At 63.4% G+C, this 57671-nt stretch carries 42 protein-coding genes and 1 tRNA gene (1 of these 43 only partly in view); 21 read left to right on the top strand and 22 right to left on the bottom strand.

What is annotated here, in order from left to right:
* Positions 1 to 199: 199 nt before the first annotated feature.
* Both ACN0S5_RS13200 and ACN0S5_RS13195 read left to right on the top strand, forming a co-directional pair.
* Positions 200 to 1450, top strand: coding sequence for a hypothetical protein (locus ACN0S5_RS13200; protein ID WP_417208890.1), 1251 nt, complete (start codon positions 200 to 202; stop codon positions 1448 to 1450).
* A gap of 191 nt (positions 1451 to 1641) precedes the next feature.
* Positions 1642 to 2664: a hypothetical protein gene (locus tag ACN0S5_RS13195; RefSeq protein WP_417208888.1), complete on the top strand. Its 1023-nt coding sequence runs from the start codon at positions 1642 to 1644 to the stop codon at positions 2662 to 2664.
* A 229-nt stretch (positions 2665 to 2893) separates the two neighbouring features.
* Here the strand turns inward: ACN0S5_RS13195 and ACN0S5_RS13190 are convergent, their stop codons facing one another.
* Genes ACN0S5_RS13190 through ACN0S5_RS13180 form a run of 3 tightly spaced genes read right to left on the bottom strand, consistent with a single transcriptional unit; the run spans position 2894 to position 4639 of the window.
* Positions 2894 to 3679, bottom strand: coding sequence for an ImmA/IrrE family metallo-endopeptidase (locus ACN0S5_RS13190; RefSeq protein WP_417208885.1), 786 nt, complete (start codon positions 3677 to 3679; stop codon positions 2894 to 2896).
* Positions 3676 to 4092, bottom strand: coding sequence for a hypothetical protein (locus ACN0S5_RS13185; RefSeq protein WP_417208882.1), 417 nt, complete (start codon positions 4090 to 4092; stop codon positions 3676 to 3678). Before ACN0S5_RS13185 ends, ACN0S5_RS13190 begins: the two co-directional genes overlap by 4 nt.
* Positions 4082 to 4639, bottom strand: a complete 558-nt coding sequence (locus tag ACN0S5_RS13180; protein WP_417208879.1) for a hypothetical protein — start codon at positions 4637 to 4639, stop codon at positions 4082 to 4084. The genes ACN0S5_RS13185 and ACN0S5_RS13180 overlap by 11 nt, the downstream gene beginning before the upstream one ends.
* 175 nt (positions 4640 to 4814) lie before the next feature.
* Here ACN0S5_RS13180 and ACN0S5_RS13175 point away from each other — a divergent pair, with 175 nt between their 5' ends.
* The 12 genes from ACN0S5_RS13175 to ACN0S5_RS13120 all read left to right on the top strand — a co-directional run bounded on the left by ACN0S5_RS13175 (position 4815) and on the right by ACN0S5_RS13120 (position 28950).
* On the top strand, positions 4815 to 6038 hold the full coding sequence (locus tag ACN0S5_RS13175; RefSeq protein ID WP_417208877.1) for a nucleotidyltransferase: 1224 nt from the start codon (positions 4815 to 4817) through the stop codon (positions 6036 to 6038).
* 4 nt (positions 6039 to 6042) lie between these two features.
* On the top strand, positions 6043 to 6765 hold the full coding sequence (locus tag ACN0S5_RS13170; RefSeq protein WP_417208874.1) for a hypothetical protein: 723 nt from the start codon (positions 6043 to 6045) through the stop codon (positions 6763 to 6765).
* Between the two features lie 9 nt (positions 6766 to 6774).
* Positions 6775 to 7911 carry an SAVED domain-containing protein gene (locus ACN0S5_RS13165; protein WP_417208872.1) on the top strand — a complete coding sequence of 379 codons (1137 nt, stop codon included), beginning with the start codon at positions 6775 to 6777 and terminating at the stop codon, positions 7909 to 7911.
* 303 nt (positions 7912 to 8214) lie between these two features.
* A complete protein-coding gene (locus ACN0S5_RS13160; RefSeq protein ID WP_417208870.1) occupies positions 8215 to 11181 on the top strand; it encodes a hypothetical protein in 2967 nt (988 codons plus the stop codon).
* The gene (locus tag ACN0S5_RS13155; protein ID WP_417208868.1) at positions 11178 to 16118 is read left to right on the top strand and encodes a DEAD/DEAH box helicase; all 4941 of its coding nucleotides are present in this window, start codon (positions 11178 to 11180) and stop codon (positions 16116 to 16118) included. Before ACN0S5_RS13160 ends, ACN0S5_RS13155 begins: the two co-directional genes overlap by 4 nt.
* A gap of 19 nt (positions 16119 to 16137) precedes the next feature.
* Positions 16138 to 22230, top strand: a complete 6093-nt coding sequence (locus ACN0S5_RS13150; protein ID WP_417208865.1) for a hypothetical protein — start codon at positions 16138 to 16140, stop codon at positions 22228 to 22230.
* Between the two features lie 921 nt (positions 22231 to 23151).
* Entirely contained in the window at positions 23152 to 23529 is a 378-nt protein-coding gene (locus tag ACN0S5_RS13145) for a helix-turn-helix domain-containing protein (protein ID WP_417208864.1), read from the top strand.
* Between the two features lie 232 nt (positions 23530 to 23761).
* The gene (locus tag ACN0S5_RS13140) at positions 23762 to 25705 is read left to right on the top strand and encodes a site-specific integrase (RefSeq protein ID WP_417208862.1); all 1944 of its coding nucleotides are present in this window, start codon (positions 23762 to 23764) and stop codon (positions 25703 to 25705) included.
* Complete coding sequence (locus ACN0S5_RS13135; protein WP_417208859.1) at positions 25702 to 27165, top strand: hypothetical protein; 1464 nt, start codon at positions 25702 to 25704, stop codon at positions 27163 to 27165. The genes ACN0S5_RS13140 and ACN0S5_RS13135 overlap by 4 nt, the downstream gene beginning before the upstream one ends.
* Positions 27166 to 27344: 179 nt before the next feature.
* On the top strand, positions 27345 to 27755 hold the full coding sequence (locus tag ACN0S5_RS13130; RefSeq protein ID WP_417208857.1) for a hypothetical protein: 411 nt from the start codon (positions 27345 to 27347) through the stop codon (positions 27753 to 27755).
* Between the two features lie 270 nt (positions 27756 to 28025).
* Entirely contained in the window at positions 28026 to 28433 is a 408-nt protein-coding gene (locus ACN0S5_RS13125; protein WP_417208855.1) for a hypothetical protein, read from the top strand.
* A gap of 76 nt (positions 28434 to 28509) precedes the next feature.
* A complete protein-coding gene (locus tag ACN0S5_RS13120; protein WP_417208852.1) occupies positions 28510 to 28950 on the top strand; it encodes a hypothetical protein in 441 nt (146 codons plus the stop codon).
* A 99-nt stretch (positions 28951 to 29049) separates the two neighbouring features.
* On the opposite strand, the gene ACN0S5_RS13115 is transcribed toward ACN0S5_RS13120, so the two are convergent.
* The 3 genes from ACN0S5_RS13115 to ACN0S5_RS13105 form a co-directional block, all read right to left on the bottom strand.
* The gene (locus ACN0S5_RS13115; protein WP_417208849.1) at positions 29050 to 31023 is read right to left on the bottom strand and encodes a tyrosine-type recombinase/integrase; all 1974 of its coding nucleotides are present in this window, start codon (positions 31021 to 31023) and stop codon (positions 29050 to 29052) included.
* A gap of 234 nt (positions 31024 to 31257) precedes the next feature.
* Positions 31258 to 31332: transfer RNA gene (locus ACN0S5_RS13110), tRNA-Asn, on the bottom strand.
* 81 nt (positions 31333 to 31413) lie between these two features.
* Entirely contained in the window at positions 31414 to 32328 is a 915-nt protein-coding gene (locus ACN0S5_RS13105) for an MBL fold metallo-hydrolase (protein ID WP_417208846.1), read from the bottom strand.
* Positions 32329 to 32384: 56 nt separating this feature from the next.
* Here ACN0S5_RS13105 and ACN0S5_RS13100 point away from each other — a divergent pair, with 56 nt between their 5' ends.
* Both ACN0S5_RS13100 and ACN0S5_RS13095 read left to right on the top strand, forming a co-directional pair.
* Positions 32385 to 33674 (top strand): ATP-binding protein, encoded by a 1290-nt coding sequence (locus ACN0S5_RS13100; protein WP_417208843.1) that lies wholly within the window; start codon positions 32385 to 32387, stop codon positions 33672 to 33674.
* A 165-nt stretch (positions 33675 to 33839) separates the two neighbouring features.
* The gene (locus ACN0S5_RS13095; RefSeq protein WP_417208840.1) at positions 33840 to 34115 is read left to right on the top strand and encodes a hypothetical protein; all 276 of its coding nucleotides are present in this window, start codon (positions 33840 to 33842) and stop codon (positions 34113 to 34115) included.
* A gap of 86 nt (positions 34116 to 34201) precedes the next feature.
* On the opposite strand, the gene ACN0S5_RS13090 is transcribed toward ACN0S5_RS13095, so the two are convergent.
* Positions 34202 to 36022 (bottom strand): extracellular solute-binding protein, encoded by a 1821-nt coding sequence (locus tag ACN0S5_RS13090; protein ID WP_417208838.1) that lies wholly within the window; start codon positions 36020 to 36022, stop codon positions 34202 to 34204.
* Between the two features lie 384 nt (positions 36023 to 36406).
* Between ACN0S5_RS13090 and ACN0S5_RS13085 the strand changes: the two genes are divergently transcribed.
* Both ACN0S5_RS13085 and ACN0S5_RS13080 read left to right on the top strand, forming a co-directional pair.
* Complete coding sequence (locus ACN0S5_RS13085) at positions 36407 to 37180, top strand: 3-hydroxybutyrate dehydrogenase (protein ID WP_417208835.1); 774 nt, start codon at positions 36407 to 36409, stop codon at positions 37178 to 37180.
* A gap of 103 nt (positions 37181 to 37283) precedes the next feature.
* Entirely contained in the window at positions 37284 to 38324 is a 1041-nt protein-coding gene (locus ACN0S5_RS13080) for a patatin-like phospholipase family protein (protein WP_417208833.1), read from the top strand.
* Positions 38325 to 38420: 96 nt separating this feature from the next.
* Here ACN0S5_RS13080 and ACN0S5_RS13075 read toward each other — a convergent pair whose 3' ends face one another.
* From ACN0S5_RS13075 to ACN0S5_RS13060, 4 genes are all read right to left on the bottom strand, one after another.
* Positions 38421 to 39203 carry a DUF502 domain-containing protein gene (locus ACN0S5_RS13075; protein ID WP_417208830.1) on the bottom strand — a complete coding sequence of 261 codons (783 nt, stop codon included), beginning with the start codon at positions 39201 to 39203 and terminating at the stop codon, positions 38421 to 38423.
* A 78-nt stretch (positions 39204 to 39281) separates the two neighbouring features.
* Entirely contained in the window at positions 39282 to 40196 is a 915-nt protein-coding gene (locus tag ACN0S5_RS13070) for a pseudouridine-5'-phosphate glycosidase (RefSeq protein ID WP_417208827.1), read from the bottom strand.
* A complete protein-coding gene (locus ACN0S5_RS13065) occupies positions 40193 to 41089 on the bottom strand; it encodes a PfkB family carbohydrate kinase (protein WP_417208825.1) in 897 nt (298 codons plus the stop codon). The genes ACN0S5_RS13070 and ACN0S5_RS13065 overlap by 4 nt, the downstream gene beginning before the upstream one ends.
* 52 nt (positions 41090 to 41141) lie before the next feature.
* The gene (locus ACN0S5_RS13060; RefSeq protein WP_417208822.1) at positions 41142 to 42032 is read right to left on the bottom strand and encodes a LysR substrate-binding domain-containing protein; all 891 of its coding nucleotides are present in this window, start codon (positions 42030 to 42032) and stop codon (positions 41142 to 41144) included.
* 100 nt (positions 42033 to 42132) lie between these two features.
* On the opposite strand from ACN0S5_RS13060, the gene ACN0S5_RS13055 reads away from it, so the two are divergent.
* From ACN0S5_RS13055 to ACN0S5_RS13045, 3 genes are all read left to right on the top strand, one after another.
* Positions 42133 to 43356 (top strand): acyl-CoA dehydrogenase, encoded by a 1224-nt coding sequence (locus tag ACN0S5_RS13055; RefSeq protein ID WP_417208927.1) that lies wholly within the window; start codon positions 42133 to 42135, stop codon positions 43354 to 43356.
* Between the two features lie 540 nt (positions 43357 to 43896).
* A complete protein-coding gene (gene aroQ, locus ACN0S5_RS13050; RefSeq protein ID WP_417208819.1) occupies positions 43897 to 44340 on the top strand; it encodes a type II 3-dehydroquinate dehydratase in 444 nt (147 codons plus the stop codon).
* Positions 44337 to 45101: a helix-turn-helix transcriptional regulator gene (locus tag ACN0S5_RS13045; RefSeq protein ID WP_417208816.1), complete on the top strand. Its 765-nt coding sequence runs from the start codon at positions 44337 to 44339 to the stop codon at positions 45099 to 45101. Before aroQ ends, ACN0S5_RS13045 begins: the two co-directional genes overlap by 4 nt.
* 642 nt (positions 45102 to 45743) lie before the next feature.
* Here the strand turns inward: ACN0S5_RS13045 and tsf are convergent.
* From tsf to ACN0S5_RS12990, 11 genes are all read right to left on the bottom strand, one after another.
* Positions 45744 to 46619, bottom strand: a complete 876-nt coding sequence (gene tsf / locus ACN0S5_RS13040) for a translation elongation factor Ts (RefSeq protein WP_417208814.1) — start codon at positions 46617 to 46619, stop codon at positions 45744 to 45746.
* Between the two features lie 126 nt (positions 46620 to 46745).
* Positions 46746 to 47522 (bottom strand): 30S ribosomal protein S2, encoded by a 777-nt coding sequence (gene rpsB / locus ACN0S5_RS13035; RefSeq protein WP_417208813.1) that lies wholly within the window; start codon positions 47520 to 47522, stop codon positions 46746 to 46748.
* Between the two features lie 178 nt (positions 47523 to 47700).
* Positions 47701 to 49434, bottom strand: coding sequence for a neutral/alkaline non-lysosomal ceramidase N-terminal domain-containing protein (locus ACN0S5_RS13030; RefSeq protein ID WP_417208811.1), 1734 nt, complete (start codon positions 49432 to 49434; stop codon positions 47701 to 47703).
* Positions 49435 to 49533: 99 nt separating this feature from the next.
* Positions 49534 to 50835, bottom strand: a complete 1302-nt coding sequence (locus ACN0S5_RS13025; RefSeq protein ID WP_417208808.1) for a HupE/UreJ family protein — start codon at positions 50833 to 50835, stop codon at positions 49534 to 49536.
* A 152-nt stretch (positions 50836 to 50987) separates the two neighbouring features.
* Entirely contained in the window at positions 50988 to 51677 is a 690-nt protein-coding gene (gene phoB, locus ACN0S5_RS13020) for a phosphate regulon transcriptional regulator PhoB (RefSeq protein ID WP_417208806.1), read from the bottom strand.
* A gap of 4 nt (positions 51678 to 51681) precedes the next feature.
* The gene (phoU, locus tag ACN0S5_RS13015; RefSeq protein ID WP_417208804.1) at positions 51682 to 52434 is read right to left on the bottom strand and encodes a phosphate signaling complex protein PhoU; all 753 of its coding nucleotides are present in this window, start codon (positions 52432 to 52434) and stop codon (positions 51682 to 51684) included.
* On the bottom strand, positions 52434 to 53231 hold the full coding sequence (gene pstB, locus ACN0S5_RS13010) for a phosphate ABC transporter ATP-binding protein PstB (protein WP_417208803.1): 798 nt from the start codon (positions 53229 to 53231) through the stop codon (positions 52434 to 52436). Before pstB ends, phoU begins: the two co-directional genes overlap by 1 nt.
* A gap of 31 nt (positions 53232 to 53262) precedes the next feature.
* Entirely contained in the window at positions 53263 to 54594 is a 1332-nt protein-coding gene (pstA, locus tag ACN0S5_RS13005; RefSeq protein WP_417208800.1) for a phosphate ABC transporter permease PstA, read from the bottom strand.
* Positions 54594 to 56066 (bottom strand): phosphate ABC transporter permease subunit PstC, encoded by a 1473-nt coding sequence (gene pstC, locus ACN0S5_RS13000; RefSeq protein WP_417208798.1) that lies wholly within the window; start codon positions 56064 to 56066, stop codon positions 54594 to 54596. Before pstC ends, pstA begins: the two co-directional genes overlap by 1 nt.
* Positions 56067 to 56173: 107 nt before the next feature.
* Positions 56174 to 57214: a substrate-binding domain-containing protein gene (locus ACN0S5_RS12995; protein ID WP_417208796.1), complete on the bottom strand. Its 1041-nt coding sequence runs from the start codon at positions 57212 to 57214 to the stop codon at positions 56174 to 56176.
* A gap of 435 nt (positions 57215 to 57649) precedes the next feature.
* Positions 57650 to 57671, bottom strand: the end of a protein-coding gene (locus tag ACN0S5_RS12990; protein ID WP_417208794.1) for a sensor histidine kinase. Its footprint extends 1016 nt past the window's final position; the window shows 22 of its 1038 coding nt (coding positions 1017-1038); the start codon falls outside the window, past its right edge — the gene reads right to left on this strand; the stop codon is at positions 57650 to 57652.

The raw sequence follows: 57671 nt of genomic DNA, 5'->3' as shown, positions 1-57671 counted from the left end.
TTGTATTCCCATGAACAGACCCTGGGTTATTGCCATGGGTCATATTCGAAAAACGCATCCTGCGTCTTCTCAGGTCCGGCGACAGGATCAGAAACAGGGGCAGACATAGAAAGATGACTGTTATTAAGGATTTGCCGGATCTTCACGGCATTGATCCCGATGGGCGCGCTCTATCCGCATATCGACTTGATGGAGAATATTGCACTCATCCCGAAGAGACTATTGGGCAAACCTGAAACTTTACCATATTCATTCTGCGGCAACGCCCTTTGTTCTTTGGGCGGCGGGAAGGTATCCGAAAGAGTATGACGGTCGCGGACTGTCGTGGGAATTCCTGACGGAGCCCCTGGGCAATACGCTCGCCCAGCAACTGCTGAGTGACATCACGGGCGTGGGCATGGCGCACATGGGGCGCTCTGTTCGGCGGTTGGAAAGCGGCGCGCAGCATCTGCGCGCCATCGCGGCAGAAGGCGGGATCCCGGTCAGGCGTCTGAGCGACCAGCGGGGCAGCTATCGCGCCGCGCCGGTCGGATTGGTGGCCGATCTTTCCCGCATCGGACTGGGCTGTCCGCAGGATGTTGCACTCGGTTTCGCGGCCCGGAGGACGTGGCCCCTTCCCGTCGGCTACCGCACGCGCGAATATCACGCGCCCTTCGTGGATTTCGCGTTCGCAGTCCTCGAGTTGAGGGAACTCGCGCCCGATGGCATGTCGGCGCAGGCGATCGAGCCGTTTCTTGACCGGGTCAAGCCGGGCTGGAGCGACGCCCTTTCTTTGCGGCTCGATTGGGATGCGGCGCGAATCCTGTGGCCCAACGCAGTTCTCGTTTCTGCTCGTCATCGGGTGATGACAGACCCGATGACGCCGGTGCTGCGACGCGGTGAAAACGATCATTGGTCAGCATGGATCGAAGGCGAGGAGGCGGCAGACCTGCGCCGCAACGGGTTCAGGGCGTCGATCCGGATCGACAACGGCTGCGTCTGGCACCGGTCGGCGCGCTTTCGTTTCCCGCTGGATACCGGGGTCACGGAGAACGTGGTCGCTCCCAATGTCTCGGCGCGGGAGGTGACGCTTGATGACGATCCGCGCAGGCGGATCCGTTTTGACGGCGTGCCGCAAGGATGGTTGTTGTGCGTAGCATCCGGCAAACCGCAGCAAACCGACGCCGAAGCTGTTGTCGTGGTAAGGCTCGATGCTTTCGCAGAGAGGCAGGCGCGATTGCCACTGGCGTTCGCCGGTCCCCATGGGGCGCAGCCCATGACCCTGATCCTGAACCTGCCGCGACCTCGGGGCGCGTTCCAGACTGTCGCGGGCGAGATACTGGCGTCAAACCGGGACATCTCCAGTTCACCTTGCGCCCATGACGGAGAAGTTTCGCGACCCGGAGCCGCGAGATCTTCGCATCGAGAGCCGCGCGTTCGAGTTTGGTCGGCGTTACCTTGGGCGCAGTAAAAACCGCCCTTTGGGGCACAGAGGGATAAGAATGACCTTGCCAAACAAAAAAACCCAGCTAAGCCATTGGCTTTGTTGGGCTTTTTTTGATTGTCTCCGGCGGTAGGGGCCGGAGCGCAATATCTAGGTGGTTGATTTTCCATAAATGCGGCGCAGCGAATCCTGTCCGAATCCGCTATGAGACTTCGAATGTGGCGTACGATGTGCCATCGATCAAGTGCCCACCGCTGCGCCTTCCAAGCTTGCCACAAGGAGTGTTCGCCGGCTATCCGGTGCGCGCGACGGTTTGTCGTGTAAGGCTCGGCGAGGAAAAAAAGAGGCGGGCAAGGGACACCATGGTGGCATTGAGTGAACGCCTGACAGCGCATCTGGCCAGAGAATGGCGGGAGGACCTGGAGCCAGTGTGGCGCGACTTTTTCGAGGGCGTCGAGCCGGACCTGGGCGAACTCCCCGGGTGGGACGTCCCTGATCTTTTTCCGGACCGCCTGGAGCTCGGACATGTAAGGGAGGCCGAAGAAGCCGTTGAGGGCCCACACATGGTCCGCGCTTTCGACGGCCTTACACCCGATCAGGTCCGGGTAGTGATCCTCGGTCAGGACCCCTATCCGCGACGCGACCGGGCAACGGGGCGGGCCTTCGAGGACGGCGCGTGGGATGGAAACGACCCCGCGACTGCGGCCGATAGTCTGCGAAGGCTACTCCAGTCGGCGGCGGCTTGTGCACGCCCCGACCTGGGTATTTCAGAAGAAGAGGACGACTGGACCGGAATCTGGGATGCAGTAGACATCGGAGACGTCGCCCCTCCCGTCATGCCGAGATACTTCGACGACTTGGCCGCACAGGGGGTGCTTTGCGTCAATGCGGCTTGGACTTTTACGGGGCGGGCAAGAGCACATCTCGATGTGCACCTGAAGGTATGGAGGCCCGTGGTGCAGCATCTGATCCTGGGGATGATAACGCGAGAGGGGGGCGGACCGGTGTTCTTGCAACTCGGCGGAAAGGCTCGGAAGCTGTTTCACGCCGCGACTTGGCGACGCCTTCGCGCGGAGCCCGAGATTAACGCCCGGACAGTCTACTGCGCCCACCCCACGGCATGGACGGGCCAGACTTACTTCAACTACGAGAACCCCCTGACTCGGGTAAACCAAGCGCTGGCCGAACTCGGCGCCGAGGAGGTTCGATGGTGGCCGATCCTTCAACATGATGCCGCGTAACATCCACACGCAATCCGAGACGGTCGTTGACCAGACCCCCTATTCTTTTCCGGAATTCTGAAGCGTCCGAATATTGATTTCATTGCTGAATGGCGGGCATTGACAGCGTCGCTTTTGCCGGGAATGGCCGGCGTGTGGCGCAACATGCATAGTTGAGCACCATCCTGGGATGACCGTCAGTTCGCCTGCGGCCTCATGACGTTCGTGGCCGACGACTCCCGGCCGGCTCTCAGTCGGCGAGCATCCTCTTGCTTCGCGCCACCAGTAGCGAAACAACCTCGTTCTCTTGAGTTCTGAACGATTGCTCACCCAGCTCGATCTGGTCAGCCCAATCGACATCGAACCATGTGTCGCCCTCGACGGTCGACATGAAGCGGTCATCCTGAGCGGTGCCGAACAGGATATCGTAGGCTCCGCTTTCATCGTCCAGGCGATCCTTAGGAAACCATATCTCGGCGATGCTCTTCGACCGAACGAACCAGTGACGTCCGTCTTTGCCGTATGCGACGAGCAGGGAAGGGTGCACATCGCTCTCGACCAGACGATAAGCCATCGCAGTCAGGCTGACATTGAAACGCGCCGCCAGCTCCCTCACAGTTTTCATGTCGAGACGATTGAAGTCACGCATCGCGTTCTTGATCATGAAACCAGGCATCAGCAATTCCGCGGCAAACCGGTTGGCCGCGGCCTCTCGTGAGAGGCCTTTCAGCTTGATCCCGCTGCCCCTGATATCATCCTTGCTGCACAGAAGCTGATGCCCGCGGTGCCATTCCCAGTGTCCTATTTCGTGCGCCAGGGAAAACCGCTGTCGGCGGGGAAGACTTCGATTGTCGATCGAGATTATCGCTCTGCCAACATCTGCCCTGCCGGCAATGCAGGCATCACAACCGTCCAGTTCGCGATACTTGACTTTCGCGCCGCTCAGCCACGCAATGGCTTCCAGGTCGATCCCTTCGGGCTCGTTGATCGAGAGAGATTCAAGAAGCCTTGCCGCGGTCCGAGGTTGATGGGTCATTTATCGGTTTCGTCCTGATCATCTCCCCATGCGTCATCGTCGAACAGCTCATCAAAATCCTCATCGAGAGCCGCCCTGTCGCGCTCGGACAATTCCTTGCCATTTCGCGCGGCCATAGTGTCAGGAGCGAAGCCTTCAGGCCGTGATTTCGCCCCGCGCTTTCTCATCGGGTCAACGTTGGCGTTCGACCGATCTCGGTCGCGTTCAAGAGCTGCTCGAGCATTCTTCAGGCGTGTCGAGTCGGCTTGAGCGATCGCACCTTGCAGCCACACATCCATGGACTTGGCAAAAGCCGCTGTGTCTTCGCCATCAGCCTTGGCTTCTTCGAGAATTTCCTCTGGCGTCATCGCCAGGATGTCCTCGTTGATGGCTTCCTCGAGACGATCGAGCTTCGACATTTTGTCATTCACCATGGATCATACTCTTGAGTTTCGGGTGCGCATTTACCTTACGTCTGAAGCGCTTGCGCACAGTCTCGTAGCGGGTCACGTCGCCATTGAAGAGGCCAAGGAGATCGTCCTTCTCCCAGCCCTCCATGATGCCTTCAGCCAGGGCCTCGGCTTCTGCATCGTCTTCGAAAAGTGCCATGACATAGGTCACGACCTCGGTTTCGAGCACCAGATCGGCCGCGCTGGCGTCCTCTGAAATCGCATCGGCCGCCGCATCGATGTCCCGGTCAATGTTACGCCGGAACCCGATTTTCGGGCTCTCGGACACGATGCTCTTCATCACGCCAGAGAGGAAGGCGAAGAGGTTCAGCCCCTTCGGCCACCGGCGCTTGCCCTCGAGCGCTCTGCAGATCGCCTCCTGGATGACCTCATCTTCTTCTCCCGGTCGGCGGACCCGGCATCGGTTTCGCGCGAGGCGCCGGAGGTAGGTCCAATCTGCTTCCCCGAAAGAAAGCGCAGCCTTGAACTCCTCAACGGTGTGGAACTGGTCTTCGGTTTTCGCCTGCTGCATGGGCCGCCCTCGTTGCCGCTATTAGTGTCTGCGCCCGAGAACCATGACGCCGGACAAATTTTCTTGGCTCCGTGTGTCCGGAACTCTCGCTTTGGTGCGCATACCATAACAAGGGCCCGCTGGCAGCCCTTCCCCATGATATGGTGACGCATCACCGAGCAGAGAAAGAAATCGCATGAACGTTCCGAAAGACAAACAGATCACTTCCAAGGAAGGCACCCTCCGGGCCATCGTCCGGGAGATCTCTATTCCGCAGACCTATGACGAGAAGGCGCGTGGCCGGTATCGGTCCATCGGCGAATGGCTCGACCGCCCGGACTCGAAGGTTCATCACCTGAAGCCGAAGATCTCGGCTCAGGGCTCGTTCGCCCTGGGAACCGTCATCCGCCCCGTCGGCGACGGCGACGCCTACGATGTCGACGTGGTGTGCGAGCTTGAAAAGGGCGACCACACGCGGATGTCGCAGGCCGAACTCAAGAGCTTGGTAGGCCTGGAAATCAAGGCCTATGCCACGAGGCATCAGATGAAGCAGGCGCCGCAAGATTGTCGGCGCTGCTGGACGATGGAATATGCCGACGAGGCGGACTTCCACATGGACATCCTGCCGAGCATCCCCGGGACAGGCGGCTACGTGGCGTCGCTCGTCGCCGCCGGCTACGATCTCGATGTGGTCCGCTCCTACACCAGCACGGCGATCGGCATCACCGACAAGAAGCATGACGGCTATCATGTGCGCGGTGCGACCTGGCTCGTCAGTAACCCGAAGGGTTATCTCCGCTGGTTCCGCGGCCGTCAGCGCAAGGTGCTCGAGGAGAAGCGTGCCCAGATGAACGCCGCTGGCCGCGTCATCGCTTCGGTCGAGGACTTTCCGAACCACGAGGTCCAGACGCCCCTCCAGGACGCCATCAAGCTGCTGAAGCGGCATCGGGACGTGATGTTCGACGGAGATGAGCACAAGCCGATCTCGATCATCATCTCCACCCTGGCGGCACAAGCCTACAATGGCGAGACGACGATCTCGGAGACGCTTCGAAACATCCTGCCCAAGATGCAGCGTGCGATCGAGGACCTCGGACCCGTCGCTGTGATCCCGAACCCGTCCTATCCGGCGGAGAATTTCGCCGACAAGTGGGAGGACAAACCGGTCAAGCGCAGGAATTTCGAGCGTTGGATCGCACGCGCCCGCCAGGACGTCCTCGCCTACCTGGCCGGCAGCCGGTTCGACGCTATCCCGCCCGCGTTCCGGGATAGCATGACGGCTGAAACGATCCGCAAGGTCGCGCCCCTGATGTCCCTGACTACGGCCGCAGTGGCTGCCAGCGCGGCCGTGGCCGCCGAAGAGGCCGCCGCGGTAAAAGCCTCGGGGGCCACGACGAAGCCCTGGTTCCCCGGTGAATGAAGCGGTGAAGACACTCCTGCGAGACGTCCGGGATGCCCTCTACGTCGACCAGCCTTACCTGGAGATTGCGGTCCGGGATGAGGCGGTCGTCGTGGAGGGCACCTACCTGCTGTTGGCGAAGCTGCCTGCCTACCGGGATCGTGGTCCGTTGGCGGAGCATCGCATCAAGATCGAGATTCCAGCCGACTATCCGGCGACTGAGCCGAGGGTAACGATGCTGGATGACAGCATTCCCAGGCGTGACAGCTTCCATTGTTCGTCCGCGGGTGTCTGCTGCGTCACCGTGTTCGAGACATGGGTGGTGACCCAGAAGGACCCGTCGATCGGGGCCTTCCTGGAGGGGCCGCTCAGGAACTTCTTCCTGAGCCAGCTACTCCGACGGGAGGGCAAGGACTGGCCGTTCGACGAATGGGGTCATGGGGTCGATGGCTGGATCGATGCGGTGGCCGAACTCATTGGGTGCCGCCCGAGAAAGACCGAGGTTCGGAATGTTCTGGAACGCCGGCGCGACGATGACCCTCTGGACATGGAGGCCGGGTGCCCCTGCGGAGGCCGACTGTCAGCGGAGGAGTGCTGCGGCACCCCGCTCGAGGATTTCTGGATGCAGGTGAGCGCGGAAACGGCGGAGGCGTGGCTTGGGCGGTTGGTCGACCTGACTCCGAAGCTGTCGCCCCGAGAAGTGCAGCGAAGAATCCATAGAAACCGCCCCTTCAGGCGGGTGCAGTGAGGACGAGACATGGGCGAGAGTGGAACCCGAAATCTGAATGACAAGACCAGGCGCATCGTATGGGCGAAGTCCGCCGGACGATGTCAGTTCCAGAACTGTAACGAGCCGCTGATCGGCCACCTGGTGTCGGGAAACTCCGGCGCGAATAAGGGCTACGTCGCCCACATCATTGCCGACAGCGTCAATGGACCCAGGGGCGATGAGAAGCTCTCACCGCGTCTCGCCAATGACCATACAAACGTCATGCTCCTATGCGATCCTTGTCATCGCGAGGTCGACCGCGAGAACCCGGACGCCTATCCGCCCGAGCGCCTTCGACAGATGAAACGGGATCACGAGGCGTGGGTCGATATGGTGCTGTCGGCCGGCCCGAACCGCCGCTCTCACATTGTCCAGTTCAGCGCGCCGATCGGCCCGAACGAAACCGCCGTTCCTTTCGATGATTGTGTGGCGGCTATCCTGCCGCATCGCACGCCGGCGGAGGCCAGGCCCATCGAGATCAAGGTCAAGGGCATGCACTACAAGGACACGGACCCGACCTATTGGCAGGTACAGCCGGACGTGCTCCGAGCAGATTTCGCCAGCAAAGTGCTCGGCCGGTTCGAGGGCGGTGACATCCGCCATCTTTCGGTCTTCGGCCTCGCCCCGATCCCCCTCCTGATGGAGTTGGGGCGATTGCTCTCCGACATCTCGGATGCCGACGTCTTCGAACTGCAACGCGAGCCCGTGCAGTGGTCCTGGCCGGAGGACCGGGAGGAGGTCCAGTTCGATCTGCATCGCGGGGCATCAGGCGGTAAGAGGGTTGCCCTGAAGCTCTCCATCACCAACGAAGTCAGCGATGATGCCGTGGTCAAGGCACTCGGAACCGACGTCTCGATCTGGGAGATCAGCAGCGACATTCACCGCGCGGGCATCATTCGGCACAAGGACGATCTTCGGCGGTTCAGGGAGATTGCGCGTCGCACTTTCGATGAGATCCAGAACCAGCATGGACACGATGTCGATCTGTCTGTCTTTCCAGCAACGCCGCTATCATGTTCCGTGGAGTTCGGCCGGGTATGGCAACCGAAGGCGCAGCCGAGCTTCGATGTCTATGACAGGGTCCCGGAGCAGGGGTTCCTCCGCCGTTTGCGTATCGAGCCATGAGGCCGCATAATCCGTCTTCCTTCAATTTCTGGCCTGCCGCATAGATACTTGGGGAGTGTCACAAAAATGAATGGCTATCGGAATCATTTTGATCCGATTTGGAAAAATTGGTTATGCAGTGATTATCGCTGAGGATCTTTCATAGTTTCCTGCTTCGCACAGTAATGCCATGTATGAGGTGTCGAGATTCCAACCCCAATATCTGAACACCCTGGTCTCAGCGATATCGAAAACGCCATCGTCTCCGCTTGGACGGGGGCTGGCTCGACCCCGTTCATCGCCGATGTCCGGCTGGGCACGGCAATGCGGGAAACTGCGATCTCCGTTGTTGGCGCACAACCTCTCTGGCGGCTCCTAACCCGCGCGCCCGCCCTCGGCGTGTGGGCCGTCCTCTATCCTCTCGCCGCGCGCTACGGGATCTCGACGCGGGACGTCTACGCTCATATCAGCGATTTCGTCGGTGAGGACTTTTCCGAAACCTCCTCGAGGAACGACCTCAAATCCCGCTTCCGGCGCGCTGCGCGCCACCTCGGGCTTCCGGTGTCCGGCAACGAACCCACGGATCTCTTCTTCGCCCCGCTGGGGCCGGCGCATTCCCAACATCCGGATCTTGCGCGGGCGTTCGTGGGCGCTGCCCTGCATGTCGGCCCTCCAGCCATCGAGGACACGCCCGCCGCACGGGCCTGGCAGCGCCGAGCGGTGCGGGATCGCTGTCCCACCCTGACGCGCCTTCATGCCGCGATCGACTTCGATCGATCGGCCTATTGTGCGCGGCGGTTCGAGGCATGGCGCCGCGGTATCGATCCGCAGGGCGAGGCAGAGAAACGGCTGTTCGAGGCGTATGACGTCGCCGCACGGCTATTCGGTCGCACCCGGACCGACCTCGTGGGTCCGCCCAGGGTCTTCTGGACCGGAGACCATCTCGCCCTTGAGGCCGAGGCATCCCGCATGACCCAGCGCATCAAGACGGGACTCTTTCCGACCCAGATGTCCGGGTCACAGCGCTTGCGGATTGCTCCGCCCTGGCCCGACAAGGTGGCCTGGAGCGCCGGCAATATCCATCAGGATGTCCCATTCGCGCCCGCGCCCGGTGAGGTTCTCCTTTTCGATGCCGACAGCGGTGCATTCCTGGCCCGGGTGACCCGGTCCGAGGATGCGGCCGACATTGCCGCCCTGCACCTGGTCGCCCTGTCGCGGTCGCCCTTCCGCTGCGCCAGCTTCGGCGACGCGATCCCTTCCGCAGATCCCGGGATCTTCGTCGCATGGGTCGAGACGGGCGAGACGCTCCGCTTCGAGGACAGGTCCGACCTCACGCTGCACACGCCCACGGACGCCGCCCTCTGGATCGACGGAACCGCCCTTGGACGCGACGGCAGCCATGCGCTCTTCTCCTGCGACGGCGGTCTCGTGCTTCGGATCGACCCCGAGATCGGCGGCCAGGGCCGGATCGTCAGGGCCCGGCATGAAGGCGAGACGCAGTTCGTGTCCATCCGGGTCGGTGCCGACGGTCTCGCGACACTGCCATTCGCCGATTTCGGACTTGATGTGGCGGCCGATCCCCGCCCGGTCATCTTCGAGGTTCTCGCTCCGGGCGCAGCCGGAGACCTCGAGGCGCGCGCGGAACTGTCCACCACCTGCTGGATTTGGCCGGGCGTTGCCGCGCCCCAGGGCGATCTCGAAGACGCGCCGCTGCCCGCGACTTTCGACCCGGCAAGATCGGCAGGGCTCACCGTGGGGCCCCGGACAGTCTCCGTCGATCCGCGCTCCGACGTGGAGGCGCCGATCCTCGCCCTGCGGCGAGAGGGTGACACGAGGGAGTTTCGGCTCGCCGCGCGCAGCGAGAAGCTCTGGCACTGTCGCATTGCCACGGGGGAGCGGCACTACGTTCCTCGCGGCGCAACGCTCACCCTTGGCCATGAGAACCGGCACGACACGCTGCTTCTGAGGTCTCCCGACCGCGACGCCGCCCTTCTGGTCCTGGGAAAGGAGAAACGCCGGCCGTTTCTGCTGCGTCAGAGTCTCGAGATCGGCGCGTCGGAGCTCGAGATGCAGGAGGGCGGCGATGACCGGATTGCCCTCCGGCGCGCTGAAGGACGCGTCGATCTTCTCGCGCGGATCCGGCGCCTCGACGATCCCGCTGCCATGTCCGTCGACGAGAGCGACGACGCTCTTCGCCTCGTCTTTGCGCCGACCCGGCCGCTCAACGCGCTGCGTCTGCGCATCGAGGACACGCAAGGGCACACCCGGGAGGGCGACCACACCTTCGGGCGCCACCCCGCGCCGAACGCGCCGCTCGACGGCGTCTGCGTCGACAACGAGATGGAGGCAGGCCGCATCGCCGTCACGATCGACAAGCGGCGGCATCGCGGACCCGCTCGTGCGATGCTCCTCGTCCGCACCGGTGGCGAGGAGGATTTCACCCCGCTCCGGGATGCGACCGGCGCGCCCGTCGCGCTGGGCCTGCCGGGGGAGATGAATGACCCGGCCCTTCGGGACCTGCTGCAGCTTGCCCGGTTTCTTTCCGACCCGGAGCCCGACGCTTTGGGTGGCCAGCTGTCGGCGGCGATCGCGCCCGCCTACGAGGCCGCCTTCGCGCCCTTTGCCCGATCCGGGATGCTGAGCCCGGTGAAGTCGGTCCTGGGCGTCTCCCGCCAGGATGGCGAGCCGCCACGGCACGACCTCGCCGGCGTGGCGCCCTGGCTCTTCGAGGCGCCGCTGCACGCCTATGCCGGATTGCCCGAGAGCTCGGGCCTCTCCCCGCTCGACCGCATGAAGGACATCCCGGCGCCCGCAGCCGCACCATCGGTCCATGGCGACACACCGGCGGCTGACTGGCTGGAGCGCCTGGGATCGGACGACGCCATCCCCCCGGGTCTCGATGCCGCCGCCCTCCAGCACGCGTTCAGGATCCTGCGTTTCAGGCTGAACGAGACAGACCTGCGCATCCTCAAGGGGCAGGGGACGCAGGCCAGCACGGCGCGCCTCCTGTGCGATACCCATGTCGCCGAACTCGACCTGCTTCGCTCCTTCGACCAGGGCGGCGGCGGCGACCCTCGTCCCGCGCGCTTCGCGGCACTGATCGAGCGCTTTGCGCGCGCCTGCGCGGCGCGCCGCGCCGCGGCCTTCATCGACGACATCGAGTTCCGGACGGGCCTGTCGCGGCACGAGGTCGGCCAGGTCCTGACTCTCATCCTTCGGGCAGGGGTCGAGTTCTTCGTCTATTTCCGCGCGCTCTGGACACGCGCCATCGAACAGGACGCCTCCGCATGACCAACCTCGACCCCAACCAGTTCCGCGATCATCTCAACCAGACGATGGCCCGTTTCGTGGCGACCTCGTCGCCCATCAACGAGATCCGCGCACCGGAACTTGCCGAGCAGCTCCGCCGGAGCATCGGCGCGTTGAACTTCGTCAAGGGGCCCTATGTCGAGACCCTTCCGGACTTCGAGAAGGGGGAGAGCCTCGCCGAGCTGCATGCGCGCGGCCGGCTGGCGCCGGAATGGTCGGCCTTCGCGGAGAATGCTCCGTCCGTCTGGACCAGGCCCCTTCACGCCCATCAGGCCGAAGCCCTCCGCCGCGAGGAAAACTACCTCGTCGCGACCGGCACCGGGTCGGGCAAGACCGAGAGCTTTCTCTACCCGCTCGTCGATGACATCCTCGCCCAGGGCGACCTTTCGAGGCCGGGTGTGCGCGCGATCCTCGTCTACCCGCTCAATGCCCTAGCGAACGACCAACTGGGCCGGATTTCCCAGCTACTGTTTCGCGACCTCGGCGACCCGGGGATCACGCTCGGTCGCTACACGGGTCAGGTCAAGTCCCGCGCCACCCGGGAGGAGGAGGTCACCCGTCTCCGCTCGACCCCGAGTTTCGTCGAGGCCTTCGGCGAGGATGCGGACGTCCCCGGGAACTGGCTTCTCTCGCGGGCCGAAATGCGTGCCACGCCGCCACACATTCTGATCACGAACTACGCCATGCTCGAGCATATCCTGCTCCTGCCAACGAACCGCCAACTCCTGGCGGGCGCGGACCTGCGCTGGATCGTTCTGGACGAGATCCACACCTACGCGGGCGCCCAGGCGATCGAGGTGGCCTTCCTTCTGCGCCGCCTCAAGGCGCATCTCGGAATCCCGGACGAGCATGTCCGCTGTGTCGGCACATCCGCCTCGCTCGATCCCGGCCGCAAGACGGAACTCGCAGGCTTCGCGTCACGCCTTTTCGGCGAGCCCTTCGCCGGTGAGGCCGCGGTCATCACCTCGCAGAGGAAGGCTCATCCGAGCCTTGCGCGGACGCCGTCCAGGAGCGGCCTCGACGCGGCGCGCTGGGCGCAGGCCGGGGCTCTCGCCGCAGCCGCCGGCGAGGCGGAACAGAACGGCACTCCGCTCACCGTCGAGGACTGGAACTTCGAGGCCGATCTTCTCGACCTGCCCGAACTTGCCCTCGAGGACGCCCCCTCGATCGGGGACGCCCTGATCGAGCGCCTTTCCGGATTCGAGGAAATCCATGCCATTGCCCATCAGCTGGAAAGCGGGGCCATGCCGATCGGCACACTGGCGCGCGAGGTCTTTCCGAATGCCGGCGAGGACGCCATTCCGGCCCTCGTCGGGCTGATCTCGATCGGGGTTCTCGCGGTGAGCCAGGAGTCCACGGTCTTCCCGCTCCTGCCGGCGCGCTATCACCTGATCTCGCGCGCGCCCGACCGCACCGGTGTCTCGCTTCGCGCCGATGTTCCGGAAAACCTTGCCGGGATCGTCATCGGCGCCGAACATGACGGCGATGGACGACCCGCCTACGAACTTTTCGTCTGCCGGAACTGCGGCGAGCCCTATCTCGAGGCATGGGAGGGCCCGGCGGGCCTCGATCCTCTTCCCGGGTCCGGAAGCCGGCGCCTTCTCCGCCTCGTTCCCGGCGGCATTGCGGTCGAGGAAGACCACGAAACCGATTCCTCGGACCAGGGCCAGATCATCGGCATCGATCCCCTCACGGGCCAACCGATGGATCCGGACGACGCCGGATCGGTCTCCCTCGAGGATGTCCGCCTCGAAGAGGATCCTGACGACGGGTCGCGCTACATGGCGCGCTGTGCCGCCTGCGGGCACCGCTCGACCCGCTATCTCGAGCCGGTGACGACCGTCCGGCCCGGCGACGAGGCGATTGCTGCCGTCGCGTCGCAGACCCTGCTCGAGGCCCTGCCTGGGAAGGAAGCCGGCACCAGCCCGCCCATGGGTGGTCGCAACCTGCTCGTCTTCTCCGACAACCGCCAGGACGCGGCCTTCTTTGCCCCCTTCTTCGAGCGCACCTCCCGGGAACAGGCGCTGCGCAGTGCCATCCTGCGGGCGATCGCCGATGGTGGGCGGGCGGACATCGACAACCTCGTCGGGGCGGTCGCCCGCGAGCTGCGCCGGGACGGGCTTCGTCTCTACCGGCCCGGCGTGGTGCCCGAACTCGAGACCGGGCCCAACGAGTTGCTCCGTCTCAAGGCGCTCATGGCAGCCGAGATCACCGTCTTCGGGCGTGGGCGCCTGAGCCTCGAGGGCTTCGGCCTGATCGGGATAGACTACGCCCAGATCGAACGGCCCGTGCATGCCGTTCGGAAAGTGCTGCCCGCGGCGCTCCAGGATTACGCCGAGCCCTTCGTGCGTTACATCCTGAAGATGATCCGGGAACATCGCGCGATCGCCGAGAAGGAATCCGGCATGATCGATCTCGTCGACGAGTCGATCTGGACACGTATCGCTGCCCAGAAAAACCGCTGCGTCACGCGTGAGCGCAATCCTCACACCAGCCTTCCGCTGGTTCTCGTCCCCGCGGCGGGGCGGGCGAACCGCTTCACCGCGCTCCTGGAGAAAATGGCCGCCGCAAGCGGCACGACGATCGACGACAACCTGGCACGAGACGCGCTGACGCAGTTCTGGAAGGCGATCGAGAACCCGCGCTCGATGACGGCAAAGCACGGGGTTGGCCGGGGACTGAAGCTCGACCGGTCCCTCATCGTCGTGCCCGGGTCCGAGGTCAGCCTCTACCAGTGCCTGACCTGCGGCAGCCGCACCCAGTTCGACACGGCCGGCGTCTGCCAGGCCATGTATTGCGACGGCAGGCTTCGCGAGATCACAGCAGACGAACGTGCCGATCTCGCGCGGCGCAACCACTACGTCGCGCGCTACAACGAGCACCCCCTCATGGGCATCGCCCGCGAGCACACCGCCGCGATCGCCGGCGAGGTTCGCACGGATATCGAAGAGGATTTCAAGGCCGGCGAGGTCAACCTGCTTTCCTGCACGACGACGATGGAAATGGGCGTCGACCTCGGCGATCTCGAGGCGGTCCTTTGCAAGAATGTCCCGCCCTCGATCGCCAACTACCAGCAGCGGGCCGGACGGGCAGGGCGGCGCGCCCAAGTCGCCCCGATCGTCCTGACCACCGCGCGCTCCGGGCGCTACGACCGTGCGGTCTACGAGAAATTCACCGAGTATCTCGCCGCGCAGCCGATCATCCCCTACCTGAGCCTCGACAATGCCGGGTTCTTCCAGCGCCACCAGCTCTCGATGCTGCTCGCGCGCTTCCTCGAGCACCGGCTCGCGCAATACCAGAGATCCGGATCGCCACGACTGCGTGACGTCTTCGCTGAGGCGCTGACCGAGGCCGAGCGCGCGGCATTCGATGCCGACTTCGAAGATTGGCTCTCCAATGCCGGGACGCATATCGAAGAGGCCGCCAATCTCGGTCAGCGCCTTCCGGCGGAGAACCGGACGATCGCGCTCGATGCGCCGGGCCTGTCCGAGACGCTGCGTCGCCGTATCAGGGACTTCGCCGATGCCATCTGGGGCCGGTGGGGTCTGATGCAGGACGCCATCGACGACCTCGAGGAGCGCCGCGCCGCTCTCGACAGGACGGCAGCCGAGAAGTTTCAGAAAATCGACCGATCCTTGGGCGTTCTGCGCACCCAGCAGCGGCTCTACATGAACCAGTTCCTCATCGACCAGCTCTCCCGGCGCGCGGTCATTCCCACCTACTCCTTCCCGGTCCATTCGGTCTCCCTGGAGGTCCTGAACAGCGCCGGCCAGACCGCCGACAGCGCCATACTCGAACTCGACCGGGACGGCTCCATCGGCATTTCCGAATATGCGCCCGGGGCAGAAGTCGTCGCCGGCGGCCGTGTCTGGACCAGCGCGGGCATCTCCAAGCGGTCCAAGTTCACCGGAGACGACGCATTCATCGAACGGGCTCGCTACCGGATCTGCGAGTTCTGCCGGTCTCCGCAGGTCACTCCGCAAGGCATGGATCCGGACCCCGAATGCCAGCAATGCGGATCCGCCTTCAGCAAGATCAACGCCACCCGCGCCTTCGTTCGCCCGCACGGGTTTCTCACATCCGTGTCCGACGGCCAGGGCCGCGATCCCGGCGCCAGCCGCCTGCGCCCGACGGTTTCGGACGAGGCGCTGCTGCTGACAGAGGCCCCGAGAGTCAAATACCAGCCGACGGACCTTCCGGGAATCCTCACCTTCCATGCTCCCGGCTCGAACCGACCGGACCATGAGCTCGGGCGGATCATCACCGTGAACAGGGGCCGCCATCGCGGCGGCTTCGCTTGGTGCCGCAACTGCGAACACGCCGTTCCGGTCCGCGGCCACGGTCCCGAGCATGCCTGGCAACAACCCTCGCGGATCGAGCCGCACGAAAACCCGCGCAGCGGACAACCCTGCCGTTTCGACCCCGCGCAACCGGTCTACCCCGTCGATCTTGCACATGTCTTCGAGACCGATGTGCGCGGCATCCTCTTCGAGACTGTCCCGCGAGCCCCGGACGGCTCCGCGATCGCCCCGGGGTCGGGACTCGACCGAACACTCCAGGAGGCGATGCGACTCGGCGCCGCGGAACTGCTCGAAACAGATCCGCGCGACCTGCGCGCCCTCGTGCAACGCCTCGACGGATACCTTGTCGTGGTGCTCTACGACTCGGTGTCCGGCGGGGCCGGGTATGCTACCCGCCTGACTCAGGAAGACGGCTTCCTGGCGCGGGATCTGCTGCTCTCGGCCCGGGCGCTGCTCGCCTGCGAGAATCCCGACTGCACGACGAGCTGCACGCGATGCCTCAACGACTATTCCAACCAGAGATACTGGCCGGAATTCGATCGAAGGCCCGCTCTTGCCTGGATAGAGTCGATCCTGATCGACGCCGGCGTCCGGATTGACCCCCAATGGAATGCCTGAGAAAGACAGAAAGGCCCGCATGACGTTCGATGACTCGAAGCCAGCAACGGCAATCTCGACTCTCGGAGGCCCTGTCTCCGGACCTCCGAAGTTCTCCGGAACGCCAGCCGCGATCACGCAGATGATGACCTGGGACATGGAGGAATGGGAGCCACCGGCGATCTTCGGAGCCTTTCCGCTGCGAAAGATCTGCCCTGATGCCGCCGAGCGTCTTGCCAGTGCCGCGCATTTTTCCGTGCGCGACCTGCGGACGATCATCGACTACATGGAGCTCGACACCGACCCCAAGGATCCCGTCAGCGTCTATGGCGCCATTCTCGATGCCTGCGAGAACGCCCCCTGGGCGCTGCCGGCGCTCGAGGTGGAGGTCGGCACTGCGCGCCTCAAGGGGAAGGTCCGCGGACGGAGCAGTTCACGCGACAGGATCGGAAAGGTCCTCATGAAGCTTCCGCTGATGAAACTCCGGCTGAGATCCAACGAACACCTTCACCACCGGGTGCACGAACTCGGCATGCCCGATCCCGACCCCGAGGTCGCGATCGGTGCTTTCTGCGAATACGCAATCCAAGCCTACTACCGCAAGCTCGAGGAAATGGACACTGTGGCGCTCACCCAGGCGGCCTATTCGGTCCTCGTGCCGGAGGATGAAATCGCCTCTGTGAACGATCTTCTCGACGATCTCGACGAGATCACCGACTGGCGCGCTCATGCCGAAGACCTGATCGAGATCCATACCGACTATCCTCGGGCACGGTCATTAACCTATCACGAACACCTCACGACCACGATGCAAGTCCTTACCGGGATGCTCGATCTCACCTCGCCGACGGAGGATTTCTCCCGCCTCGCCCGCCTGGCGGAGATCGGCGCGCAACATGCGCACCACCATGCGGGCATCATCACCGAAGTCCTGCTGAAATCCTACAGGAGCGCAGGATTCACCATCGACGGCAGCACCGTCCCAAAGGCCGGCTTGCAGCTTCTCGGACGACTGCGCTCTGCGGGCATCCTCGAGCGCTTCGTTGACCTGCAGGACAGGCTTCCGGAGACGGAAGAGCGGGCCAAGCAAGCCAGGGAGAAGATCGCCAGCGCACACGAGGAAGAGGATTACGACGCGCTGGAAAAACTCGTCCCCGAAGCGCGCGAGACGAAGGCTCGGCTCGAGGCCGACACCGAGGCACGCGACAGCTACGCAGATATGATCGAGAAGATCATCGCCGGAGCGATCGAGACGGAGGACGATCTTCCCGAGGACATTCGCGAGCTCATCATCAAAGATTTCGCCGAGGAGGAAGCCTCCCATCACGCCGCGCGCGACATGTTCCGCGGCGACACGGACGGTCTCGAAGAGGAGGCCGACGAGGAACCGGACGAGGAAACCGAGGCGGGCGCCGACGAGAGCGGGGCCGGGGCGGAACCCTCCGAAGCGGCGGTGCCCGACGCGTTCGAATCCGCCGCACCGGCTCCCGAGAATACGCAGGCATCCGAAGAGACCACGGAGAGCGAGGACGCTGACGTCGCGGACACCCTGAACGGGGAGGATGAGTCCGCCGCCCCTGCGCCTTCCGAGCCGTCCACGGACGCGGCTGACGAGGGCGCGCACGAGAAGTCACCGGAGGATCCGTCAGAGGAGTTCGGTCCCGGCGAAGACGGCCTCCCTCTCGAAGAGGCGGCACCCATCCCTGCGGCCGCGGAGACGGATGTTGCGCCCCGCTCCGATGGCACCCGCGCCACCACATCCCCGGCGCCGGTTCCCGAGGAAACCCTCGTCGATCTCATCGCGCGCAACCTCATCGGGGTGGCGGCCGATTCCGCCGAAGCCTTCGAGGCAGGCGGCCATGCCTGGCCAATCGAGGCCTCCGTCCTGCGCACTGCTGCCGGCTCCCGCGCACCCCACCGGGAATACGGCCTCGACACCCAGCGCTTTCTTTCCATCGCAAACCGGGCGCTTTCGGAGAAGCCCGGGGAGAGCGGCTCGGTCATGCTGCTCGGGGCGCTCATCCGGCCCACCATCCTCGAGGCCTCCTCGGGTCTTCGCAGCGTGCTTCCCGAGCTCTGCCGGGGCAGCCTCGGCCAGCACCTTCTGCCGGCCGCCGAGTCCATCGCCGCGCTCGATTACGACTTCCCGCCCGACCCGGACGAATTGGCGCGGATTTCCGGCGCGCAGCGCGTCCCGCTCAAGAAGCGGCTGGCGACCCAGCTGTCGGACTGGTGCGAAACCTACTCGCAGAAGACCTCCCGCTGGCACTTCGCGACCATGTTCATGCATCATGTGGTCTCGGACCAGGGACTGATCGGCGCGGCTCGGACGGCCATCGAGAAGAACGCCCCGGAGGCTCCGGAGCTGGCGCGCCAGGCCATCGACCAGCTGGATTCCCACTCCGACATCGAGGCGCATTCCGTCGAATTCGCGGCCGAAGCCGGTCGCAACGCGTCCCGGCTTCATCCCAAGGGGATCGAGTATCTTCATCGCCAGTTCGACGAGCCGCTCGGGCTTCTCGACAGCTGGCTGAAGGCCGTGGAACGCGAGGGCAGCCAGGGGCAGAAATCCGACGCGAAGCTGCGCGCGGCGATCGGCAACCTGCAGACCCGCCTCGAAAAGGCGGCCGGCGCCCTCGAAGCCGAGGCCGGGAACGCCGGCGATCCGGTGGAGCGCGCCCTTGCAGGATGGATCGCCCTGCAGGCCCGCGAAGCCATCCGGGCCATCGAAGGGTCCGACTCCGGCTCCTTCGCCACACTGGAGGCGGCGATCACGGCCGAGCGCGACCTGCTTCCCGCCGCCACGCGCGATGCGATCACCGCGCCCGACCTGCGCTTCGATGCCTTCCGGGAGGCCCTGACGGAGGGCATCCCCGGTCCCGCGGAGGCGCTGGACCGCGCCAGGCGCGAGGCCGCCTTCGACACCGCCATGCGCCTCGCCGCGCGCTTCTCGATCGATGCGGACGCGGACATCCGGCGCGAGATGTCGGTGTTCGCCGAAACATGGCAAGCGGAGATCGAGCGGCGCGAACGTCGCCTCAAGACGCTGGCAAAGGTCGATTACAACCACCAGGACGAAATCACGCGGCGCCTCAACTGGTGCCAGATCGCGCTCGAGCGCCTCGCTGCGGTCGGCTCCGGGTCGGAGATCCACGATCTGGCCGACATCCCGGTCCATGCCGTCGAGCTCGACGACATCTCCGGCACGATTGAGTCGAACATCCGCGACGACCAGGTCGCCCGGATCGGGCAATACCGAAACGACCGGAACGCCGACGAGGCGGACATGCTCACAGGCGCCCTCGACGACCTGACGATCGAGGCGATCGAGGACCGGATCGCGCAGCTGCGCGACGGCCGCTCCGCGGCGACCTTCGAGACCGAGCTCGAGGGTCTCATCAAGCATTTCACCCCCGAGTTCATCACCTATGCCGCTTCGGCCGACTGGCCGGCCGCCCCGGCCCAGTTCCAGGCCGCACTCAAGGGTGAGGGGCCGCTCGCCATCGACGAGGACCGTCGCAAGGCTGGCCTGGAATTCATCTCGCTCTACCGCGACATCATGCACGCCATGGTGTCGCGCAAGCCGGCCATCAACGACATCCGGGCCTTCTTCGAAGAGATCGGCTTCGAGAACGTGAAGCTTCACGACAGCAAGCAGATCGGACGCACCAAGGCCTGGCAGGCGAGGATGACCGGCACGATCCGGACCGATGGCTGGTTCCTGCCACCGGTCTTCGGCTCCAAGGCCGCGGCCGGCTACCGCCTGCTGATGATCGGCCCGGACATTCTGCCCGAGGCGGCCCTCAAGGCGGCCGGCGACATGCCCACCATCCTGCTCGTGGCCGGCGTCGCCGATGCTGCCCGGCGCCACGAGTTCGCCGAGCGCCTGCGCGCCACCGCCACTCCGGCACTGCTGATCGACGAGGCTCTGGTCGCTTTTGCCGCGACTCGGCGCGACACCCGGGCGCGCACGTTCTTCGAGTGCGGCCTGCCCTACGGGCGCGTCGAGCCCTACACCACGGATGCCGGCCAGATCCCGCCGGAGATGTTCTTCGGCCGGGAGGAGGAGGTCCGCTACATAATGTCGAAAACCGCCGATGGCTGCCTCGTTTACGGCGGGCGCCAGCTGGGCAAATCGGCACTCCTGAACCACGTGGCCAAGACGCGGCATGCGCCGGAGGAAAGCCGCATCGTTGTGCGGCGCGAGGTGAAACCCCTCGGCAACGCGGAAAAGACGTCCGAAATCTGGTCGCACCTCAACGCGATGCTGGTGCCGCACAACGTGGTCAAGCCGGCAAGCCGCGATGCCGACAGCATCTGCCGCGACATCAAGGGCTGGTTCTCGACCAGGCCCGAGGCGCAGGTCGTGTGCATGTTCGACGAGACCGACCATTTCATGGCCGCAGACACCAAGGCCGATTATCCCGAGCTCAGCCGCCTCAAGGAACTGATGGAAGACACCGGGCGGGCTTTCAAGGTGGTCTTCGCCGGCCTTCACAACGTCCAGCGGATGCACCGACAGCCCAACTCGCCGCTCGCCCATCTCGGCCAGCCGATCTGCATCGGGCCCCTGAACCGCACGGAGGACGACAAGCGCGCCGCGCATGACCTGGTCGTCAAGCCGATGCGGGCCGCGGGGTTCCGTTTCCAGTCCATGGAGGCGGTCGAGGAGATCCTCGCCTGGGCCAACTACTATCCCTCGCTCGTCCAGGAATACGCCAAGGGGCTTCTCGCCTCCATGCACGGCCAAGGCAGCGGGAAGGCTTACCGCCTATCGGATGACGGCCCGCTCTGGACGATCCCAACGGGCGACCTCTTCACCCACCGGGGCTATCGTCAGATCGAGACCCGCATCCGGGAGAAGTTCCACCTGACGCTGGATCTCGATCCGCGCTACGCGCTCGTCGCCTACACGCTCGCGAGGCTCAACGCCGAAGGCTTTGAACACAAGTCCCTGGTATCCGGATTCACCCCGGCTGAGCTTCTCGACGAGGCGGCGGCCTTCTGGCCCAGGACGGCGGAACAGCCCTCTCAGGCAGCTTTCGAGGCCCTCCTCGAGGAGCTCTTCGATCTCGGCGTGCTCGGCCGGGTGCCGATCCCGCAGACCAACCGCTACACCTACCTTCTGCGAACGCGGCAGGTTGCCGCGATGCTGGGCTCGATCGACGACATCTACCATGCTCTTGGCGAGATCGAGGAGAAGGATCCCACGGTCGCCTACGACCGGTCCGTGCACCGGCGGCGCTACGCGACCGGTGGCCACCTCCACGCACAGCAAGACCTGCCCTATAGCCCGCTCACCGACCTGCAGATCGAGCGCATCGTTCACCGGGAGTCGCCGCCCGTTCAGCTGGTCTGCGGCCTCGAGCCGCTTGGTTTGTCCAAGGTCGGTCGGGCACTGAAGGCCATATCGGAAACGGCCCGCCTGCCGGGCGCGCCGAACACCGACATTCCCGTCCACCTGGTCGACAATCGCAAGGACCTGCGGGCCCGCATCGACAAGGCCCAGGTCGGCGCCGGCAGGATGACGATCGTCGTGCACACACCGGGCAGTGCGAAGGACGCCATCGAAGAGGTGTCCTGGCTCGAGCGTCAGCCGCGCGTCATCAGCGGACATGTCCGTCCCGTGATCATCCTCGACGCGGCCGACTCGGCCTCGCGGGAGCTGGCCAACCGTCGCTCGGATCAGGCACAGTTCCTCTCGGCCTGGGGCGCGGAAATGATCCGGGTGCATCTGCATATGATCGAGGAGCTGGAACTCGACAAGCCGGCAACGCGGGAGGCGATTCTTTCGGCCGCCGGCGGCATTCCCTCGGAAACGATCGAACTCATCCGCAAGATGTCCAAGGCGAACGATCCCATCGAGGTGGCCAGGGAATGGCGCGTCTCCCAGCGCTTTCCGGATCCCATCTCCAAGGGGTTTCTGGGCCAGGCCCTTCTGCTGCTCGAACTCGGCGAGGGTGAGGATTACCAGACCTTCGACGATCTCATGCGCGAACAGACCGGCTGTGACCTGGTCACCATCGGGCCCGATCTTGTCGCCACTGGGTTGGTAGCCGGATGGAGCCCCAAAGTAGGCCGCATTCGGCGGTCTGCCCTGGGCGACCTGATATCACGAACACTGGAGTCGTAACGACACCGATCATTTCGTTGGACTCCGAGGAGACTTTTTGGCGCCTCTGGTAACTTCCACTGTACCATATGGGGTTTAATGTAATGCGAGTGAGGCGTTGCTCCGGTGTGTCAGGGTGAGAACAGGTATGGATAGACGGACATGTCGCCTTGCCGCATTCAGACTGGTCGAGGTCGAAAAACATCATCGTGCTGCGCGCCGCACGGCTCCGTTTTCCGACCCCGATCGACTCCGGCGCCGAAGTCAGGGGACAAGCCCCCAGTGGTTGCAATGCGCCTTCACGGCGCATTGCGCTTTCATGGGCCACGCAAGGTGACCGAAGGTGAGCGACCTGGCCAGAACGCTTGGGACTGACTTCATCTCAGCTGCGCGCCGCGAAGACTTCATCTGTCCGTTTGCGTGAGTTGCTCTCTCGCTCAGGCAGTAAATGGGTCGTCTCGAACGGACAGAAAAAGCCAGAAGCGATTTTTCTTCACGGACGACAAATCTTTCGACACCCGACTGCTTGAAGCGCGCACAAGAGAGGTTGAGCAAAGCATCAAGGCTCTTTCAGGGGGATTCAAGATTCTCTTGATTCAGGGGTGAATTCATGTCGTTAAATCAAGCCGTTACATAGAAGTATAACGCAAAAATCCCGCGTTGTGACGCGAATCCCCCCCGGGATGACGAGATTTCCCCGCATTTTGACGCAAAAACCCCGCGGTATGACGAGATTTCCCCGGACTGCAGGCGCCGGGCTCACGTGGTTGATACCCTGCATGGTTCATCCAATGTCGCTTCTTTGTTCCCTGCGCCGACGGTAGATGTCGAGCGACGCCATCGCTCCGTTCGTGGCAGTTTCCAAAAATTTTGGATTTACATTTCAGAGCGTGGGAAGTCGCGACTAATTGCCTCTGGCCACAATAGCAAAGGAGGCAGGAAATGTTGAAAGTCAAAGAAGTTGCCGATCACTGGCAGCTGCGGCCGGAGACCGTTCGGCGCTACATCAGTGACGGCGACCTCCCCAGTATCATCCTCAATGGCCACCATCGTATCGAATGGCAGAATGTCTGGGCGCTCGAGAACGGGACCTTTCCGCGCGGTGCCCGGATGGACCACTATCGGCAGCCGCTCATGAGCAAACGCCAGCTCGCCGGTCGACTGAACGTCTGCATCAAGACGGTCGAGCGTTGGATCGATGCCGGTTTGCCGACACGATCGGTCTTTGGAAGCGTCCGGATGAACCGTGCGGATGCCCGCGACTGGCTGATGGCCGAACTCGACATCGACCTGCCGGAGGATTTCTTCGATCATGTCTGACGCCGTCGCACAGTGTGACCATCGGTTTCTGCGTCTCAATGGGACAATCCCGGCTCGTTGCACATCGGACCCCAAGCATAAATTGGCGTTATGCTTGGGGTCCTTCGTGCGAGCCGAAGGAAAATTGCGACAAGCTGTGCGAACCGGGCTTTCGGGCCCGATCTCCTGAGCGCTGCGGCGGCGCCCCTCACATCTAGGGCGCTGCCGAAGCGGCTCAAGCTCAGGAGAACACATGACCTATCATACAAGCCAAAATTCAACGCACGCCTCGAAATCGAGCGCCTCGATGTCCGACCTCCTTTCATGGGCCGAGGAGGCCGGCGAAGACCGATACGCGGTCCTGGAATTGAAGAAGGTGCCCGCGCGCATGAGTTATGCCGACGAGGAACTCCATCTGATATCAGACGACCCGGTTTACTTCGAAACGAACGTGGCGCCCGCGCCGTACGGAATGGTGTCGCGAGCGGCGGATCTCGATGCTGCGCGGCGTCGAGGGAATGCGCGCCTTCGCGCCCTGATCGAGCGTTTCTGGGCCGCCCGTGGCTGTGCGCAGCCCGCGCAGGAGGACCGTGCGACCTATACGAAAGTGATCGACCTCGTGAGGGCCCATGAAGGGTTTGCAGATCGGGGCGACCCTCTGCCGACTTCGTTTCACAAGCCCCTTCTGACCTTGCGCGCGCGATGCCTTGTGCCGTTCGATGAACTCGACCAGCCGGAATTCGATCGTGTCTGGGGAGAAGCGACGACGGGAGTCCGGAAATCCTTGCGCAAGATCCCGAACCTGATCGAACGCCTTCGAAACGGGCACAATCTTTGGCCGGAAATCACCGAGCTTCTCCCGTCCTGCAATCTCGTCACGCCGCCTTCGCCGGGACTACATCGGGCGCGCCGGATTCTCTGGAAGGACCTGCCGGAGGTATTCCGCGCCGACGCCGAGCGGGTATTCGAGCGGGCCATGGTTCTCCCGAGCAGCCTGAAGTCTTGGGCGAAGGAGCAAATCGCCGCAGGGCGCCCGGCGGTCGACATCGACAAAGAGGTTGCCGAACGGAAACGCCAGCGGGGCCGTTCACCGAAGAACGCGAAAACGGCCACAGCGGGATATCGGCAGGCCATCACGTGGTTGCTGCGCGAACAGGTGTTGCCGTCCATGGACTTCGACGAGCTCTCGACGCTCGATGCGCTCTTCACGGCCGAGGCTTTGGAGGCGGCGTGCAAATCCCAGATCACGCGTTGCGCCGCGTCCGACACGCTCAAGGATGCGGATGAAAGCTCGACCCTGTGGTCGCGCTTCACGAACCTTATGACATTGGCACGGCATGGTCTTCAGGATCCGGAGAAGGTCGCGCTGCTCAATGTAATCAAGCTTGTTTACGAGGATTACATCCTGCCGCCGGACGAGATGACCGCCGAGGCGACGGCTGTCTGTGACAGGCTCCGCAAGAATCCACATCTGGCCGCAACCTACGTGCATGCCCCGTCTCGCCTCCACGCCGTTGCCACACAGGCACTTGCCGAGGCGACGACCACCGATGGTGAAGAACGAGCGCTGAGGCTCTTTGCGGTCGCGGCCGCGTACGCGATCCAAGTGTCGCGGCCTCTGCGGCCGGGAAACCTGTTCACTTCCCGCATTTCTGGAGCGGATAAATGCCCACGCAACGTGCACTGGATTGAGGATCGCGCATTTGCCGAAATCCGGTTCGTTGCGGGTGAGGTCAAGAACCGCAACGCGCTTACCGTGGAGGTGGTCGGCCGCGATGCAGAGATCCTGTGGGATTGGCAGATGGTCCACCGGCCCCGTCTGGCAAAGCTCCGGGGTCTCGAGAGATCGCCATACCTCTTCCCAGGGAAAGCTATGCCGCGCCTGCGCAAGGCCGGCCTGCGACTTCCGACAGGCGCCATGTCGGCTGCAGCCATTGGAGAGCTGTGGGACCTCGGAGATCGCCATCTCGGCCTCGGCCTGACCCCGCACCAGTGCCGTCACGCGACCGGCACGCTGATGCTGGCCGTCGATCCCGGCAATTTCGCCAGCGTGGCCTCGGTGCTTGCCAACACCGAGGCTGTCGCCCGCGCCCACTACGCGAAGGACTCGGGCGAAGCCGCGGCTGCGGCCGTGCGTGAGGCGCTCCTCGCCCATCATCCGGACATATTCAAGCGTCTCAAGGGGAGGATCAAATGACACGGAAGACCATCGAAGAGCATCTCGCCCCTGCACCCACGGCGATCCGGCGCCTCCTGCTGGAGGACCGGCATGATCTCGAGCCCGGGGCTGCCGCCGTGGTCGGCAGGTTGTTCGCCTCCGTGCACAAACACCGCGCTTCGATCTCGATGCCGCCGGCGCAGTGCTTCCGCGAGGCGGCGCAATCCGAATCCACATTCCGGACACTCCTGCGCGCGCTTTCGCGCCATGCGCCGCATGTTTGCACGGCGGAAGCGGTCGAGGTCAGCGACGAATGGTATGCGCGTCGGCGCCCCCCGCCCAAGACAGCCGAGTCGCCGCTCCGGGAGGAAGGTCAACAATGGCCTGACCGGTGGAGAGAACATCTGAATGCACTGCAGAAAGCCAAGATCAAGGAGTCCAGCCGCCAGCGCTACATAGCGAGTGTAGATCGATGTGCAGAAGCCGTGTCGGAGGGGCGGGCGACGGCGGATTTCGGCTTCATCACGGCGATGGACCTGGAGGACGCATTTCTGAACCATCCCGATGCCGACAGGCGCATAAAGACGGTAACGGCCGCGAACTACCTTGATGGGCTGATCGCTCTCGGTCGGGCTGGGGGAGAAAACCGAGACAGTCTGGACGCGATGCGATCTGTGTCGAAAGACCTGCGTAACCGGGCGGATCTTGAGTGCAAGAACAAGGAGGTGCGCATCGCCAAGCTGATGGAGCGCGGCGGGTTCTCCTACGTCGTGGACCGAGCCGGCGATGCGATCGAAAAGAACCGTCTGCTTCCACCGCACAGCGCCGCTGGTCGGCGCAAACTGCAAGCGGCGGTCCTCTCTCTCGTGCTGATGAACAAGCCGCCGCGCAAGGGTGATGTCGTGCGGTGGCGCTTCGGTCATGAACTTGTGCGGGATCCGGACGGTGTGTGGCGTGCGACCTGGATGCAGGAAAAGACCGGTCATGAGACCGAATCTGGCCGACTGTGGCCGGAGGTCTGCGCGCTGCTCGATCGCTGGATTCTCGGCGGCAGGCCAGACCGACTGGTCGTCCACCGATATCTGGAACTCACCGGCCACAACTGGCTGTCTCTCTCCGCTGAGACGCCCTACCGCGATCTCCCGTCTGAACTTACGAAGTCGCTGATCGGCGTTCCGTCGCATGATCTGCGCACGCTCGCGGCAGACTACCTGCGTCGTCATGATCCGGTTCGTGCCGCCCAGATCATCAGAACCCATCTCGGGCATGCCACCGACAGGGCGGGAGACGCCTACGCGACCGAGTGCATCGGCACTTCGGCGCAGCGCCTCTGGCAATCCGCAAGAGGGATGATCGCCGATACAGATGGCAATGCCAGAGAAGCAGCCAAAATCGCCAAGAAGAAGAAAAAGCCCGCGATTCCGAAGCCCCGTGGCGTGACCGGTCGCATCGGTCGGCCTGTCCGAATTCCCGGTCGATCCCGGAGGCGGACCGGATAAGAACAGACAGAGACTGCTGAACCCACGAGTAAATGCGTAGGGCAAGGCCGTTGGAGACCGACGCGCCCCTCTCGTTGTCGGCGCGCCGGTCTCATCCGGCCAGCTCATGACGAAACAAAGGGCGGCCATTGAAATTCCTCTGGCTGCTATCGGGAACGCCCAATTATCGGGAGGATGTCATGACTGGCAGATCTGCGCCATTCACTGGAGACAAGACCCGCCTCGCCACTGATCTCGGCAAGGCATGGGCATGGTGCGAATATATGCACTCCGATCTTAAACCATTCACGCTCGTTTCAGGCGTCCTGGATCTTGGAGATCAGACGTTCGGATTTGATCCCGGGATTGAAGAAGCCGAGTACTATTTTGACTGCGGACCATTGCGCGAAACCGCGCTCGATGCTCTCGCCACCATGGGTCACCATCCAGCTCCAGACCGATGGTATGCGCGCTACCCGACCGCGTTCGTATTCGCACGGCGTCTCTCAGCGCATGAATGCCTGCAAGCGCTGGCATTCTTCCGGGCAAGGGGCCTAACCTCAACTTCGAGCAATCAAGGTCGACATCAGAATGGCCCGGGCGGTTGTTGATGCAATCAGCGTGATGAATGCCCAAGAATGCGTAACGCCGCGCGGCAGCGAACAATGAAAGCCTGCAAGATGCTGCCTGCAGAAACCGACGCGCCCCTCTCGTTGAGGGCGCGCCGGTCTCATCCGGCCAGCGCACGATGAAACAAAGGGTCGGCCATTGGAATTCCTCTGGCTGCTACTGGGAACGCCGACCCGAAACCCTGTCCAAGAAAGGAGAGAAAGGACGCTTGATGCGGGCACGACTGTCCGCGCAAAGAAAAGGAATTTGAGATGTCCCCAACATCAAATGCGGCGCGCAGCAAAGCCGCGATGCGAGCCGCCGAAGGGTTCGTCACCCGGAATTACCAGGACCTCGTTCATGGGGCAGGACTGCTCGGCGGCGTCGGCGCGCAGTGTCGTTGCGAGAGGTTGACCGCCCGCTTGCGGCGCGCCAATCGCATGGACCACTATTGCTGGCGCGAACTGCGATGGCTGCACGATTTGTTTTGCCTGCAAGTCGGCAGTGATCCCGACTCCACAGACGCGCCATATTTCTGCGATCTTTCTCCGGACGATCCGGCGGTCAACGGTCTGTGCCTCCTTGCCGACGCGCTTGGTGACCTGCTCGCCGAAATCGAAAGAGAGCATACACAAACCGTCTCGGAGCACACAGACGAAGCGGGCCGGGACGCGGCCTGACCTCTCCGCCGGCGTGCGCGCCGGCGCCTTGAAAGGCGGTCGCATGGTGCGCCGCCGGAAAACCCAAGGAGTGGTCATGTTCAAATGCTACATTCAAATGCCGGTAGAGGATCTCTTCGCGAATATCCTGCTGGAAACCCGGCAGATCAGCGACAGTCTGAGGCATCTCGATGTCTTTTCTGGTGCAATGGAGCGGGCATCTTTCCTACGGGACCTCGCGATGCTCTCCGGCCATAAATGGATCGACACCGAGGCGGGCAAGAATCTCGATCCGATCATACGCATTCTCGAGGCGGAACTCGACGCGGAGACGACAATGATCACGCAGGTATTCCATGGCCACAACGATCCGGATCACGGAGCGGTCGGATCGGTGGAGAAGCGGCGGGAGCTGACGGCGCGTGGGGAGTCCGCTTCTTCCATGCTGCAGAGCCTCCGGCGGCTGCAATGCATGCTCGAGGTCGCGGACGCGCGGATCAAAGCGGAGAGAATCGTTAACCTGCGCCTGCAGGTCTGATCCGCTCCTCGCGGCCAAGCCGATCCACCCTTCTGGCACGGGGTGGCTCGGTCGGGTGTCTGTCTGTATTTCGTAGGGCGCGTCCTCTCAGCCCTCAAGTCATGCGGACACCCGGCGATCCGCCAGGTTGGTGATGTCAGCAAGAGGCATGTCGCCAAAGGGCTTCCGGATCATTGAGATGTCGATCTCGATCATGTTGACCCATTTCTGCAAGGTCTTCTTGGCGAAACCATGCGGGTTGTAGTTGGTGATGTTCACATCACGTTCCACATGCCCCATCAGGTACTTCCGGTGGCTGTCCTGGCACTCGAGTTCGATCAGGAGATGGTTGAATGTGGTCCGGAAGGAATGGAAATCTCGCTGCGGATCATAGCATTCGTGGTCTTTGCGATAGCGGGTAAAGCGCTTCGAGAACGTTTCCGTAAAGGTCTTCTTGTTGGCGCTCCGCTCCAGCCACGGGAAGAGACGCGGCTCTTCGGCGCGCCGGCGCTCTTCGACGAGCTGCATCAGGCCAAGCTTGAGCAGGTTGCGATGGATCGGCACGGTCCGACGCGCGGCCATGCTCTTTAGGCTTTGCCCAGGGCATTGCTTGAGGACGATGCAGGGAATCTCGTCAATGACCTGGATATCATCCGTATGCAGCTGCAAGACCTCCTCGCTGCGGAGACCCATGTGAAGGGCGATCAGCGGTCCCCAGAACATGGGATCTCCGGAATCTTTGAGCTTGTCTTGGAAGATTGGCGTTCGGAACAGCTTGCCCAGGTGACCGCACCACGTCTGCCGCTCCGTATCATCCTCAAGGAGCATGCGGCGCTCAACTTCGGCGGACTCCCAGATGTGATCCGCCATCATGTTTTCCCGGGCTTCACCCTGACGCACGGCGAACTTGAAGACACGCTGGAAATCCTGCATGTGCCGGTAGATCGTCGCTGCCTTGAGCCGCGGCAGCCTCTCGCGCAGGATAGTGATCTCGATCTTGCCGGGGCTCTCGCCTTTTTTCGTCATTCTGGCCCGGGTAATTTCCTCGTTCCGCCGTTCTTGTTCGTCGGCCTCATCGGCAGCCACCTGAGGGGACCGCTTGTCGGTCTTGGCCTGGTAGTTTCGTGGAATGCGCTGCATGAGTGTGAAAGCAGCAGTGAGCTCCTCGTGCACGACGTCATTCAGGGACTTGGCCCCAAGGATGCGCTCCATCAATCGTGCCGTTGATCGGACATTCGCCGCCGAGTTCTTTGCCCAGCTCTCGCCACCCTTCGGGTTCGGGTTTTCATTGAACTTGAAGGTTCTGTAGCCCCGCGAGCGTTTCTCGATATAAACCTCGGCCGTGTCCAGGATCGTCGGGCCGGGGGAGGTGTCGTGTGTTGTGCAGATTTCCTGAACCGGCGCCACTGAGGTCTCCGGAGCGACGTCTTTTGGCATTTCTTTTTCGATCGGCCGTGCCGCGGCGCCCCCGGCGGGATCGGGCGCCAACACGGGATACGACGGAACAGGCGCGACGGGCGCAGCAGGATACACCGGAGCGGGAGGTGCATCGTTCTGCGTAAGGGATGGCGCTGAATAGGGCTGAGAGATGGAGCGTGTAGCTACCTGTCTGGTCAATGCCCGGGAGAACACGGCCGTCGGTGTCGAGTAGGCCCCGTGATCCCGGCGGAAGTTCTCTTCGTTCGCATCAAGGATGACCCGCAAGGCTCGGTAGGCCAGCCTCTGCCAGTCCGGGTCTGTCTCGTCGAGCGGGATTCCGAGGCGGTCGGCCACTTGCCGGAGTGGATCCCGAGCCATGTCCCGATCCCGAAGCCGGATTACATCACGGACGGTCGCAATCGCGGCGTCGGAACACTGCAACTCATAGGCGGCCACCTCCGGGGTGCGAACGGGGGCGACCTCGCGCGCGGTCTCGGCCACGTCGATGAGAAACCGGCTGAGCCCGTCCAAGAGCCTCTCCATGATGTCCGGCGCTATCGCCATCGTCCTCTCCGTCACACCGGCGAAGGCAATGTCACTCAGAAGGGTGAGTTTCTGAGCCAAGGCCTTCGCGTCGGGGAGGACGTGGGATCGAAGCGAGAGGAGCAGTGACATTTTTTTTGGAGAGACCTCCGGACCCCAGGCCCGTAGGGCCTGGGGCCAGCGACGACGCCAATGGAACCCGCTCGGGCGGTATTCGAGATGCGGTTGCGATGCGGTCCTGAAACGCAAGTCTGCGACTCCTGTGCCAGCGTTTGTGCCACGCGGTGGGACAGGAGATGTGCCACGCCAAGAACTCTCCGAATGTAGACGGAGAAAATCCTTGGAAATCAGTCTCTCAGGAAGTTTTGGCTCCGGCGGTAGGGATCGAACCTACGACCAATTGATTAACAGTCAACTGCTCTACCGCTGAGCTACGCCGGAACACGTGCAGCCGTATAGCAATGTCGAATCCGGGCGTCCAGAGGGTATTGTCACAAAAATGCGGATTTCTGAAGCTGTCGCTCAGAGCCTGCGAAACTGGGCGTCTTCCGCCAATTCCCTGTCCGGTTCGACACGGAAGTTTTCCGTCATATCAATAAGATGCGACAGTACATTGCGGGCGGCGGCGGGCAGCAGGGCGGCTGGCGTGTCGGTGTAGATCCGGTCTGCAAGGGCGCGGGCAGTGGCGGGTCCGTCGGTGAGGGCGTCAAGGATTGCCGCCTCTCGGGCGCGGCGGTGGGCAAGGAGTTCGGCCAGTCGCGCGGCGGGGTCCAGCACAGGTGCGCCGTGGCCCGCATGAAACACCGACCAGTCGCGGGTTTGCAGGCGTTCCAGAGAGGCCATGAAGGCCGTCAGGTCGCCGTCCGGTGGGGACACAAGTGAACTTGCCCAGCCCATCACAAGGTCCCCGGAAAACAGCACGTCGCCGCAAGCAAAACTGAGATGATTGGCCATGTGGCCCGGTGTGTGCAGCGCTTCGATGCGCCAGCCGTCCGCTTGGACGATGTCTCCGTCGGCCAGCGCCTGATCCGGGACAAACCCTCTGTCGACGCCTTCACCCCCGCCCACAAGGCCGCCCTCGGCGAGGGCCTGCATGACCGGGCGGCGACCTGCCTCTGGCGGACCGAACCCCAAAATGGGCGCGCCGGTCTGTTGCGACAGCGCGCGCGCCAAAGGCGAGTGATCCAGATGCGCGTGCGTCACAAGGATATGAGTCACCCGCTGCCCCGGCATGAGCGCGCGCAGGATCGCCTCAAGATGCCCCCGGTCGTCGGGCCCCGGATCGATCACGGCAATGTCGCGCGTGCCCAGCAGATAGCTGTTGGTGCCCCGGTAGGTCATCGGCGAGGGGTTGGGCGCCAGAACGCGGCGCACTCCCGGCGCCAACACCTCGGCCACCCCGGACACGGGGTGAAAATCGGGCTGCGGATCACGCATGACAGGGGGTCCTTTTGGCGATGGCACGCCGGGGCGCTGCGGGCTAGGTTTAGCGCATGTCCTTCACCTGGCTCAAACAATATATGCCCCGCAGCCTCTATGGCCGTGCCGCGCTGATCCTCGTTCTTCCGGTTGTGACGCTGCAACTGGTGGTGTCGATCGTCTTTATCCAACGCCACTTTGAGGGCGTGACCGTGCAGATGAGCACCGAACTGGCCCGCGAGGTGAACCTTGTGATGGCGGATCTGCCGGAATTGGGAAATGCGACGCGGCTGCGGCTGCAACCGGTGGCGACCGGCGACGATGCCTTGCCAAAAGCGAACCTGCGGCGGTGGTATGATTTCACCGGTCTGGTGGTCAACCGTGAGCTTTTCATGCGCATCCCGGCGCTGGAGCGCATCGAATTGCCGGACAACCGCGCGGTTGTGCTGTATTTGCGCAATGCGGACCAATTGTACCGGATTGCGCTGGACCGCACGCGGGTGTCCGCAGCCAACGCCCACCAACTTTTTGTAAACATGGTGTTTTTTGGCGCGTTGATGACGCTGATCGCCTTTTTGTATATGCGCAACCAATTGCGCCCGATCACCCGTCTGGCCGCAGCGGCAGAGGCCTTTGGCAAGGGCCGCAACGTGCGCTACTCGCCCGCCGGGGCCGTCGAGGTGCGCGCCGCCGGTCATGCCTTTCTGGACATGCGCGCGCGGATCGAACGGCATATCGATCAACGCACCATGATGCTGTCGGGCGTCAGCCATGACCTGCGGACGCCGCTGACACGGCTGCGGCTGGGATTGTCATTGCTGGACGATGAAGACCGCGAACCGCTGGAACATGACGTCGAAGAGATGCAGCGCCTGATCGATGCCTTTCTGGATTTCGCCCGCGGCGATGCCGAAACCGCCTCCTCGGAGCGCACCGATCCTTTTGATCTGGTGCGGCGGATCGTCGAGGACGCGCAACGTGGCGGTCAGAAGGTGGCGCTGGGTGAGATGGTGGGGCAGGGCACGGTGATGCTGCGCCCGCGCGCCCTGCGCCGCGCGGTCGAGAACCTCGTGGCCAATGCGGGCCGCTATGCCACGTCCTGTCAGGTGTCCGTGCAATTGGCAGAGCGGTCCCTGCGACTGCGGGTAGAGGATGACGGCCCCGGCATTCCACCCGACCGACGCGACGACGCCTTGCGCCCCTTTGTCAGGCTGGACCCGGCGCGCAATCAGGACAAGGGGTCCGGTGTCGGGCTGGGTCTGGCCATTGCCGCCGACATCGCGCGGGCCCACGGCGGGGTTCTGCGGCTTGGCGAAAGTGAGGCGTTGGGCGGACTGCGCGCCGATATCGTCATCGCGCTCTGACGTCCCGCCCGCGCAGGATGCCGGGCATTTTCGAAAAATGCGGGACAGGCGCCACGATTTCGCCGCGTCACGGTCACCTCGCCGAAAGGCTGATGGGGCAGGTTGCGGACATCGCGCCGCCTGCCAAAGCGGCACTGTCACATGTCGATCCAAGGGAGACCCCAGATGGCCCTCATGACCCTCGCCGCCGCCAGCATCGGCCTTGCCAGCTTGACCGCCCCGGCGGCGGATTTGCCCGAAACGCTGTTCATGGCGCAGGCGCAACCGTTTATCACCACCCAAGGCGTCGTTGGCCCGCAGGGCGACTACATGACCACGCCCAAGGGGTGCACCTATCGGCGCACGCAGGCACCGGGCCAACCGGCGCGCTGGATCATCGTGCAGAACCCGCACCACATCGGCAAACCTGCCTCACCCGGTCACTGCAAAGCCATGCTCTGAACCCGGCACCACCGGCAAAAGAAAAACGCGCGCAGGGGGCTGCCCTGCGCGCGTGTCACCAAACGTTGTCCCCAGCCGGGGCTGGGTCACTTGTCCTCCCACCACCAGACATCGGGCTGAAAGCCCAGCCAGTCCCCGTAGATCGGCAAACTGTCGGGATAGGTCAGTTCCTTGGCGTGGGCGATCCGGCTGACAGCGAATTGGTCCTGCACCGGGATCACGTAGCGTCCGGTGGTCAACACCCGGTCCAGCGCGCGGGTCGCGGCCAGAAATTCATCGCGGGACTCCGCCCCCAGCAGGGCGGCGATCATCGCCTCGATTGCCGGGCTTTTCACCCCCATCCAGTTCATCGACCCTTCTTGATCCGCCGCGTCGATCCCCCAGTATGAGGTTTGTTCATTGCCGGGGCTCAGGGATAGACCACGCCGATAGGTGGTCATCTGGAATTCGAACCGGGTGGTGCGTTCCTTGTATTGCGCCGGGTCGATCATGTTCACCTCGGCAGTGATCCCCATGCGCTCCAGCGCCCGGATAAAGATCTCGGCCATCGACACGTTTTCCCCCTGACCCTGTTGCAACAGGATCTCAAAGGTAAACGGCGTCCCGTCAGCGTCCTTCATCACACCGTCCTGCACCGTCCAGCCTGCCTCGGCCATCAGGTCGATCGCCTTGGCAAGGTTCTTGCGGTTGCGCGCGGTGCCGTCAGAGACGGGCAGGGTGTACCCCTCCAGCGCGCCGGGCAGCAACTCATCCGCAAAGGGGGTCAGCAGGTCTTTCACCAGACCTGTCGCGGGGCCGTCGCGCATCCCCAGCAATGAGTTGCCAAAGTATGAGGTGATCCGCGGCTGCGCGCCGCCGGTCAGGGTGTCGTTGATGTACTCAAAGTTGAAGGCATGGATCATTGCCTCGCGCACGCGCCAATCGGAAAATTGCGGCAGGCGGGTGTTCATCACGAACCCGGTGATGCCGGTGGGGCGCTGGTGCCCGACCTCGGACAGCACGATGTCGCCGTTGCGCACCGCCGGGAAATCATACTGTGTCTTCCACTTTTCCGCGTTGGTTTCGCGGATGGTGTTGATGATCCCGGATTTGAACGCTTCGAACAGCGCGGTGTCGTCGGCAAAGAACTCCAGCCGGATCGCATCAAGGTTGTTGGTGCCACGGCGGAACGGCAGATCCTTGCCCCAGTAGTCGGGGTTGCGGGTCAGTTCGACATAGCGACCGGCCTCATAGTCGCCGATCACATAAGGCGCAGAGGTGATCGGCACCAGATCGAGGCTGGAATTCTCGAAATCCAGCCCCTCCCACTGGGCCTTTTGCAGGATCGGGCGGATGCCGACGATCAGCGCCAGTTCCGGATTCTCTTCGTTAAAGGTGAACCGGACAGAGGCGTCGCCGGTCTGCTCCATGCTCTCGACCTTGTCCCAAAGACCGCGATAGCGCGGGTCCCCTTTGGTGGCCAGCGTCTCATAAGACCACATCACGTCTTCGACCGTGACCGGACTTCCGTCAGAGAACCGCGCCTCTGGCCGCAGGGTGAATTCGACCCACTCCCGATTCGGGCCAATCTCTATCGATTCGGCAAGAAGCCCGTACAGGGCAAAGGGCTCATCCCAGTTCCGGCCCATCAGGCTTTCGTAAACGAGAAAGCGCAATTGCCAGGGCGCAGAGCCCTTGAGGATCAGCGGATTGAGGCTGTCATAGCTGCCAAGTTCGCCGGTGATGATCTTGCCGCCGGTCGGGGCGTCCGGATTTGCGTAGGGGAGTGACACAAAATCAGGTGGAAGCTGCGGCGCCCCGTACATAGCTATGCCATGCTGCGGGTCGGCCCACAGGCTGCCCGCGGAAAGAATCGCCCCGACCGCGACGATTTTCGCGGTCAGATTTCGGAAAGAATTTATGTACATTTCGGCAACGATCCTTGTCCGCCCTTGTTTTCTTGAAGCCAAGCGTACCGCTGCTTTTACGCCTTTTCAAACTTTTAGCTTGGACTCAAAGTTCGAAACGCTTATAACAAGGGCACTGCTCGATAGGTTTCTTGCCTGTATGAAACCTGCCTCAATGACTGAACCCCGGCCTTGTGCCGGGGTCTTTTTTTGTCTGATGCTCAGCTGCAATGACAGGCAAACACGTCCTGCAACAGCCGTCTTTGATCACCCGCAGGTCACATCCGCGACAACCCGCCGACAGGTGACGCCATTTGTGTCGGCGCACTGTGATTGAGCAGGTGCATACCGGTGCACGCGCGCCTATGCTGCACATGCAAACACAACAGAGATCAGGGGGCACACATGTCGCTTCAGGGAAAAACCGCCGTCATTACCGGATCGAACTCAGGCATCGGTCTGGGCATCGCGCATGAGATGGCCCGCGCTGGGGCCTCGGTGGTGATCAACTCCTTCACCGACCGGGATGAGGATCACGACCTTGCCAAGAGCATCGCCAAGGAACACGGCGTCGAGGTCCGCTATATTCAGGCCGACATGTCCAAAGGCGATGAGGCGCGCGCGCTGATCGAAAAGGCCGGTGCCTGCGATATCCTGATCAACAACGCGGGCATCCAGCATGTCGCGCCGATTGACGAATTCCCGGTCGCGAAATGGGATGCGATCATCGCCATCAACCTCAATTCGGCCTTCCACACCACCGCCGCCGCGCTGCCGATGATGCGCAAGGCGGGCTGGGGCCGGGTGGTCAACATCGCCTCGGCGCATGGGCTGACCGCCTCGCCCTACAAGAGCGCCTATATCGCCGCCAAACACGGCATCGTCGGCATGACCAAGGCCGTGGCGCTGGAAACGGCGGAGGAGCCGATCACCGCCAATGCCATCTGTCCGGGCTATGTTCTGACCCCGCTGGTCGAGGCGCAGATCCCCGACACGATGAAGGAATACGGCATGGACCGCGAAACGGTGATCCGTGAGGTCATGCTGAAACGCCAGCCGTCCAAAGAGTTCGCCACGGTCGAGCAGATGGGCGGCACGGCGGTGTTCCTGTGTTCCGACGCGGCGGCGCAGATCACCGGCACCACGATCAGCGTGGACGGCGGCTGGACCGCACTTTGATCTGAAACGGGCAGGGGGATGGGGCGCATGGTCCATCCCTCGCGGTTCGCAGGCCGGAATTTCTATAGCCCGGAAACACACCAGAAACACAGTGGAGCGCGCGATGGCAAAACCGGTCAGGATCAATCTCGCCCTTCAGGGCGGCGGTGCGCATGGCGCGTTCACTTGGGGCGTGCTGGACCGGCTGCTGGAAGCGCCGGAGATAGAGATCGCCGCGATCTCTGGCACCTCAGCGGGGGCGCTCAACGGGGCTGCGGTCAAGGCGGGGCTGCTGAGTGGCGGCGCAACGGCCGCAAAGGACAACCTTGACTGGGTCTGGGAACAGATCGGCGCGCTCAAGGATGAGGCGCTGCCGGACTGGATGCAGGCATGGCTTCCGCAGCCCGGCCTGATCAGCAAGAGCCTGGAATATTCGCTGCCATACAGTGTCGGCGACGCGATGACGCGCATGGTGTCGCCCTATGCCTGGGGGCCGCTCTATCGCAACCCGTTGGAACGGATTGTCGAGCGGCTGGATTTCGGCAAGGTCTGCGCCCACAGCGAGCCGGAGTTTTTTGTCTGTGCCACGCAGGTCCGGGACGGCAAGATCCGCGTCTTCAAGGGAGAGGCGATCACCACGCAGGCGATCCTTGCCTCGGCCTGTCTGCCGACGATGTTTCAGGCGGTCGAGCTTGAAGACCCGCTCACCGGCAATATCGAACCGTTCTGGGATGGCGGCTATACCGGCAATCCGGCGCTGTTTCCGTTCTTTGCGCCGCATCTGCCCGACGATGTGGTGGTGGTGAACATCAACCCTCTGCTGCGGGACAAGACCCCCGTCAGCCCGCCGGAGATCCAGAACAGGATCAATGAGATCAGCTTTAACTCCGCCTTGCTGCGGGACCTGCGGGCGATCGAATTTGTCCAGCGCCTGCTGCACAGCGGGGCCTTGCAGCCGGGCAGCATGAAGGATGTGCGCGTCCATATGATCGCCGACGATGCGCTGATGAATTCGCTGTCGGTGGCCACGAAATCGGTGCCGGTGCCCACGGTGATCGCCCAGCTGAAAGACGCGGGGCGGCGGGCGGCGGGGCGGTTTCTGGAGCATCATCTGAGCGATCTTGGGGCGCGTCAGACAGCGGACCTGCGGGCCATGTTCAATTGAACCCCCATGCCCGCTGTCCACGCGTGGACAGACAGCCGCCTGAATGAAATCAAGGGCTTCCAGAGACGAATTCACGTTTCGTTAGGAAATGGACGCTTAAGACGCCTGTCTGAACTGCGCCTCAAGCGCCTGTTTGGCGTCCTGCCCGTTGGGGTAGACCAGCCCGGCAGAAATCACCAGCTTGGCCGCATCCTCCAGCGACATCTCCAGTTCGATCACGTCTTCCTTGGGCAGGAACAACAGGAACCCCGAGGTCGGGTTGGGCGTGGTCGGAATGAAGATCGACATCAGCTCGCCCTCTGGCAACACCTTTTTCGCCACCTCGCCCTTGGCCTGAGTCGAGATGAACCCGATGACCCATATACCCTGACGCGGGTATTCGATCAGGCAGGCCTTTTCAAAGCTGCGCTCACTTTGCGCAAAGATCGTTTCGGCCAGTTGCTTGAGTCCGGAATAGATCGAGCGGACAACGGGGGTGCGTTGCACAAGGCTTTCGGCGAAGGTGATCATCGAGCGGCCAATCAGCCCCTTGGCGATCCAGCCCACCAGCACGGTGAAGATCAGGAAGACCACAACGCCCAGACCGCGCACGTTGACCTCTATCCGGCCATCGTTGTTGCGGTCCAGCAGGTCAAACAGCCAAGGCACACGCGGCCCGTCCGGCCCGGTCATCCAGCGGTTGAGCAGCGCGTTGGGCTGATAGGAATCGGGCACAAAGGGCCAGACAAAGCCATCGACCCAGCCGACAACCGTCCAGATCAGCCAGACGGTCAGGCCAACCGGTGCGATCACCACGATCCCGGTCAGGAACGAATTGCGCAGCCGCGTCAGCAGCCCCGCGCGTTTCGGAGAGGAAGTCGAGTCAAATGGCGTTGTCATCGCAGGTCCCGGGACGATCCGTATCAAGGTAGGGGGATCGCGCCCGGTCTACAATGGGCGGAAGCGCAATCCGGGTGATCAGGCGGGCAGGCTGCTCAATTCCAGCGCAATTGCCGCAGCCAGACGGGCATTGTTCAGAACCAGCGCGATATTCGCCTCTAGCGAGCGGCCCTCGGACAATTCGTAGATGCGCTGCAACAGGTAGGGCGTCAGCGCCTTGCCGGCGATGCCGTGGGTCTGCGCGTCGCGGGTGGCCTCGGCGATGATCGGGGCCAGCGTGGCGCGCGGGATCTCTGCCTCGGCGGGGATCGGGTTGGCGATAAGCTGCCCGCCGGGCAGGCCAAGACGCGCGCGCATCCGGTGCGCCTGTGCAATCTGCAAGGCGGTGTCGGCGCGCAGCGGCGCGCGCAGCCCCGCCTCACGCGACCAGAAGGCGGGCAGTTGGTCCTGCCCGTAGGCCATGACCGGCACGCCCAGCGTTTCCAGCACTTCCAGCGTCTTGGGCAGGTCGAGGATCGCCTTGGCCCCGGCGGCCACCACCGTCACGGCGGTCTGTGCCAGTTCCTGAAGGTCGGCGGAGATGTCAAAGGAGTTTTCCGCCCCGCGATGCACGCCACCAATACCGCCGGTGGCAAACACCTCTACCCCGGCCAGCTTTGCCGCGATCATCGTCGCGGCGACCGTGGTCGACCCGGTGCCGCCCCGCGCCATGCAGACCGCCATATCGGCGCGCGACAGCTTGGCCACCTGTTTGGCCTGCGCAAGCTGTTCCAACTGGTCGTCCTCAAGCCCGACATGCAGGGTGCCGTCCAGCACGGCAATTGTCGCCGGGGTGGCCCCGGCGTCGCGGATCGTCGCCTCGACCCGGCGGGCAACCTCAAGGTTTTGCGGCCAGGGCATGCCGTGGGTGACGATGGTGCTTTCCAGCGCGACAACGGGGCGACCGGCGTCAAGCGCCTGAGCAACGGCGGCAGAGCGGGTGAACTGGGTCATGGGGAAACATCTCCGGATACATAGGTGGCGGCGGCGTCCAGCGCGCGGCGCAGGGCCTCCGGGCGGTCATGCCCGGCGCGTTCGGCGGCGATATGCGCCGCCATAAAGGTGTCGCCCGCGCCGGTGATGCGGGTCACGGTGACGGCGGGCGGGGTTTGCGTGACGGTCTGCGCGGCGCAGGCATCGCAGCAGGTGTTGCCGCCATGGGTCACAAGGGCGCGCGATGCGCCCCGCGCCACCAAGGCGGCGGCGGCCTGTGCGGCGCTGGTGAACGGCTCTGCGCAGAGCAGGCAGGCCTCTTCGAGGTTGACATACAGCGTGCCGCGACCGGCGCCCAGAAAGGGGTTCAGCCGCGTTGCCTTGCCCGGACTGGCGGGGGCGATGCGCAGGTCGGCCATCGCAAAGGCGGGATGGGCGGCCATCTCTGTCAGCAGCGCCTCTGTCAGGTTGCCGTCCAGCGCGATCAGCCCGGTATAGGGTCTGTCCGCGCTACCCAGCGGCCCCGCGATCAGCGGCGACAGAATACGCGCGCCCGCCGCCTCCAGCGAATGGGCATCGGCGATGGCGGCGACCAGACCGCCCGGTGCCTCGATCGCCATGTAACGGTCGGTGGGCAGATCGTCGGCAAAGGTCAGGTGGCTGGTGTCCAGACCCAGACGGCGGCATTCCTGCGCCAGTTCCGCGCCCTCGGCATCGCGGCCCACCACCGACAGCAGCGCGGGCCGCATCCCCAGACCCGCCAGCGTCATGGCGATGTTCAGCGCCACGCCACCGGGCACGCGGGTGATGCGGCCGGGTTTGTCATTGCCTTGCAGCATGGGGTCTGCGCACCGGCCGATCACGTCCCAGAGGACGGAGCCGATGCAAAGGATATCCGGGTCATGCGGTGTCATACTGCGTGGTTTTCGCGCGAAGGGCAGGCCGGTGCAAGCCGCATCCGACCTGTCATCGCGGCAACAGGTCGTCTTCGTCGGCGCACAGGCCCAGCCAGTCGCGAAAGTCGCGCAGCGCCGGGGGCGTCGGGCGGTCGGCGGGCCAGACGAGGTAATAGGCCCCAAGGCTGACCGGTGCCGCGTGGTGGGCGGGCCGCAGGGTGCCTGCGGCGCGCTCTGCCACGCTGAGGTAATCGGGCAGCAGCGCCACGCCAAGGCCGTGCAGCGCCGCCTGAAGGATCGCGGTGAACTGGTCGAAGCTGGCACCGGGCAGCGGTCCGGGGGACAGGCCCTGCGCCGCGAACCAGCCCGCCCAAGCCTCTGGCCGGGTCTGGATGTGCAGCAGCGGCAGACGGCGCAGCGCCTCCAGCGGCAGCGGCCCGTCGGGCAGCAATGTAGGCGCGGCCAGCGGTTGCACGGTCTCTGTCATCAGCTTCAGGTGATGGGTGTCGGGCCAGTCGGGCGTTCCGAAATGGAGTGCGGCATCAAAGGGTTCGGTGGCAAAGCTGAAGGGGCGCAGGCGGGTGGTCATGTTCACCGTCACTTGCGGATGGCGGCGGGTGAAATCCGGCAGGCGCGGCACCAGCCAGCGCATGCCAAAGCTGGGCAGGATCGCAAGGTTGAGCGCGCCGCCCGTCGGGTCCAGCCGCAGCGCCATCGCCGCCTCTGTCAGCCGGTCCAGCGTTTCGCGCACCGCCCCGGCAAAGACACGCGCCTGAGGAGTCAGCCGCAAGGCCCTGTTTCCACGCCGGAAAAGCGATGCGCCCAGTTGCTCCTCAAGGGTCTTGAGTTGCCGCGAGACGGCGCTTTGCGTCAGGTTCAATTCCTGCGCGACGGCAGTGGCGCTGCCCAGACGGTCCAGCGCCTCTAGCGCGCGCAAGGCGGGCAGGGAGGGCAGATGCATTCCGATTCCTCATGTATTCCTGCAATAATGTCGTTTTTTCATTCCGCCCGCGCAAGCTATACTGCCCACAACAGGACATGAGGAGCCCAGCATGAATGAGATGACCGACCCCAAACCGACCCTGAAACCCAAGGACGCGCCGGATCTGGCCGGGTTCGACTGGCAGGACCCGTTCCGGCTGACGGATCAGCTGTCGGACGAAGAGCGCATGCTGGCCGAAGGCGCGCGCAGCTTTGCGCAGGAGAAACTGGCGCCGCGCATCATTGATGCCTTTGCGCAGGAAACCGTCGATCCCGGCATCTTTGCCGAGATGGGCGAGATGGGCCTGCTGGGCATCACCGTGCCCGAGGAATACGGCGGGCTGGGCAGTTCCTACGTGTCCTACGGCCTTGTCGCGCGGGAAATCGAGCGGGTGGATTCCGGCTACCGGTCGATGATGTCGGTGCAGTCCAGCCTTGTGATGTACCCGATCTATGCCTACGGCTCCGAGGAGCAACGCAAGAAATACCTGCCGAAACTGGCCAGCGGCGAGTGGATCGGCTGCTTTGGCCTCACCGAACCGGACGCCGGCAGCGATCCGGGCAGCATGAAGACCCGCGCCGAAAAGATCGACGGCGGCTATCGTCTGACCGGCTCCAAGATGTGGATTTCCAACAGCCCGATCGCGGATGTCTTTGTGATCTGGGCGAAATCCGACGCCCATGACGGCAAGATCCGGGGCTTTGTGCTGGAGAAAGGCACCAAAGGCCTGTCCGCGCCCAAGGTGGGCAACAAACTCAGCCTGCGCGCCTCTGTGACCGGCGAAGTGGTGCTGGAAGGCGTCGAAGTGGGCGAAGAGGCGTTGTTGCCGCATGTTCAAGGACTTAAAGGGCCTTTTGGATGTCTCAACCGTGCCCGTTACGGCATCAGCTGGGGCGCTCTGGGGGCGGCGGAGTTCTGCTGGCACGCGGCGCGGCAATACGGTCTGGACCGCAGGCAATTCGGCAAACCCTTGGCGCAGACGCAACTGTTCCAGAAGAAATTGGCCGACATGCAGACCGAGATTGCACTGGGGCTGCAAGGCTGCCTGCGGCTGGGCCGTCTGATGGATGAAGCCAGGGCCGCGCCCGAAATGATCTCAATCCTGAAGCGCAACAACTGCGGCAAGGCGCTGGACATCGCGCGGCTGGCGCGGGACATGCACGGCGGCAACGGCATCTCGGGTGAGTTTCAGGTGATTCGCCACATGATGAACCTTGAGACCGTGAACACCTACGAGGGCACACATGACGTGCACGCGCTGATCCTTGGCCGGGCGCAGACCGGGTTGCAGGCGTTTTTCTAGGATTGACCGTTTCGCGGAGATAACCATGCCGGGCAGGGCCACCACAGGCCCGGTCGGTGCATCCGGTCCGTCTGTCCGGTGCCGAACAACAGCAATGCAGGTGGTCTTGCCGCCTGCATTGGATCTTTTCAGGGGGATGATCCTCTTGGCGGCAAAGCCTCAAGGGTCTGAAAGCACCGGCAAACGCTTATTGGGGGGCGTGCGTCATGCGGCGTATAAAGTACCGATAATCAGTATTATGTAAATAAGTTAGTGGCCAGACGCCCCCCGGACGCAGGTTTTCCGACCTCAGTGCGCAAATGTCGACAGATCTGAGATTCGGCTGCGCTGCGCCGGGTTACCCCAAAATCCGCGTGCATTGATGGCGCGCAGGTATCTCTGGGGTTGTATGGTGCCGAAGCGCCTGAAAAGAAGCAGGAAATACGCGCCATTTAGCGACCCGAGCGCAACGATTGACAGCAGAACCGGCCGGAGCCTAGCGGGACACTGGACAGGCCCGCCCCGCAGACCGTACCAAACAGACAAACCCTGGAGACGCGCATGACCTCGATCCTTGTTCTGAATGGCCCCAATCTCAACCTGCTGGGCACGCGCCAGCCGGAGATTTACGGCCACACCACCCTCGCCGATGTCGAAGAGATGTGTGTCGCCCATGGCAAGACGCGCGGTGTGGATGTGACCTGTGCGCAGTCCAACCACGAGGGCGCGTTGGTGACATATATCCACGAGGCGCGCGGCAAACACGCGGGCATCGTGCTGAACGCCGGGGCCTATACGCACACCTCGATTGCGCTGATGGACGCCATCAAGGGCGCGGAAATGCCAACGGTGGAACTGCACCTGTCGAACGTTCATGCCCGCGAGAGTTTTCGCCACACCTCGTATATCGCGCCCGTGGCCATCGGCGTCATAGCGGGATTCGGCGCAAACGGGTATAAACTGGCCATTGACGCCATGCTGGGCTTTCTGGAGACGCGGTCATGACCCCCGAGCTGAGAGATTACCTGATCGAACTGACCAATGCCCATGACGTGCAGGAACTGTGGGAAAAGCACTGTGCACGGATGGACAGCTATGGCTTCGATCGGCTGATCTACGGCTTTACGCGTTTCATGACGGCGACCAGCTTTGGCGATCCGAACGATTTTATCGTGCTGACCAACCACACGCCCGCCTACCGCAAGGGCTTTGTCGAGGACGGGCTGTATCGGTACGCGCCAATGGTCCGCTGGGCGCTGGAGAACGAAGGCCACTGTAGCTGGCGCGTGATGGCCGAGCAGATCAACAAGGGCACGCTGGACGACAAGGCGGCCAAGGTTGTCGCCTTCAACCTGCAACACAAGGTCCACGCGGGTTATACGATCAGCTTTCAGTCGGTGTCGCACCGCGCCAAGGGGGCGATCTCACTGACCACGCGGCCGGAACTGAATCAAGATGAGGCCGATGCGATCTGGGCAAAGCACGGGCAGGACATCATCCTGCTGAACAATCTGGTGCATCTCAAGATCATGACCCTGCCGCTGCCGCTGGCCGGACAGAACCTGACTCCACGCCAGCGCGAGGCGCTGGAATGGGTCGGTGACGGCAAGACGATGCAGGATATCGCGACGATCATGGGGCTGACGCAGGCCACCATCGAAAAGCACCTGCGCCTTGCACGTGAAACGCTGAACGTCGAGACAACGGCGCAGGCCGTGGCCAAAGCGGCGTTTCACAACCAAATGTATATCCTCGCAGCACAATAGGCGGTCGCTGACCACGCCGTCGGCACCACTGGGCAGGCTCTGGGGTAATCCCTTGACACAATGGGGAATTATCCGGCGTCTTTGCGTGATTTTTGCGTGACTCTGGGCAGTTTACTCTTTGGTCAGGAAATCCGTACTTCCTTTACCATAGGTTAATTGCGATTGTTCACTTGTTCCGTGAGTGGTGGCTTTGGCCATGGAACGAAGGGGCCGCAACCCGCGAATTTCCGGGCCATGTGGCTCTACCGGCGTCAGCCGGACGCTGGTTCGACGGGGCAATTACCGCTTCCGTCGGCCAGCACCTTTTCGGGGTCCCTGGATCTCATCCCCAATGTCTCACCGGGGGCCCCGAATTCAATTCCTGCGCCCTGCCCTGTCCGTTGCGCGTGTTGGCTCTGTCGTGTTGGGCCTGTCGTGTATGCCTGTGTTGCCGGGTCCGGGGTCCGGTCTGCTCCAGAGGTGGTTCAGGCAGCATGATGGGCCACGGCCCGTCCCGCAACCCTGCATTGCCGGAACCGGCACTTTCCGGCGGGAGATTGCCTAGAGCTTGTGAATTGCGCCTCTGCCGGACGCAAATGCGCCCCGGACGAGGGTCCGGGGCGCATTTGGTTTTCACGGATCAGGCTGATTGCAGCCTAAGGCTTAGCCCTGTGCAGCCTTGGCCACTTCGGCGGCAAAGTCCTCTTGGACCTTTTCGATGCCTTCGCCGACCTGCATGCGGACAAAGCCGACAACCTCTGCGCCCGCGTCCTTGGCGGCCTGCTCGACGGTCTTGTCGGTGTCCAGCGCGAACTGCTGGCCCATCAGGGTCACTTCGGCCATGAATTTCTTCATCCGGCCAACGATCATCTTTTCGATCACCGCGTCGGGCTTGCCCGATTCCTTGGCGATGTCGATCTGGACCTGCTTTTCCTTCTCGACCACGGCGGGATCAAGCGAGGCTTCGTTCAGGGCCGCCGGGTTCATGGCGGCGATGTGCATGCCGACCTGCTTGCCGAACTCTTCGGTGCCGCCCTTCAGCGCGACCAGAACGCCGATCTGGCCCATGCCATCGGTGGCCGCGTTGTGGACATAGGCCGCCACAACGTCACCCTCGACCATGGCCATGCGGCGCAGGGACATGTTCTCGCCGATGGTGGCGATCTTGTCGGTGATCACGTCGGAGACCGTCTTGCCGCCCATGTCGGCCGCCTTGAGCGCCTCGACGTCCGAAACGGTCAGCGCGACGTCGGCAATACCGGCAACCATCTTCTGGAAGTCGGCGTTCTTGGCGACAAAGTCGGTTTCCGAGTTCACTTCGACAGCGACACCCTTGCCGCCTTTGACCTGAACGGCCACGAGGCCCTCGGCCGCGGTACGGCCGGATTTCTTGGCCGCCTTGGCCAGACCCTTGGTGCGCAGCCAGTCAATGGCCGCTTCCATGTCGCCGTCGGTTTCCACCAGCGCCTTTTTGGCATCCATCATGCCTGCGCCAGTCATTTCGCGCAGTTCTTTAACCTGTGCAGCAGTGATCGCCATGGTTGGCTCTCCTCATCGTCTCATTGCAGGAGGTCGGGTGGCCGCCGCGGATCTGAAACCCGCAGCTTTGGCCACCCCTCATGTCATGGGCCTGTATCGCTTTTGCGACACCGCCCGCGAAGGCAATCAGCCTTCGGCCTTTTCACCGGCCTCAACCAGCGTCTCTTCGACAGGCGCATCTTCAAGCGCGCCAAGGTCGATGCCAGCGGCCTCCATCTGGCCGGTCATGCCGTCCAGCGCAGCGCGGCTGACCAGATCGCAGTACAGCGCGATGGCGCGTGCCGCGTCGTCGTTGCCGGGGATGATGTAGTCGATGCCAGCGGGCGAGCAGTTGGTGTCGACGATGGCGACAACCGGGATGCCCAGCTTGTTCGCTTCGGCCACGGCCAGTGCTTCTTTCTTGACGTCGATGACGAACAGCATGTCCGGCACGCCGCCCATTTCACGGATACCGCCCAGCGACGCTTGCAGCTTGGACTGGTCGCGTTCCATGTTCAGGCGCTCTTTCTTGGTGAGGCCTTCGGCGCCGTTTTCCATCTTTTCGTCGATTTCCCGCAGGCGGTTGATCGACTTGGACACGGTCTGCCAGTTGGTGAGCGTGCCGCCCAGCCAACGGTGGTTCATGTAATACTGGGCGCATTTTTCAGCGGCTTCGGCGATCGGAACAGCGGCCTGACGCTTGGTGCCGACAAACAGCACGCGGCCGTTTTTGGCAACGCACTCGCGGATCGCGTTCAGCGCCGCGTCCAGCATCGGGACGGTCTGCGTCAGGTCCATGATGTGGATGCCGTTGCGCGCGCCGTAGATGAACTCGCCCATGCGGGGGTTCCAGCGCTGCGTCTGGTGGCCAAAGTGAACGCCAGCTTCCAGCAGCTGACGCATGTTGAACTCGGGAAGAGCCATGCTTCTATCCTTTCCGGTTTATGCCTTGGCGGGGGATCAAGGCGGATGCCTCAACCGGTGGACGTCTGGGGATGTCTCCCCCAAAGCGCCCGCCCCCGCCTGCGGAGTACGTGGAGCGGCCTTTACAGCAGGTGTGGGCAGGGCGCAAGGGGGATTGCCCGCCCCCTGCCCCGGCACGCTAGATATGCGCCAGATCCGTCAGATGGGCGACATGCGCGTCAAGGGTGTGCTTACCGAACAGGGTCGACGCGCCCTCGTAGTGCTGGCAGCCGTATTCCTCTGGCGTGGTGATGTACTGGCAATAGTCATTGGCATAGCAGACGGTCAGGACGTGCGACGGACCCTGCCCGTGAGGGCCGCGAACCTGCCCCAGAGCGGCACGCAAACGACGGCCGGCCATGGTCGTCATCTCACCCGGCAGCGCCGCGATAAGGATCGGCCCCAGCCAGAACACCTGTTTGGGCGGGCACTCGGGTGAGAGGCGACGGGTGAGGATCGCAACGGGTTTGGGTGCCTGCCCCACAACATAGTCCGACCCGGCAGAGATCGCGTCCGAATCCATGTCGAACTTCATCTTGAGCAAGCCCACGATCGTCCCGGTCAGTGCATTCGACGCCGGGCCGGTCATCTGACTAATGTCCTTTTTCGGCGTGCGCGACGACACCTCCATCATAAGCGCCCAGAGCCCGCGCTCTGTGAGGTTCGCATTCTGCGCAGTGATACCTTCGCGCAGCCCGAGCGGCCCCGGCCCATCCATCACTGCGCCCGCGAGGGTCGACAGGCCCACAGCGCCGCGCCAGGTGCGTTTGTCGCCGTCCTGCCAGTTGGTCATGTCTGGCGTGCCGTAGGCTGCGTGGACTTTTCCCTCCACGGTCGTGGGATAAGACGACAGGTGTGTCTTGCTTTCGGGCGCCCCATGCGCGGCGGCAAAGGCATTGCCGATCTCGTCCGCCAGCGCGATAAGGCCGTCCTCCTCGGTCTGGGGTGGCGCAGGGTTGTCGGCGAACAAGCCCTTGAACCAGTCGATCGCCTCTTCGCCCCAATGCGCAGCCTGCGCAATCGGGTTGTGCGGCACGCGCTTGTGCTTTTGGACATAGCCATCGCCGCTGGCCTTCATGTTCGGGGAAATATCGCCGCAGCAACCATTCAGGACACCGGCCACAAAGGGCGCCGCGCCAGCCAGTTTCCCGTTTGCAACGAAGCCCTCAAGGCGGTTCGCGACATGGCCGGGAATGTCGCCGCTCAGCTTGTGGTTATCGGGCCCGAGCGCGGTGCCATGAACGGCAAGGAAGTTCAGCGATCCGATCAGCGCGCCAGTGTCGGTTTCCCGAAACAGCAGCGTGGCAAAGTCCTTTTCCACGGCTGACCTGTAGCGGTTCCGTTCCACCTCGGGGTTGGCCTTGTAGGCGTCAAGCGACCTGTTGCCGAACCATGCACCACTGGCGGCATCCCCCTTGTCCGCGATGTCCCGGATCTCGATCCGGGCGGCGCGTCGGGTCTGGTCGGCCGTCTGCAAGGCGTTGTACATCGCCAGCGCAATCTCATCGACAACCGCCTGCGAATATCCGCCCGACAGCTGAGCATAAAGCCGGTGATCGGTGATCCCGGATGGCCCGCTGTGGGTATGCGTGCCCGCCACCATGAGGTGATCGTCCGGCAAGCGCGCACCCAGATCCGTCTCCCTGAGCCGCTTGAGCAGCGCCGTGCGGATATTCTGGGTCCCGGACCAGATGTCGGCCACCACAAGCGCGATCATGGTGCCATCGGATTCGATCACAAATGCGCGGGCGGCCACCAAGCTGTTCAGGCTTTCCGCGATCTGCTTTTCATCGTTGAAACCCATGAGCGGGCGCTTGAGAAAGCGTTTGGAGTCGGTCTCGGCCTTTCCGGCCCCGATAACAAATTCGCCCAACCCGCGACCCCCCAATGATGATTTCTCTCATAAGGTTAGTCGGATCGGGCCATTGATGTCCAATCATTCCACTTTCAGGGGCGCCACTCGACGGTCGGATTACAGAAAGACCCGCTCCACAAACCAGTAGGCACCGACGCAGGCGATGGCCAGCGAGGCCGGAACGGCGACGAAGTGGCGGTAGGCGCGCACGTCGCTGACAAAGGTGGCCGAAAGCAGGCATAGCAGGCACAGCGCCGCCAGCGGCCACAGGAACACCGGCGCGCCCGCGCCCATGACGGCGGTGAACCCCGGCCCGTTCAGCACAAAGCCAAAGCCGACAAAGGCCAGCGCAAGGATGCCGTAGACCACCTGCCCGGTGCGCAGATCGGTGCGCCCCGCGTCGACCCGCTGCGCGAGGAACACCAGCAGAAAGGCGATGGCGATCACCGTCAACTGGCCCAGTTCGACGCCGACGTTGAAGCCGATCAGCGCCGGGATGAACTGATCCGCAGGCAGGCCGAATTCCCCCAGAACAGAGGCAAAGCCCAACCCGTGCAGCAGACCAAAGACAAAGATCACCGCAGGTCGCCAGCGGTGCAGCTTGTCCGAGACGATGTTTTCGACCGCCACATAGACGATGGAGGCGGCGATGATCGGCTCCACGATGCTGCCGGGAATATTGACATATCCCAGCGCGCCAAGCGCCAGCGTGACCGTATGGGCCAGCGTAAAGGCCGAGATCTGCCAGAGCAGCGGACCCAGCCGGGTGGACAGAAAGAACAGCCCCAGCACAAACAGGATATGGTCCAGACCCATCGGCAGGATATGCTCGAATCCGACCGGGATGTAGTAACCGAACGTCCCGATACCCGACAGTGCGTCGCCGCCTGCGATGGCGATGGGATCGGAGGTGCCACCGGTCAGATAGCCGGTAAAGCCGTCCTCGACATCGATCTGACGCAGGATCAGGGTGCCATAATCCGAGGGCCATGTGACGGTCAGGGCCTGTGCGCCGCCGGGCAGGTCGCCGCTCAGGAACAGGCGGGCTTCGCGCGGCAGGTCGATCTGCGGCACGTCGTCGACCTCGATCCCGGTGACGGCCAGCGGCACGCCGGTGCCGTCCGCCGCAACGCCAATCCGGGTCAGCACGCCGTCCATGGCGGTCTCGATCTCGGCCTTCAGCGCCGCCGGGTCCAGCGCGCGCAGCCGGTCCACGGCCTCGGCCCGGTCGGTGTCGTTGGTGTCCTCGACGCCCTCCAGATCGACGCCTGCAAGCACCGGCTCCATGCTCAGACGCAGGACCAGCGAGACCGCGCCGTCCTTGGTGGACAGATCGCCGATGGCGGGTCGGACCTCATGGGCAGAGACAGCGGTGACGGATATGAGCAAAGCGAAAAACGCGACAAGACAACGAAACATGAGACCCCCGTGAGCATAATCCCGGATCAAAATGACGCAGTCGCGGCAGAGTTCAAGCGATTGCAGGCCAGACCGCACAAGAAACCGAAAAAAAGGCCGCGCCAGTGGGCCTTGGCGCGGCCTGTGTCATGGGATCGGGACAGAAACCACCGTCACCCCAGCGCGTAGCCCGCGCCGCGTACCGTGCGCAGCGGGTCGGTGCCGCCGTGCTGGCACAGCGCCTTGCGCAGCCGCCCGATGTGGACGTCCACGGTGCGGGTATCGACATAGATGTCGCGGCCCCAGACCCGGTCCAGCAATTGCTCACGCGACCAGACCCGGCCCGGCTTTTCCATGAAGGTGGTCAGCAGGCGAAATTCGGTCGGGCCCAGTTTCAGCGGCTTGTCGTTGCGGGTGACGCGGTGGGTTTCGGAATCCAGCATGATGTCCTCATACTCCAGCCGCAAACCCGCCGCCGCGGGCCGTGCCCGGCGCAGTTGCGCGCGGACGCGGGCCATCAGTTCGATCACCGAATAGGGTTTGACCACATAGTCGTCCGCCCCGGTTTCAAGGCCGCGCACCCGGTCCACCTCTTCCGAGCGGGCCGAGAGCATGATGATCGGCACGTTGCGGGTGTCCGGTCGGGTCTTGATCTGGCGGCAGACCTCGATCCCCGAGACATTGGGCAACATCCAGTCCAGAACGATGATGTCCGGGTTTTCCTCTTCGATCAGGACAAGCGCCTCTTCACCGTTTTCGGCACGTGCAACGCGAAACCCCTCTGCTTCGAGATTGTAGGTCAGCACCTCTCGCTGGGCGGCCTCATCCTCGACCACCAGAACCGTTGGCTGATCTGCGGGCATATGTTCAGTCCTCACTGTCCCCGTCGTCGTCCAGCACATCCAGAGACAGGCTGGCATCGGTCGAGGTGCGGTCATCCTTGATGCGAATATCCTCGGGCTTGCGCCCGGATGTCAGGAACACGACCTGTTCCGCAATCGAGGTCACATGGTCGCCCATGCGTTCGATGTTCTTGGCGATGAAATGCAGGTGCATGCAGGCGGTGATGTTGCGCGGGTCCTCCAGCATAAAGGTCAGGAACTCGCGGAACAGCGTGTTGTACATCTGATCGACGTCGCGGTCGCGTTCGATCACGTCCAGCGCCTTGGCCTCGTCACGCTGGATGTAGGAATCCAGCGCGTCCTTAAGCATCAGTTCGACCTCGCGCGCCATCCGGCGCAGCGATTGCGAAGTGCCGCCGATCTGCTGCATCTGCACCAGAACCGTGGTGCGCTTGGCCATGTTCTTGGACAGATCGCCGATCCGTTCAAGGTTGGCCGACATGCGCATCACCGACAGGACAATCCGCAGGTCCGAGGCGGTGGGCGCGCGCAGGGCGATCACGCGGGCGGCCTCTTCGTTCAGGCTTTCCTCCAGCGCGTCGATGGCCGCGTCGCCACGGCGCACCTGATTGGCCAGATCCTCGTCGCGCATCTCCAGCGATTTGGCGGCGCTCATGATGGCGGCCTCGGCCAGACCGCCCATCTTCATGATCTTGGCCTGAATGCCTTCGAGATCGCGGTCAAACGCGCTGGCGATATGTTGCTTGAGCTCTTTCATTATCCGATCCGCCCTGTGATGTAGCTTTCGGTGCGGCTGTCCACCGGGTTGGTAAAGATCTTGCCGGTGTCGCCGTATTCCACCAGATGTCCAAGGTGAAAGAAGGCGGTCTTCTGGCTGACCCGCGCGGCCTGCTGCATCGAGTGGGTGACGATGACCACCGAATACTCCTGCCGCAATTCGTCGATCAGTTCCTCGACCTGACTGGTGGCGATGGGGTCCAGCGCCGAGCAGGGTTCGTCCATCAGCAGCACCTCGGGTTCGGTGGCGATGGCGCGGGCGATGCACAGGCGTTGTTGCTGACCGCCCGACAGGCCGGTGCCCGGCGCGTCCAGCCGGTCCTTGACCTCATCCCAGATGGCACCGCGGCGCAGCGACCGTTCCACGATCTCATCCAGATCGGCCTTGTTTCTGGCCAGCCCATGAATGCGCGGGCCATAGGCGATGTTGTCATAGATCGATTTCGGGAAGGGGTTCGGCTTTTGAAACACCATCCCGACCTTGGCGCGCAACTGCACCGGATCGACACGCTTGTCGTAGATGTCTTCGCCGTCGATCGAGATGTCGCCCTCGACGCGGCAGATGTCGATGGTGTCGTTCATCCGGTTCAGGCAGCGCAGGAAGGTGGATTTGCCACAGCCCGAGGGACCGATAAAGGCGGTCACGGTCTTGTCCTCGATCTCGCAGTTCACGTCCTTGATGGCCTGATTGGTGCCATAGTAGACCTGCACATTGCGGGCGCTGATCTTGATGTCCTGCTGATCCACGCGGCTCTCCGTGTTCGAAACGTCGTACATTGTGTGTTCTCCTAGTCCTGTCACCGGGCGCTTACCAGCGGCGCTCGAAGCGGCGGCGCAGAATGATGGCGATGATGTTCATGGTCAGCAGAAAGATCAGCAGGATGATGATACCGCCCCAGGCCTTTTCATAAAAGCTGGCGTCGGCGCGCGCGGCCCATGTGTAGATCTGGGCGGGCATGGCCGAGTTTGGGTCGATGAACCCGCTGATGAAGCCGTCGGGATAGCCACGGGCGACAAAGCCCACCATGCCGATCAGCAGCAACGGCGCGGTTTCCCCCAGCGCCTGCGCCAGACCGATGATGGTGCCGGTCAGGATGCCGGGCATCGCCAAGGGCAGGACGTGGTGAAAGACCGACTGCATCTTCGAGGCACCAACCCCCAGCGCCGCGTCGCGGATCGACGGCGGCACCGCCTTCAGCGAGGCGCGGGTCGAGATGATGATGGTCGGCAGCGTCATCAGTGTCAGCACCAGACCACCCACCAGCGGCGCGGACTGCGGCAGATGCGCGAACTGGATGAACACCGCCAGACCGAGGATGCCAAAGACAATCGACGGCACAGCGGCAAGGTTCGAGATATTGACCTCGACCAGATCGGTCCAGCGGTTCTGCGGGGCAAACTCCTCCAGATAGATCGAGGCGGCGACGCCGATGGGCAGCGACAGGAACAGCACCACCAGCATCATGAAGAACGATCCCGCGACCGAGGCCCCGATCCCGGCCCCGCCGGGGTTGTCCACGCCAGAGTCCGCCCCGGTGATGAAGTTCCAGTCAAAGGTCGTGGTGACGATCCCGGCCTCGGCCAGAGCATCGACCAGATCAAGGTCGGTCTTCATCAGAAAGCGGCTGTCCTGAATGCCCTCGCGGGTCACACGGCCCTTGAAATAGCCGTCCACGCGCGAGGATGCGCTGAGGCTGAAGTCGACCGGCTCTCCCAGCTTGTCGGGATTGGCGCGGTAGTATTCACGCAGCGTGCTGCCGATCTTGCCCATGATGCGCTCGATCGCGGCCTCATCGAAAGAGACCTTGATGCCCTGCCCTTCAAGGTTGGTTTGCAGCGCGGTGATGAAGTAGTTCGAATAGGCCTTGGTCTTGAACAGTTGCTTTTCGGCGGCGTCGTAGTCTTCCTGTTGCAGGGTGAACTCGACACTGACCACCGTGGTGGTGAAGGCCGGGATGCCCGACCGCAGGATCGAGACGGCCAGCACCAGCAGGAAGAACAGGCCGATGGCGATGGCCCCGATGCCATAGGCCCGGAACCGCTTTTCCGCGGCGTTGCGCTTTTTCGTGCGCGCGTCGTCGGCGACCAGCGAGATCTTCTTCCGGCGCGGGGTGGGGGTGTCCATGCTTGCGTCGGTCATTAGTCGTACTGCTCCCGATATTTGCGCACGATATACAGGGCGAAAACGTTCAGCCCCAGCGTCAGGATAAAGAGGGTCATGCCAAGGGCGAAGGCCACCAGCGCCTCTGGCGAGGCAAAGTCGCTGTCGCCGGTCAACTGGCTGACGATCTTGGCGGTCACGGTGGTCATCGCCTCGAAGGGGTTCAGGCTCAGCCGCGCGGCGGCCCCTGCCCCCAGCACCACGATCATGGTCTCGCCGATGGCGCGGCTGGCGGCCAGAAGGACGGCGCCCACGATGCCCGGCAGGGCGGCAGGCAGGATCACCTGCTTGATGGTTTCCGACTTGGTCGCGCCCAACCCGTAAGAGCCGTCACGCATCGCCTGCGGCACCGCGTTGATGATGTCGTCGGACAGCGAACTGACAAAGGGGATCAGCATGATGCCCATGGCCAGACCGGCGGTGATCACCGCGCGCTGCCCGCCCATCCATCCGGCGGCATCGGGGCCAAAGACCGTCAGCAGCATCGGGCCGATGGTCAGCAGGGCGAAGAGGCCGTAGACGATGGTCGGGATACCGGCCAGCACCTCCAGCATCGGCTTGGCAATGCTGCGCACCGTCGGAGAGGCATATTCCGACAGGTAGACGGCGGCGAACAACCCCACGGGCACCGCCACCAGCAGCGCCACGACAGAGATATAGAACGTCCCCCAGAGCAGCGGCAGAACCCCCAGACTGGATGATCCGCCCCGGCCCGAAAAGCTGGGTGCCCATTCCAGCAGGGTAAAGAAATCCCCGGCCGGATAGAGCTTGAAGAACACCCATGTGTTGCCGATCAGCGAAAAGACGATCCCGATGGTGGTCAGCACCGCGATCGAGGCGGCGGCCATCAACAGCGCCATGACGCCCTGTTCCACCACGTTGCGGGCGCGGAACGCGGCGTTGGTTTCGCGCAGCCCCCACAGACCGCCCGCGACGGCGACCAGCAGGACAAGCGCGGTCATGATCCATTTGCCGGTGCCATTCAGCGCGCGATACCGCTGCGCCGCGTGGAAAATCGGCTGGGTGATCTCGCCGGTCACAACCTGCCCCGCCTCTTTCAGGCGGGCGGTGATGTCGGTGAGATCCGCGTTGCCGCGATCCGCCATGGCTTCGGTCATGGCGCCTAAAGCCACCGCATTGTCCAGCCCGTCGGCGGTGCGGCGCACCTCGGCCAGAACCAGCCCGCGGCTGGAGCCTTCGGAAATCTGGCTGTCAGGGATCATGCCCGACACGATATTGTTGACGACGAAGGGCTGCGCGATCAGCCAGACGATCATCAGCAGCATTGCCGGAACAAGCGATTTCAGCGCCACGTTCGAGCCATAGTAGGCCGGCAGCGAGTGCAGCTCTCGTCTGTCGCCCCCGGCGCTTTGCATCGCGCGGGACCGGCCGAGGATAAATCCTACGGCCGCCAGCGCGAGCACGATCACGATGAGCCAGAAAACAGGCATATGCCCCCCGAAGTCTGTGGTTGTGAAAAGGTCCTAAAAGGAAAGGGAGGCGGCGAAATATGCCGCCTCCGATGGTCTCTGGCGTCATCAACCCGTGGACGGGTGGATTACATGCCGCCGCCCATGACGACTTCGTCCGCGACGATCTGCTGGATCTTGCCCAGCTCGGGGTCGGACACGAGGCCATAGTTGGCCAGCGGGCCGGAGGGGCCTGCCAGTTCGTCGGAGATGAAGAACTGAGCGTAGAGTTTCAGGCCGGGGATCACGCCGATGTGCGCTTTCTTGACGTAGAAATACAGCGGACGCGACACCGGGTAGTCGCCCGATGCGATGGTCTCGGTCGAGGGGGCGACACCGGCCATGGTGGCGACCTTCAGCTTGTCGGTGTTGTTCTCGTAGAACGCGAGACCGAACACGCCGATGCCGTTCACGTTGGCGTCGATGGAGGCCAGCGTTTCGGTGTAGTCGCCGTCGATGTCGACCGAACGACCATCGGTGCGGACCTCAAGGCAGGCATCTTCGGCGTCGTCTTCGGACATGCCCGCGGCGATCATGGCGTCGAATGCGCCGGTGGCCTCACAGCCGACCGCGATGACCTTTTCCTCGAACACTTCGCGGGTGCCGTGCTTGGTGCCCGGAATGAACGCGAGGATTTCGGCGTCCGGCAGATCGGCGTTGAAGTCCGACCATTTGGTATAGGGGTTGTCGACCAGCGCGCCGTCCACCATGACCTTGGGGGCCAACGCGTTGAAGATGTCCGCTTGCGTGAAGGCGGTGTAGTCCGGGCCGCCCTGCTGCGAGGCGAAGACAATGCCGTCATAGCCGATGCGGACTTCGATGATGTCGGTCACGCCGTTTTCGGCGCAGGCCTGGATCTCTTTTTCGCGGATCTTGCGCGATGCGTTCGCCACATCGGTGTGCTCTTCGCCAACGCCCTGACAGAACCGCTTGAGCCCGGCGGAGGAGCCGCCCGATTCAACGACCGGTGTCGGGAAGTCGGTGTTGTCGCCAAAGGCTTCTGCCACAATCGAGGCATAGGGCAGAACGGTCGACGATCCGGCAACCTGAATGTTGTCGCGCGCGACAGCAGAGGTGGCGGACACAGCGGCAATCGCCAGAGTGGAGGCGGTCAGTTTAGCGAATTTCATGGAAAGCTCCGTGAACCTAGGAATCGATCATCCCCACGATGACCTTGTCCCGGACCGCTAAAGGCCCGACGCTATGCTTTTGTGACGTTCATGTAACGGTTTTATGACGACTCCGGAGTTGACGTTATGTCACCCACGGATTTCACCCCTGACGGGTGCCGGGCCCCTCAATGCAACCGCGCGCCACCCAGTTGTGGGACGGACCCGATGCAACCTTATTGATTCCTCACAGAATCCCGCGCCGGATCAGGGTGCCCCCTGCCCCCCTGCCCGCCGGCCCCGGCCCCGGCCCCACCGCGCGCGTCCGACCGGGCCAAAAGATTTGCGCCCGCCGCGGCGCTGCGGCGCCGGTATGTAACATGACAAAGACCGGTGCCCCCTGACCCACGGCCAGCGGCTGTTACACCGGTGCGCTCAAGACACCCGCAGGCACGGTCATTTCACCGGCAGCGTGATG

Origin of the sequence: Antarctobacter sp. (assembly GCF_048262615.1) — a bacterium.
Classification (GTDB): domain Bacteria; phylum Pseudomonadota; class Alphaproteobacteria; order Rhodobacterales; family Rhodobacteraceae; genus Antarctobacter.
Note: the sequence above shows the minus strand (reverse complement) of the source record. Positions and strands in the feature narration are given on the sequence as shown.

What these genes read in the sequence shown, in the direction of transcription:
- ACN0S5_RS13190 (WP_417208885.1), bottom strand. Translation starts at nt 3,679, where the DNA reads ATGACCCATCAACCTCGGACCGCGGCAAGGCTTCTTGAATCTCTCTCG.
- ACN0S5_RS13185 (WP_417208882.1), bottom strand. Translation starts at nt 4,092, where the DNA reads ATGGTGAATGACAAAATGTCGAAGCTCGATCGTCTCGAGGAAGCCATC.
- ACN0S5_RS13180 (WP_417208879.1), bottom strand. Translation starts at nt 4,639, where the DNA reads ATGCAGCAGGCGAAAACCGAAGACCAGTTCCACACCGTTGAGGAGTTC.
- ACN0S5_RS13175 (WP_417208877.1), top strand. Translation starts at nt 4,815, where the DNA reads ATGAACGTTCCGAAAGACAAACAGATCACTTCCAAGGAAGGCACCCTC.
- ACN0S5_RS13165 (WP_417208872.1), top strand. Translation starts at nt 6,775, where the DNA reads ATGGGCGAGAGTGGAACCCGAAATCTGAATGACAAGACCAGGCGCATC.
- ACN0S5_RS13160 (WP_417208870.1), top strand. Translation starts at nt 8,215, where the DNA reads ATGCGGGAAACTGCGATCTCCGTTGTTGGCGCACAACCTCTCTGGCGG.
- ACN0S5_RS13155 (WP_417208868.1), top strand. Translation starts at nt 11,178, where the DNA reads ATGACCAACCTCGACCCCAACCAGTTCCGCGATCATCTCAACCAGACG.
- ACN0S5_RS13150 (WP_417208865.1), top strand. Translation starts at nt 16,138, where the DNA reads ATGACGTTCGATGACTCGAAGCCAGCAACGGCAATCTCGACTCTCGGA.
- ACN0S5_RS13145 (WP_417208864.1), top strand. Translation starts at nt 23,152, where the DNA reads ATGTTGAAAGTCAAAGAAGTTGCCGATCACTGGCAGCTGCGGCCGGAG.
- ACN0S5_RS13140 (WP_417208862.1), top strand. Translation starts at nt 23,762, where the DNA reads ATGACCTATCATACAAGCCAAAATTCAACGCACGCCTCGAAATCGAGC.
- ACN0S5_RS13135 (WP_417208859.1), top strand. Translation starts at nt 25,702, where the DNA reads ATGACACGGAAGACCATCGAAGAGCATCTCGCCCCTGCACCCACGGCG.
- ACN0S5_RS13130 (WP_417208857.1), top strand. Translation starts at nt 27,345, where the DNA reads ATGACTGGCAGATCTGCGCCATTCACTGGAGACAAGACCCGCCTCGCC.
- ACN0S5_RS13125 (WP_417208855.1), top strand. Translation starts at nt 28,026, where the DNA reads ATGTCCCCAACATCAAATGCGGCGCGCAGCAAAGCCGCGATGCGAGCC.
- ACN0S5_RS13120 (WP_417208852.1), top strand. Translation starts at nt 28,510, where the DNA reads ATGTTCAAATGCTACATTCAAATGCCGGTAGAGGATCTCTTCGCGAAT.
- ACN0S5_RS13115 (WP_417208849.1), bottom strand. Translation starts at nt 31,023, where the DNA reads ATGTCACTGCTCCTCTCGCTTCGATCCCACGTCCTCCCCGACGCGAAG.
- ACN0S5_RS13105 (WP_417208846.1), bottom strand. Translation starts at nt 32,328, where the DNA reads ATGCGTGATCCGCAGCCCGATTTTCACCCCGTGTCCGGGGTGGCCGAG.
- ACN0S5_RS13100 (WP_417208843.1), top strand. Translation starts at nt 32,385, where the DNA reads ATGTCCTTCACCTGGCTCAAACAATATATGCCCCGCAGCCTCTATGGC.
- ACN0S5_RS13095 (WP_417208840.1), top strand. Translation starts at nt 33,840, where the DNA reads ATGGCCCTCATGACCCTCGCCGCCGCCAGCATCGGCCTTGCCAGCTTG.
- ACN0S5_RS13090 (WP_417208838.1), bottom strand. Translation starts at nt 36,022, where the DNA reads ATGTACATAAATTCTTTCCGAAATCTGACCGCGAAAATCGTCGCGGTC.
- ACN0S5_RS13085 (WP_417208835.1), top strand. Translation starts at nt 36,407, where the DNA reads ATGTCGCTTCAGGGAAAAACCGCCGTCATTACCGGATCGAACTCAGGC.
- ACN0S5_RS13080 (WP_417208833.1), top strand. Translation starts at nt 37,284, where the DNA reads ATGGCAAAACCGGTCAGGATCAATCTCGCCCTTCAGGGCGGCGGTGCG.
- ACN0S5_RS13075 (WP_417208830.1), bottom strand. Translation starts at nt 39,203, where the DNA reads ATGACAACGCCATTTGACTCGACTTCCTCTCCGAAACGCGCGGGGCTG.
- ACN0S5_RS13070 (WP_417208827.1), bottom strand. Translation starts at nt 40,196, where the DNA reads ATGACCCAGTTCACCCGCTCTGCCGCCGTTGCTCAGGCGCTTGACGCC.
- ACN0S5_RS13065 (WP_417208825.1), bottom strand. Translation starts at nt 41,089, where the DNA reads ATGACACCGCATGACCCGGATATCCTTTGCATCGGCTCCGTCCTCTGG.
- ACN0S5_RS13060 (WP_417208822.1), bottom strand. Translation starts at nt 42,032, where the DNA reads ATGCATCTGCCCTCCCTGCCCGCCTTGCGCGCGCTAGAGGCGCTGGAC.
- ACN0S5_RS13055 (WP_417208927.1), top strand. Translation starts at nt 42,133, where the DNA reads ATGACCGACCCCAAACCGACCCTGAAACCCAAGGACGCGCCGGATCTG.
- aroQ (WP_417208819.1), top strand. Translation starts at nt 43,897, where the DNA reads ATGACCTCGATCCTTGTTCTGAATGGCCCCAATCTCAACCTGCTGGGC.
- ACN0S5_RS13045 (WP_417208816.1), top strand. Translation starts at nt 44,337, where the DNA reads ATGACCCCCGAGCTGAGAGATTACCTGATCGAACTGACCAATGCCCAT.
- tsf (WP_417208814.1), bottom strand. Translation starts at nt 46,619, where the DNA reads ATGGCGATCACTGCTGCACAGGTTAAAGAACTGCGCGAAATGACTGGC.
- rpsB (WP_417208813.1), bottom strand. Translation starts at nt 47,522, where the DNA reads ATGGCTCTTCCCGAGTTCAACATGCGTCAGCTGCTGGAAGCTGGCGTT.
- ACN0S5_RS13025 (WP_417208808.1), bottom strand. Translation starts at nt 50,835, where the DNA reads ATGTTTCGTTGTCTTGTCGCGTTTTTCGCTTTGCTCATATCCGTCACC.
- phoB (WP_417208806.1), bottom strand. Translation starts at nt 51,677, where the DNA reads ATGCCCGCAGATCAGCCAACGGTTCTGGTGGTCGAGGATGAGGCCGCC.
- phoU (WP_417208804.1), bottom strand. Translation starts at nt 52,434, where the DNA reads ATGAAAGAGCTCAAGCAACATATCGCCAGCGCGTTTGACCGCGATCTC.
- pstB (WP_417208803.1), bottom strand. Translation starts at nt 53,231, where the DNA reads ATGTACGACGTTTCGAACACGGAGAGCCGCGTGGATCAGCAGGACATC.
- pstA (WP_417208800.1), bottom strand. Translation starts at nt 54,594, where the DNA reads ATGACCGACGCAAGCATGGACACCCCCACCCCGCGCCGGAAGAAGATC.
- pstC (WP_417208798.1), bottom strand. Translation starts at nt 56,066, where the DNA reads ATGCCTGTTTTCTGGCTCATCGTGATCGTGCTCGCGCTGGCGGCCGTA.
- ACN0S5_RS12995 (WP_417208796.1), bottom strand. Translation starts at nt 57,214, where the DNA reads ATGAAATTCGCTAAACTGACCGCCTCCACTCTGGCGATTGCCGCTGTG.